At 66.2% G+C, this 55059-nt stretch carries 52 protein-coding genes and 6 pseudogenes (2 of these 58 running past the window's edge); 29 read left to right on the forward strand and 29 right to left on the reverse strand.

Annotated features, from left to right (window positions below):
* Positions 1–1006 carry the 5' end (the start) of a VIT and vWA domain-containing protein gene (locus M0765_RS08725; RefSeq protein ID WP_258503154.1) on the reverse strand. It extends 1076 nt beyond the left edge of the window, so only the first 1006 of its 2082 coding nucleotides appear in the window; its start codon is at positions 1004–1006; its stop codon lies beyond the left edge, outside the window.
* A gap of 207 nt (positions 1007–1213) precedes the next feature.
* Here M0765_RS08725 and creD point away from each other — a divergent pair, with 207 nt between their 5' ends.
* The 3 genes and pseudogenes from creD (at position 1214) to M0765_RS08740 (ending at position 5829) form a co-directional block, all read left to right on the forward strand.
* Positions 1214–2704: a cell envelope integrity protein CreD gene (creD, locus tag M0765_RS08730; protein WP_258503156.1), complete on the forward strand. Its 1491-nt coding sequence runs from the start codon at positions 1214–1216 to the stop codon at positions 2702–2704.
* 39 nt (positions 2705–2743) lie between these two features.
* Positions 2744–5133, forward strand: a pseudogene (locus tag M0765_RS08735) (penicillin-binding protein 1A).
* 90 nt (positions 5134–5223) lie between these two features.
* Positions 5224–5829 (forward strand): hypothetical protein, encoded by a 606-nt coding sequence (locus tag M0765_RS08740; protein ID WP_258503157.1) that lies wholly within the window; start codon positions 5224–5226, stop codon positions 5827–5829.
* A gap of 16 nt (positions 5830–5845) precedes the next feature.
* Here M0765_RS08740 and creC read toward each other — a convergent pair whose 3' ends face one another.
* Positions 5846–7303: a two-component system sensor histidine kinase CreC gene (gene creC, locus M0765_RS08745; protein WP_258503158.1), complete on the reverse strand. Its 1458-nt coding sequence runs from the start codon at positions 7301–7303 to the stop codon at positions 5846–5848.
* Complete coding sequence (gene creB / locus M0765_RS08750) at positions 7300–8082, reverse strand: two-component system response regulator CreB (RefSeq protein ID WP_258503159.1); 783 nt, start codon at positions 8080–8082, stop codon at positions 7300–7302. The genes creC and creB overlap by 4 nt, the downstream gene beginning before the upstream one ends.
* Positions 8083–8649: 567 nt before the next feature.
* Here creB and M0765_RS08755 point away from each other — a divergent pair.
* Complete coding sequence (locus tag M0765_RS08755) at positions 8650–9612, forward strand: YcjF family protein (protein WP_258503160.1); 963 nt, start codon at positions 8650–8652, stop codon at positions 9610–9612.
* A 105-nt stretch (positions 9613–9717) separates the two neighbouring features.
* Here M0765_RS08755 and cueR read toward each other — a convergent pair whose 3' ends face one another.
* A complete protein-coding gene (cueR, locus tag M0765_RS08760; RefSeq protein WP_126746570.1) occupies positions 9718–10125 on the reverse strand; it encodes a Cu(I)-responsive transcriptional regulator in 408 nt (135 codons plus the stop codon).
* The gene (locus tag M0765_RS08765) at positions 10122–10316 is read right to left on the reverse strand and encodes a heavy-metal-associated domain-containing protein (protein ID WP_126746571.1); all 195 of its coding nucleotides are present in this window, start codon (positions 10314–10316) and stop codon (positions 10122–10124) included. The genes cueR and M0765_RS08765 overlap by 4 nt, the downstream gene beginning before the upstream one ends.
* A gap of 133 nt (positions 10317–10449) precedes the next feature.
* Between M0765_RS08765 and M0765_RS08770 the strand changes: the two genes are divergently transcribed.
* Entirely contained in the window at positions 10450–12690 is a 2241-nt protein-coding gene (locus tag M0765_RS08770; RefSeq protein WP_258503163.1) for a heavy metal translocating P-type ATPase, read from the forward strand.
* Between the two features lie 34 nt (positions 12691–12724).
* On the opposite strand, the gene M0765_RS08775 is transcribed toward M0765_RS08770, so the two are convergent.
* Genes M0765_RS08775 through M0765_RS08790 form a run of 4 tightly spaced genes read right to left on the reverse strand, consistent with a single transcriptional unit; the run spans position 12725 to position 15732 of the window.
* Positions 12725–13249, reverse strand: a complete 525-nt coding sequence (locus M0765_RS08775) for a GNAT family N-acetyltransferase (RefSeq protein WP_258503164.1) — start codon at positions 13247–13249, stop codon at positions 12725–12727.
* A 48-nt stretch (positions 13250–13297) separates the two neighbouring features.
* On the reverse strand, positions 13298–14542 hold the full coding sequence (locus M0765_RS08780; protein WP_258508186.1) for a beta-ketoacyl-[acyl-carrier-protein] synthase family protein: 1245 nt from the start codon (positions 14540–14542) through the stop codon (positions 13298–13300).
* Positions 14543–14562: 20 nt separating this feature from the next.
* Positions 14563–14853, reverse strand: a complete 291-nt coding sequence (locus tag M0765_RS08785) for an acyl carrier protein (RefSeq protein ID WP_258503165.1) — start codon at positions 14851–14853, stop codon at positions 14563–14565.
* A gap of 12 nt (positions 14854–14865) precedes the next feature.
* Positions 14866–15732 (reverse strand): alpha/beta hydrolase, encoded by an 867-nt coding sequence (locus M0765_RS08790; RefSeq protein ID WP_258503166.1) that lies wholly within the window; start codon positions 15730–15732, stop codon positions 14866–14868.
* Between the two features lie 83 nt (positions 15733–15815).
* Between M0765_RS08790 and M0765_RS08795 the strand changes: the two genes are divergently transcribed.
* Both M0765_RS08795 and M0765_RS08800 read left to right on the forward strand, forming a co-directional pair.
* Positions 15816–16505, forward strand: coding sequence for a response regulator transcription factor (locus tag M0765_RS08795; RefSeq protein WP_157611156.1), 690 nt, complete (start codon positions 15816–15818; stop codon positions 16503–16505).
* Positions 16502–17959, forward strand: a complete 1458-nt coding sequence (locus tag M0765_RS08800; protein WP_258503168.1) for a sensor histidine kinase — start codon at positions 16502–16504, stop codon at positions 17957–17959. Before M0765_RS08795 ends, M0765_RS08800 begins: the two co-directional genes overlap by 4 nt.
* On the opposite strand, the pseudogene gloA2 reads toward M0765_RS08800, so the two are convergent.
* From gloA2 to gstA, 6 genes and pseudogenes are all read right to left on the reverse strand, one after another.
* Positions 17914–18332: pseudogene (gloA2, locus tag M0765_RS08805) on the reverse strand (SMU1112c/YaeR family gloxylase I-like metalloprotein). The gene M0765_RS08800 and the pseudogene gloA2 overlap by 46 nt on opposite strands.
* A 5-nt stretch (positions 18333–18337) precedes the next feature.
* Positions 18338–18823: a RidA family protein gene (locus M0765_RS08810; RefSeq protein WP_258503169.1), complete on the reverse strand. Its 486-nt coding sequence runs from the start codon at positions 18821–18823 to the stop codon at positions 18338–18340.
* 68 nt (positions 18824–18891) lie between these two features.
* Complete coding sequence (locus M0765_RS08815; protein WP_258503170.1) at positions 18892–19995, reverse strand: alkene reductase; 1104 nt, start codon at positions 19993–19995, stop codon at positions 18892–18894.
* A gap of 95 nt (positions 19996–20090) precedes the next feature.
* Positions 20091–21946 (reverse strand): annotated as a pseudogene (locus M0765_RS08820) (acyclic terpene utilization AtuA family protein).
* A complete protein-coding gene (locus M0765_RS08825; RefSeq protein ID WP_258503171.1) occupies positions 21943–22737 on the reverse strand; it encodes an enoyl-CoA hydratase-related protein in 795 nt (264 codons plus the stop codon). The pseudogene M0765_RS08820 and the gene M0765_RS08825 overlap by 4 nt, the downstream one beginning before the upstream one ends.
* 144 nt (positions 22738–22881) lie before the next feature.
* Positions 22882–23490 (reverse strand): glutathione transferase GstA, encoded by a 609-nt coding sequence (gene gstA / locus M0765_RS08830; protein WP_258503172.1) that lies wholly within the window; start codon positions 23488–23490, stop codon positions 22882–22884.
* A gap of 178 nt (positions 23491–23668) precedes the next feature.
* On the opposite strand from gstA, the gene M0765_RS08835 reads away from it, so the two are divergent.
* From M0765_RS08835 to M0765_RS08880, 10 genes and pseudogenes are all read left to right on the forward strand, one after another.
* Positions 23669–23854, forward strand: a complete 186-nt coding sequence (locus M0765_RS08835) for a DUF1328 domain-containing protein (RefSeq protein ID WP_126746582.1) — start codon at positions 23669–23671, stop codon at positions 23852–23854.
* On the forward strand, positions 23854–24000 hold the full coding sequence (locus M0765_RS08840; protein WP_258503175.1) for a hypothetical protein: 147 nt from the start codon (positions 23854–23856) through the stop codon (positions 23998–24000). Before M0765_RS08835 ends, M0765_RS08840 begins: the two co-directional genes overlap by 1 nt.
* 36 nt (positions 24001–24036) lie before the next feature.
* Entirely contained in the window at positions 24037–24924 is an 888-nt protein-coding gene (locus M0765_RS08845; protein WP_258503176.1) for a transglutaminase-like domain-containing protein, read from the forward strand.
* 244 nt (positions 24925–25168) lie between these two features.
* Positions 25169–27060, forward strand: a pseudogene (mnmG, locus tag M0765_RS08850) (tRNA uridine-5-carboxymethylaminomethyl(34) synthesis enzyme MnmG); the annotation flags it as partial.
* Positions 27057–27698, forward strand: coding sequence for a 16S rRNA (guanine(527)-N(7))-methyltransferase RsmG (gene rsmG / locus M0765_RS08855; RefSeq protein ID WP_258503177.1), 642 nt, complete (start codon positions 27057–27059; stop codon positions 27696–27698). The pseudogene mnmG and the gene rsmG, both read left to right, overlap by 4 nt.
* Before the next feature lie 115 nt (positions 27699–27813).
* Positions 27814–28428, forward strand: coding sequence for a LysE family transporter (locus M0765_RS08860; protein ID WP_258503178.1), 615 nt, complete (start codon positions 27814–27816; stop codon positions 28426–28428).
* Positions 28429–28435: 7 nt separating this feature from the next.
* Positions 28436–29347 (forward strand): ParA family protein, encoded by a 912-nt coding sequence (locus M0765_RS08865; RefSeq protein ID WP_258503180.1) that lies wholly within the window; start codon positions 28436–28438, stop codon positions 29345–29347.
* A 42-nt stretch (positions 29348–29389) separates the two neighbouring features.
* Positions 29390–29935 carry an RBBP9/YdeN family alpha/beta hydrolase gene (locus M0765_RS08870; RefSeq protein ID WP_258503182.1) on the forward strand — a complete coding sequence of 182 codons (546 nt, stop codon included), beginning with the start codon at positions 29390–29392 and terminating at the stop codon, positions 29933–29935.
* Positions 29935–30885, forward strand: a complete 951-nt coding sequence (locus tag M0765_RS08875) for a ParB/RepB/Spo0J family partition protein (RefSeq protein WP_126746589.1) — start codon at positions 29935–29937, stop codon at positions 30883–30885. The genes M0765_RS08870 and M0765_RS08875 overlap by 1 nt, the downstream gene beginning before the upstream one ends.
* 108 nt (positions 30886–30993) lie before the next feature.
* Positions 30994–31884 (forward strand): CsgG/HfaB family protein, encoded by an 891-nt coding sequence (locus tag M0765_RS08880; RefSeq protein ID WP_258503185.1) that lies wholly within the window; start codon positions 30994–30996, stop codon positions 31882–31884.
* Positions 31885–31958: 74 nt separating this feature from the next.
* Here the strand turns inward: M0765_RS08880 and M0765_RS08885 are convergent, their stop codons facing one another.
* Positions 31959–33383 carry an FAD-binding oxidoreductase gene (locus M0765_RS08885; RefSeq protein ID WP_258503188.1) on the reverse strand — a complete coding sequence of 475 codons (1425 nt, stop codon included), beginning with the start codon at positions 33381–33383 and terminating at the stop codon, positions 31959–31961.
* A gap of 84 nt (positions 33384–33467) precedes the next feature.
* On the opposite strand from M0765_RS08885, the gene M0765_RS08890 reads away from it, so the two are divergent.
* The 4 genes from M0765_RS08890 to M0765_RS08905 all read left to right on the forward strand — a co-directional run bounded on the left by M0765_RS08890 (position 33468) and on the right by M0765_RS08905 (position 35840).
* Complete coding sequence (locus M0765_RS08890) at positions 33468–33968, forward strand: DinB family protein (protein ID WP_258503189.1); 501 nt, start codon at positions 33468–33470, stop codon at positions 33966–33968.
* 23 nt (positions 33969–33991) lie between these two features.
* Positions 33992–34585 carry a cob(I)yrinic acid a,c-diamide adenosyltransferase gene (locus M0765_RS08895; protein ID WP_258503190.1) on the forward strand — a complete coding sequence of 198 codons (594 nt, stop codon included), beginning with the start codon at positions 33992–33994 and terminating at the stop codon, positions 34583–34585.
* The gene (locus M0765_RS08900; RefSeq protein ID WP_258503191.1) at positions 34582–34941 is read left to right on the forward strand and encodes a hypothetical protein; all 360 of its coding nucleotides are present in this window, start codon (positions 34582–34584) and stop codon (positions 34939–34941) included. Before M0765_RS08895 ends, M0765_RS08900 begins: the two co-directional genes overlap by 4 nt.
* Before the next feature lie 377 nt (positions 34942–35318).
* On the forward strand, positions 35319–35840 hold the full coding sequence (locus M0765_RS08905) for a class IV adenylate cyclase (RefSeq protein WP_258503192.1): 522 nt from the start codon (positions 35319–35321) through the stop codon (positions 35838–35840).
* Positions 35841–35849: 9 nt separating this feature from the next.
* On the opposite strand, the gene M0765_RS08910 is transcribed toward M0765_RS08905, so the two are convergent.
* Both M0765_RS08910 and M0765_RS08915 read right to left on the reverse strand, forming a co-directional pair.
* On the reverse strand, positions 35850–36488 hold the full coding sequence (locus M0765_RS08910; protein WP_258503193.1) for a GDSL-type esterase/lipase family protein: 639 nt from the start codon (positions 36486–36488) through the stop codon (positions 35850–35852).
* Positions 36489–36544: 56 nt separating this feature from the next.
* Positions 36545–36727, reverse strand: coding sequence for a hypothetical protein (locus M0765_RS08915; RefSeq protein WP_126746597.1), 183 nt, complete (start codon positions 36725–36727; stop codon positions 36545–36547).
* Between the two features lie 221 nt (positions 36728–36948).
* Here M0765_RS08915 and M0765_RS08920 point away from each other — a divergent pair, with 221 nt between their 5' ends.
* Positions 36949–37425 (forward strand): RcnB family protein, encoded by a 477-nt coding sequence (locus M0765_RS08920; RefSeq protein ID WP_258503195.1) that lies wholly within the window; start codon positions 36949–36951, stop codon positions 37423–37425.
* 103 nt (positions 37426–37528) lie between these two features.
* On the opposite strand, the gene M0765_RS08925 is transcribed toward M0765_RS08920, so the two are convergent.
* Both M0765_RS08925 and M0765_RS08930 read right to left on the reverse strand, forming a co-directional pair.
* Positions 37529–37789 carry a hypothetical protein gene (locus M0765_RS08925; RefSeq protein ID WP_126746599.1) on the reverse strand — a complete coding sequence of 87 codons (261 nt, stop codon included), beginning with the start codon at positions 37787–37789 and terminating at the stop codon, positions 37529–37531.
* Positions 37790–37903: 114 nt separating this feature from the next.
* A complete protein-coding gene (locus M0765_RS08930) occupies positions 37904–38848 on the reverse strand; it encodes a CysB family HTH-type transcriptional regulator (protein ID WP_258503196.1) in 945 nt (314 codons plus the stop codon).
* A 205-nt stretch (positions 38849–39053) separates the two neighbouring features.
* Here M0765_RS08930 and M0765_RS08935 point away from each other — a divergent pair, with 205 nt between their 5' ends.
* On the forward strand, positions 39054–39656 hold the full coding sequence (locus M0765_RS08935) for a TetR/AcrR family transcriptional regulator (protein WP_258503197.1): 603 nt from the start codon (positions 39054–39056) through the stop codon (positions 39654–39656).
* Between the two features lie 207 nt (positions 39657–39863).
* A pseudogene (locus tag M0765_RS08940) lies at positions 39864–40784 on the forward strand (alpha/beta hydrolase); the annotation flags it as partial.
* A gap of 57 nt (positions 40785–40841) precedes the next feature.
* Here M0765_RS08940 and minE read toward each other — a convergent pair.
* Genes minE through minC form a run of 3 tightly spaced genes read right to left on the reverse strand, consistent with a single transcriptional unit; the run spans position 40842 to position 42772 of the window.
* Entirely contained in the window at positions 40842–41120 is a 279-nt protein-coding gene (minE, locus tag M0765_RS08945; protein ID WP_126746603.1) for a cell division topological specificity factor MinE, read from the reverse strand.
* 3 nt (positions 41121–41123) lie between these two features.
* Positions 41124–41939 carry a septum site-determining protein MinD gene (minD, locus tag M0765_RS08950; RefSeq protein WP_258503200.1) on the reverse strand — a complete coding sequence of 272 codons (816 nt, stop codon included), beginning with the start codon at positions 41937–41939 and terminating at the stop codon, positions 41124–41126.
* A gap of 56 nt (positions 41940–41995) precedes the next feature.
* A complete protein-coding gene (minC, locus tag M0765_RS08955; protein WP_258503201.1) occupies positions 41996–42772 on the reverse strand; it encodes a septum site-determining protein MinC in 777 nt (258 codons plus the stop codon).
* 372 nt (positions 42773–43144) lie between these two features.
* Between minC and M0765_RS08960 the strand changes: the two are divergent.
* The 3 genes and pseudogenes from M0765_RS08960 to M0765_RS08970 all read left to right on the forward strand — a co-directional run.
* Positions 43145–43249 (forward strand): annotated as a pseudogene (locus M0765_RS08960) (hypothetical protein); the annotation flags it as partial.
* A 122-nt stretch (positions 43250–43371) separates the two neighbouring features.
* The gene (locus M0765_RS08965; protein WP_258503202.1) at positions 43372–43950 is read left to right on the forward strand and encodes a DUF3304 domain-containing protein; all 579 of its coding nucleotides are present in this window, start codon (positions 43372–43374) and stop codon (positions 43948–43950) included.
* Positions 43940–45865, forward strand: a complete 1926-nt coding sequence (locus M0765_RS08970) for a T6SS phospholipase effector Tle1-like catalytic domain-containing protein (protein ID WP_258503203.1) — start codon at positions 43940–43942, stop codon at positions 45863–45865. The genes M0765_RS08965 and M0765_RS08970 overlap by 11 nt, the downstream gene beginning before the upstream one ends.
* Before the next feature lie 8 nt (positions 45866–45873).
* Here M0765_RS08970 and M0765_RS08975 read toward each other — a convergent pair whose 3' ends face one another.
* Both M0765_RS08975 and M0765_RS08980 read right to left on the reverse strand, forming a co-directional pair.
* Entirely contained in the window at positions 45874–47160 is a 1287-nt protein-coding gene (locus M0765_RS08975; RefSeq protein WP_258503205.1) for a solute carrier family 23 protein, read from the reverse strand.
* Positions 47161–47261: 101 nt separating this feature from the next.
* Positions 47262–47684 (reverse strand): hotdog fold thioesterase, encoded by a 423-nt coding sequence (locus M0765_RS08980; RefSeq protein ID WP_258503206.1) that lies wholly within the window; start codon positions 47682–47684, stop codon positions 47262–47264.
* Positions 47685–47768: 84 nt separating this feature from the next.
* Between M0765_RS08980 and M0765_RS08985 the strand changes: the two genes are divergently transcribed.
* A complete protein-coding gene (locus M0765_RS08985; protein WP_258503207.1) occupies positions 47769–49109 on the forward strand; it encodes an AsmA-like C-terminal region-containing protein in 1341 nt (446 codons plus the stop codon).
* On the opposite strand, the gene M0765_RS08990 is transcribed toward M0765_RS08985, so the two are convergent.
* From M0765_RS08990 to M0765_RS09000, 3 genes are read right to left on the reverse strand one after another with little or no spacing between them, the layout of a single operon-like run.
* Positions 49093–50340 (reverse strand): metal-dependent hydrolase family protein, encoded by a 1248-nt coding sequence (locus tag M0765_RS08990; RefSeq protein WP_258503208.1) that lies wholly within the window; start codon positions 50338–50340, stop codon positions 49093–49095. The genes M0765_RS08985 and M0765_RS08990 overlap by 17 nt on opposite strands.
* Entirely contained in the window at positions 50337–50846 is a 510-nt protein-coding gene (locus M0765_RS08995; RefSeq protein WP_258503210.1) for a GAF domain-containing protein, read from the reverse strand. The genes M0765_RS08990 and M0765_RS08995 overlap by 4 nt, the downstream gene beginning before the upstream one ends.
* A gap of 12 nt (positions 50847–50858) precedes the next feature.
* Complete coding sequence (locus tag M0765_RS09000) at positions 50859–52226, reverse strand: MFS transporter (protein ID WP_258503212.1); 1368 nt, start codon at positions 52224–52226, stop codon at positions 50859–50861.
* Positions 52227–52347: 121 nt separating this feature from the next.
* Here M0765_RS09000 and M0765_RS09005 point away from each other — a divergent pair, with 121 nt between their 5' ends.
* Positions 52348–53265 carry a LysR family transcriptional regulator gene (locus tag M0765_RS09005; RefSeq protein ID WP_258503214.1) on the forward strand — a complete coding sequence of 306 codons (918 nt, stop codon included), beginning with the start codon at positions 52348–52350 and terminating at the stop codon, positions 53263–53265.
* A 1-nt stretch (position 53266) separates the two neighbouring features.
* Here the strand turns inward: M0765_RS09005 and M0765_RS09010 are convergent, their stop codons facing one another.
* Positions 53267–55059, reverse strand: the 3' portion of a protein-coding gene (locus tag M0765_RS09010) for a feruloyl-CoA synthase (protein WP_258503216.1). The gene runs 16 nt beyond the window's last position; 1793 of the gene's 1809 nt are visible here — the last part of the coding sequence; its start codon lies beyond the right edge, outside the window; the stop codon is at positions 53267–53269.

A 55059-nucleotide genomic window follows, 5' to 3' on the forward strand; every position in this document is an offset into this window, starting at 1 on the left:
AACCCGAGATGTCGACCACGAAGATGTAGTCGCGCGGCGAAATGGCGCTGGCGGCCACCGCCTTCGGCGGCTCGACCATCGCAAGGAAGAAGTTTTCCGCGCTTCCATCGGCGTTCTGCCCCTGGCCCTTGTAGAGCATCAGCCCCGACTCGATCCTTTCGCCCGCAAGCCGGTAGTCGAGCACGAAGTCGCGGTTGTCTGCGGGCCGGCCATCGGCCGCAAGTGCCACCTCGGCGTGCCGGTCTTCATCGCTCTTCTTCACCTCGATGGTGTGCGACGACGAGCGCACTTCCTTCAGGCCCATCGGCGTGTCGATGCTGGCCTTGAGCGTGAAGCGGGTGCTGGGCGCCACGCCCGCACGCAGCGTGGGCTGCGCCACCCATTGGGCCTGCGCGTTCTCCGACTGCGGACTGTTGTAGCGCGGGCCCACCACGGTGGGAAACACGAAGGCGTAGTTGCCCGACCGTGGCACCAGCAGTTCGGTGTAGCGCAGTTCCACCTTCACGTCGTCACCCGGCAGGATGTTGGCAACGTTCATCTGGAACACGTTGGGCAGGTGCTGCTCGAGCAGCGCGGCGGTCTTGCCTTCCTTCTTGGCGGTGTCGTATTCGATCTGCGCCTGCTGCTTCTCGCGGATCTGCGCAGTGATGAGCCGGTCGGCCAGGCGCACGTTGAGGCCGCTTACGGCGGCCTTGGTCGAGCCCGGAAAAACATACTTGGCTTCGATGGCGCGCTGGCCTTCGTTGCGGTAGGTCTGCGTCACGGTCACGTCGGCAATGACGCCCGAGATCTTTACCGACACCTCGGTGCCCTTGAGCGGCAGGCGGTCGACGGAGGGGTCGTCGCTCTTCACGAAGAAATACGGGCTCTCGGTCTTCAGCCGCGGGCCGGGAGCTTCCTGGGCATGCACCGGGTGCACGCTGAGCGCGACGAAGCCAGCGGCGGCCAGGCTCACGGTGGCGAGCCAGAGCCAGCGGCCGGGGCGGGTGGAGATTTGGGCGTCCATGGCGATGTGGAGTGGTGTCCGTGCGAACTTGCACAGCCGCAACTGTCGACGCCGCGCGAGAAGGAAATTGGAAGGCTGCTTGAAGTGCGGCAGCCGGTTGCCGCCTTGTGTGAAGCCTGAGTGAAGTCAGCCGGCGGGCGCGCTTCACACAGCCTTCGGGTTGCACGGCGAGCATCGCCGCTTCGTTATCGAAGAGGAGAAAAAAACATGTTCCAGTTGTTCAAGGCCTTGCAGAGTTCCATGCTGGTCAAGGTGGCCGGCCTGCTCTTGCTCACGCTCCTGCTGTGCATTCCATTGGCCGAAATCAATTCGATCAACCGCGAGCGCGGCCACAGCCAGCGCGAGGCGGCCGCGGAGCTTGCCGCCACCTACGCAAGCGCGCAGACCATGGTGGGCCCGGTGCTGCTGGTGCCGTATGTGGAGCGCTGGATGGAGCCGCTGCGCGATGCGCAAGGCAAGGTGATCGGCCAGGAGGCGCGCAGCAAGGAAATGGCCCACGCGGTGTTTCCCGACAAGCTGCACATCGAAGGTTCGATGACGCCGCAAGAGCGCTACCGCGGCATCTTCAAGATTCCGTTCTACACGCTCAATGCCACGCTCGGCGGCGGCTTTGCGGCCTTCAATCCCAATTCCGTGGCGCACAGCGAAGCCGATTCACGCATCGAGTTCAAGGCACCTTTCGTCGTCTTCTACGTGAGCGATCTGCGCGGGCTCGACGGTTCACCGTCCATCGCGATGAACGGCGAAGGCCTGCGTTTCAGGCAGCGCGTGCCCGGCCTGGCGGACAGCAGCTGGCTGGCCGACGGGGTCCACGCACCGCTCACCGGCGCCGCGCTTGCCGCATGGGAATCGAAGGCGCCGCTGCCTTTCGAAATGAAGCTCGGCCTGGTCGGGCAAGACACGCTCTCGATGGTGCCGATTGCCGAAGAGACCACCGCCCACCTGAGCTCGCCATGGGCGCACCCGAGTTTCGGCGGCCGTTTTCTCGCCTCGAAGCGCGAGGTGACGCCGCAGGGTTTCGATGCGCACTGGCGCGTGTCGTCGCTGGTGACCTCGGCGCGCGAGCAGGTGCGCGCCGGGCTGTCGGATCGGGACGATCGCAGCGCTGCTGCCACCGCCACTGCCGCGGCCCCCGCGGCGACAGCCGGCCATCCACCGCGCAACCTCGGCCCGCTGCAAACCTTCGATGTGTCGCTCGCACAGCCCGTCAATGTGTATTCGATGAGCACGCGCGCCGGCAAGTACGGTGCGCTCTTCATCGGGCTGGTGATCATGGCCGCCTTCATGTTCGAGCTGTTCCGCAGGCAGCGCATGCACCCGGTGCAATACGGACTGGTGGGCCTCTCGATTGCGCTGTTCTTCCTGCTGCTGCTGGCGCTGTCCGAGAAGCTGGCGTTCTGGCTCGCCTATGCCAGCGCGGCCGGCGCAAGCGTGCTGCTGCTCGGCATTTATTTCAGCGCGGTTTTGCAAAGCTGGAAACGCGGCGCGGGCTTCGGGGCCTATGTCGCGGTACTCTATGGCGCGCTCTACGGCCTGCTGGCATCGGAAAGCAATGCCCTTTTGCTCGGCGCCCTGCTGACATTCGGCATGCTGACGGTGCTGATGCTCGCCACGCGCAAGGTCGACTGGTACGCGTTGTCCGTGGGGAACCCCCGAGCACCCGAGCCAGTCTCACCTGAAGTGGCTCCGTCCGTGTAACTGACGCTACCGACTGTTTTTTCTCAACTACTGACTTCCATGGACGATTCCTCTCCTTCCACCGAACCGGCGCGCTCCGAACGCTCGATGCGGCTGCGGCGCATTGCGCGGTGGAGCGCCATCGTCGGCGGCTCGGCCGCGCTGGTTGTGCTGGTGGCCGCCGGCGTGGCGGTGGCCGTCATCTCGCCCCGGCTGCCCGACATCTCGGAGCTTGCCGACTACCGGCCCAAGCTGCCTTTGCGCGTGTATTCGGTCGAAGGCACGCTCATCGGCGAATTCGGCGAAGAGCGCCGCACGCTCACGCCCTTTGCCAACATACCCAAGGTGATGAAGGACGCCGTGCTGGCCGTGGAAGACGCGCGCTTCTACGACCACGGCGGTGTCGACTACAAGGGCTTTGCGCGCGCGGCGGTGGCCAGCCTGAAGGGTGGCCGCAAGCAGGGCGCCTCGACCATCACCATGCAGGTGGCGCGCAATGTGTACCTCAGCTCCGAGCGCACGCTGAGCCGCAAGATCTACGAGATCTTGCTGGCCCTGCGGCTCGAGCAGCAGCTCACCAAGGACCAGATTCTCGAGATCTACCTGAACCAGATCTACCTGGGCAACCGCGCCTACGGCTTTGCGGCGGCCTCCGAGGCGTATTTCGGCAAGCCGCTGCAGAACATCACCACGGCCGAAGCCGCCATGCTGGCCGGCCTGCCGAAGGCGCCCGGCGCCAACAACCCGGTGGCCAACCCGCGGCGCGCCCGCGCGAGGCAGCTTTATGTGATCGACCGCATGCAGGAGACCGGCTTCATTACCGCCGAGCAGGCGGCCGAAGCCAAGAAGGAAGAACTGCACCTGCGCGATGCCGCCGATCCGAACCGGCTGCACGCCGAATACGTGGCCGAAACAGTTCGCCAGATGATGTACGCGCAGTACGGCGACAGCATCTACACCAGCGGCATGAAGGTCTACACGTCGCTGGTTGCGGCCGACCAGGCGGCGGCCTACAAGTCGCTGCGCAAGGGCATCATGGACTACGAGCGGCGCCAGCCCTACCGCGGGCCCGAGCGCTTCATCGACCTGCCGGACGACGCCAAGGAAGCCGACGAGGCAGTGGACGACGCGCTGGCCGAGCACCCCGACAACGGCGACGTGATGGCGGCAGTGGTGCTGGAGGCCGGCCCCAAGGAAATCAAGGCCGTGCGCGCCAACGGCGAAACCGTGCAGATCACAGGCGAAGGCCTGCGGCCCGCGCAATCGGGCCTTGCCGCCAAGGCGCCACCCAACATCAAGATCCGCCGCGGCGCGGTGATCCGCGTGGCAAAGACACCCAAGAACACCTGGGAGATCACCCAGCTGCCCGAGGTCGAAGGTGCGTTCATCGCCATGGACCCGCGCACCGGTGCCATCAAGTCGCTGGTGGGCGGCTTCGACTTCGGCAAGAACAAGTTCAACCACGTCACGCAGGCCTGGCGCCAGCCGGGTTCGAGCTTCTGCCGTTCATCTACTCGGCCGCGCTCGAGAAGGGCTTTACGCCGGCCACCATCGTGAACGATGCGCCGCTGTACTTCGAGCCGAGCACCCCCGGCGGCCAGCCCTGGGAACCGAAGAACTTCGACGGCGGCTTCGAAGGGCCGATGCCGCTGCGCACCGCGCTGATGAAGTCGAAGAACCTCGTGACGATCCGCCTGCTGCAGTCCATCGGCGCGCCGTATGCACAAGACTGGATCACCAAGTTCGGCTTCGACAAGGACAAGCACCCGGCCTACCTGCCGATGGCGCTCGGCGCCGGATCGGTCACGCCGATGCAGATGGCCACCGCCTATTCGGTGTTTGCCAACGGCGGGTACCGCGTCAATCCGTACCTGGTCACGCGCGTGACCGACATGCGCGACAAGGTGCTGCTCGAAACCGAACCGCCGGTGCTCGACGAAACCCGCCGCGCCATTCCCGAGCGCAATGCCTTCATCATGGATTCGCTGCTGCAAAGCGTGGTGAAGGGCGGCACCGCCGCGCGTGCCTACCAGGCGCTCAAGCGCGACGACCTGTTCGGCAAGACGGGTACCACCAACGATTCGTTCGACACCTGGTTTGCGGGCTTCCAGCCCACCACGGTGGGCATTGCATGGATCGGCTACGACACGCCGCGCCAGCTGGGCGTGCGCGGCGAAACCGGCGGCAGCCTGAGCCTGCCGATCTGGATCGGCTACATGCAGACGGCGCTGAAGGGCGTGCCGGTGAGCAAGATTGCCGAGCCCGCGGGTGTCGTCAACATCGACGGCGAGTGGTACTTCGACGACTTCGCGCCGGGCCGTGGCGTGGCGAGCCTGGGCGTCGAAAACACCGAGGCACCGGCGCCGCCGGCCGAAGAACTCTCGGGCGTGCCGCTGGGCCCACCGCCGCCGCCCGAAGAGCGCAACCGCATTCTCGAATTCTTCCGGTAAGCACAAGCGCGGGACGGGCGGGCAAAAGAGAGGGCGGTTCCGGGTCTCTACACTCGGTGCTGCCTTTCGGTCCAACTTCCCCACGCTCTCATGGAAATTCTTACCCTGGTGACGTTGTTCGTCATCGGTGCCTACATCCTCAGGTCGCGCGAGCAGCGCCAGCGCATCGCGCTGCTCGGAAGCCATCTGGGCAGATACCAGATCGAAAGGCTCATGGAAACCCTCACCGAGGGTTACCTGCGTTGCCTGGGCGAAGACGACGCCGAACGGCGCCAGCAGATCTGGAGCCTGCTCGATTCCACCGAGGAAAAACTCTCGGGCCAGTTCGACAGCTTTGCCGCAGCCTTCGCACGGGTCGACGCGGCGGATGCACGCGTGAGCAAGCTGCCCTTCGCCATTCCCTTCGCTCACAAGCTGTTCCCGGCCGCCACCTTCGACCTGCGCGAGGCGCTCGTGATCCATGCACGCGGCATTTCGGAGGTGATGCGCAACGAAGCGGGCCGCACACCGAAGGCGAAGGCCTTCACCATGTCGGCCGAGCTGTTCCTGATGCAGCACACCTGCCATTGGTTCTGCAAGTCGAAAACCGTCGCGTCCGCGCGCATGCTGGCGCGGCACAAGACCTCGTACGAGCAACTGCTGGAAGCAGTGAGCCCGGCCACGCGCCGGGCCTACGGCACGCTCATCGGCCGGTGAGCCTTGCCAAGGTCCTTCAGTGATGCGAAGAGTGGTGCGATGAAGGCAAAAGCGGCAAGGTGAGCGTGGCCACCGCGCCGCCGCGTGCCGCATTGCCGAGCTCGATGCGTCCGCGGTGCAGCGCGGCAATCTCTTTCACGAAGGCCAGGCCCAGGCCCGTGCTTTTCTTCTGGCTGTGCGGCCGCGCCAGCGAATAGAACTTCTGGAAAACCTTTTCCTGCGCGTAGTCCGGAATGCCTGGTCCGCGGTCGCGCACGGTCACGCGCGCGAGCTTCGAGGTGGTCTCCAGCGTGAGCAGCACCTCGCTGCCCTGCGGTGAAAAATCGATGGCGTTGTCCAGCAGGTTGCTGACGGCGCGGCGCAGCAGGAACGGATCGCCCTCGGTACTGGCGTCGGTGCGGATGTTCACGCGCACGCCGATGTTGCGCTTGGCCGCGGCAGGCTGCGCGCTGAGGGCGACGTCCTCGATCAGCGCGGCCAGCGCCACCGGCTCGGTGCGGTCGAGGCCGCGCCGCGTTTCGAGCGCGGTGAGCTCCATCATGCGGTCGACGATTTCCTGGATGCGCTGCGTTTCACGTTCGATGTTCTTCAGGAAGCGCTCACGCTCCACATGCGGCATCGACGGCTCCTGCAGCAGCTCGGCCGCGCCGCGAATTGCCGAAAGCGGGCTCTTCACTTCATGCGTGAAGGTCTGCACGTAGTCGGCCACGTAGTTGCGGCCCGTGAGCGCATCGCGCATTTCGCTGAAGCCGGTGCGCACCGCATCGACCGCGCGCCGCGCCATGCGCGAAACGCTCAATTTTTTCTGGGCGCGTACCCAGGTCCAGTAGTCCGATATCAACCCGAACGGCCGTACCAGCCAGACCGAGACGATCACCGCCAGCAGCAGCAGCGCCAGGCCAGAACCCACGCCCACCCACAGCGTGCGGGCGCGCGCGTCTTCCACGAACTGGCCGAAGCTCTGCACCGGCTTGCCGACGCTGACCATGCCGACGATTTCGTTGTTCCAGCGGATCGGCGCGCCCACGTACATCACCGACGTGCGCGGGTCGCCGTCGACGTCGCGCGAGGTGCGCGCGCCGTACAGCCCCGCGAGCGTGCGGTTCACGTCGCTCCACTGCGAGTAGTCGGCACCCAGGTGCCTGCCGAGCGAATCGAACATCACACGGCCGCTGCGGTCGGTCACGTACACGCGCAGTTCGACGCGGTTCTTGTGCAGGTTGTAGATCTGGGCCGAAAACTCGCGCGCATACACCGTGCGAAACAGGGGTTCGAGCCGCGCCGTGTTGATGGCGCCCGCAATCACGTCCTGCTCGACCAGGCTGGCAATCAGCTGCGAGGTCTCGACCAGCGATTCCTCGGCCGATTCGCGGTAGCGCGGGTCGATGTCGGACACCACGCGGTAGAGCAGGAACGCGATGCCCGCCGTGTAGATCAGCAGGATGCCGATGAATATTCGCGTGCGCCGGCTCACGGCGTCCGGGGCAATTCTTCGTTCAACGCGTAGCCGGTGCCGCGCAGCGTGCGGATCGGCTCCACATCGGGCGCCACCGCCTTGAGCTTGGCGCGCAGCGTTTTCACATGCGCGTCGACCGTGCGGTCGAAGCTGTCGCTCGCATCGTCCCAGACCAGTTGCAGCAACTCATCGCGCGTGAAAACACGGCCCGGCCGCTGCACCAGGAGCCGAAGCAGGCCGTATTCGTAGCGCGAGAGCTCGAGCAGCCGTCCGTAGTAGCGGATCTGCATGCGCTCGTTGTCCAGCGCAAACGGCGTTGCGGGTGGCTGGGAGCTCGCAGGAGCTGCCGCGCCCGGAATTTGAGGGGGACCCCCGTTGTTTGCTGCCGCGGGGCCTCCAGGGGCCGCTCGCGCGCTGCGCCGCAGGATGGTGCGCACCCGCGCCACCAGTTCACGCGGCGAAAACGGCTTGGCAATGTAGTCGTCGGCACCGAGCTCCAGCCCGACCACACGGTCGATTTCGTCGCTTCTTGCGGTGAGAAACAGCATCGGCACCTCGGCGCCGCCCTGCGACTGGTTCAGCGCGCGCAGGCGCTTGAAGAGCTCGAATCCGTTGAGGTCGGGCAGGCCGACGTCCAGTATGGCCAGCGCCGGCGGCTCCTGTGCGAACTGCGCGATGGCTTCCTCGGCCGTTGCGCACCAGACCGGCGTGAAGCCATCGCTCTTCAGGACGTATTGCAGCGTGTCGGCAATGCCCGATTCGTCTTCGGCGATCAGGATCCGGGGTTTGAAACTCATCCCCTGGATGTTAGCGAGGGGGCGCCGCCCGGCGAGGCTGGTTTTGTGGCGTGGCGCCGAGGACACGGCGCGGCCTTTCGAGGTCTTTTTTTCCGGCGCGGCGTTGGCTCTGTATCTTCTTCTTATCTCTCTTATTCAAATTAGTAGTAGTAGATAAGGGTCGCACCTGTCTGTGGACATGCCGCTTTTTTCCTTGTGTGACAGTCACTTGTCATACCTCTGTCACTGTGCGCAGCCGCGCTTCCGTGCTGTCGCGCCAAAAGGAACAACATTGGCCGGCGCGTCCGCCCTGTGGATAACCGCCTGCTTGTGCCAGAACTCTCCCCAGAGTTGTCCTTTGACAGGGTTCCGGAATTCTGCGAAAGGCGGTTTCCGGCGCAAGAAATTCATTGCCGCTTATTTAGGCAGACTGTAGATTTGCCTTGTAAATCAAACACTTAGCTTTCTCCTACAAAGAAGTGCGAGTGTTATCCACAGAGTTGCCCAAGCTTTGTGGGGAGAACCGCAGCGGAACCTTCGCGCGCGGCGCCGAACGAACTTTGTCTTTCAACCAGCGGAATTTCCAACGTGACACCTACCGAAACCAAGGCCATCGTGACCCTCAGCCTCCTGGCTGCCTTTGTCGACGGCGAAAAGCACGAGCGCGAACGCGCGGAAATCAAGCGCATTGCCGAAGGCCTTTCGCAGGCGGATGGCGTGAACCTGCCCACGCTCTACCAGGACGTGCTGATGAAGCGCGTCTCGCTGGCTTCGGTGGCCGGCGAGCTGCAAAGCACCGAATCGAAGCAGCTGGCCTATGAAATGGCGGTGTGCGTGTGCGATGCGGACGGCACGCAATCGGAAGCGGAGCGCATGTTCCTGGCCGACGTGCGCACCTCGCTCGGGCTGGATGCCTCGGCCGCCCAGTTCTCGCGCCAGGCAGAAGAAATTGCCGCGGTTCCGGTGGCGGCCACCAGTGCCGCAGCGGCAGCAGCGCCCGTGCCTACGGCCGGTGCCGTGGCTGCGCAATTGCCCGACAGCGCCGAGCTCGACAAATCGATTCTCAACGCGGCCATCCTCAACGGCGCGCTCGAACTGCTGCCGGAAACGCTCTCGACCATGGCGATCATTCCGCTGCAGATGAAACTGGTCTACCGCATCGGCAAGGCTCATGGCTACGAGCTCGACAGCGGCCACGTCAAGGATTTCTTGGCGACGGTCGGCGTGGGCCTGACTTCGCAGTACCTGGAGCAGGCGGGGCGCAAGCTGCTCGGCGGCCTGCTCGGCAAGATGGGCGGCGGCATGCTGCGCGGCCTCGGCAACCAGGCGGTGAGTTCGGGCATGAGCTTCGCATCGACCTATGCGCTGGGGCACGTGGCCAAGCGCTACTACGCCGGCGGCCGCACGCTCTCCACGCAGATGCTGAAGGACGCCTTCGCGGGCGTGATGCAGGAAGGCAAGGGCCTGCAGACCCAATACCTGCCCGCCATCCAGGAAAAAGCCCGCACGCTCGACGCCGGCAAGGTGCTGTCGCTCGTCAGAGGAGCCTGAGTATTTTCCAGGAACACCGTGGAACCGGCTTTGCCGGGCCACTGGTGTTGCCCCCGGCGAGGGGGTGGCGCAGCGACACGAAGTGCGCGAAGCCTGGGGGAGAGCCTATTTAGCCAAGTCGTCCAGGATGGGGCAGTCGGGGCGCGCGTCGCCATGGCAGCAATGCACCAAGTGCGCGAGCGTGCTACGCATCGATTGCATGTCGGCAATGCGCTGCTCCAGTTCGTCCAGGTGCTTTTGCGCCACGCGCTTCACGCTCGAGCTGGTACGCCGGCGGTTGTGCCACAGCCCGACGAGCTCGGCAATTTCTTCCATCGAAAAACCAAGGTCGCGCGAGCGCTTGATGAAGCGCAGCGTGTGGATGTCGGCATCGCCGTACTGCCGGTAGCCGCTTTCGGTGCGCGGCACGGCGGGCAGGAGGCCCAGGCCTTCGTAGTGCCGAACCATGCGCGCGGAAACACCTGAAAGCCTTGCAGCCTCGCCGATGGAGACGGTTCCGAAGCTGTTGCTCATTGCACCTTGTACCCGGCGTTCTCGATCGCGGCGACAATGTCCTGCCGCGGCTGCGTGCTCAGCACATCGACGTGGCCGGTTTCAAGATCCACCGTCACCTGCGCCTTGGGGTCGATGGTTTGCACCGCGTTCTGCACCGCGCTCACGCAATGGCCGCAGCTCATGCCCGAGACCTGGAATTTCTGGCTCATCTTTGTTGCTCCTGTTGAGAAGTTGAATCAAGGAAGCCGCCAGTTTGAACCCTCTCACGATGTCAATGTCCAGCGCAGGGGCACTGTGCTTTCGGCTTGACCTTGCCATGATGTGAGGCTTTACCTTCGGTGCATGGACAATCTGCAGTACTACCCCTTGAACCCCATGAGCACCCTGGATCTTTCTGTCGGCGGCATGACCTGCGCATCGTGCGTGATGCGCGTGGAGCGCGCGCTCAAGAGCGTGCCCGGCGTGCAGGACGTGAGCGTGAACCTGGCCACCGAATCGGCCCGCGTGGTGGCGGCCGATGGTGAAGACATGGATGCGCGCCTGCGCCGCGCCGTGCGCGCCGCGGGCTACGAGCCACGCGCGGCCGGCAATGCGGCCGAAGAAGCCGCGGCGGTGTCGCCCTGGCACGGCTTCGGCCCTGTGGGCATCGGCCTCTTGCTCTCGATACCGTTGCTGGCGCCTATGCTGGGGCAACCCTTCGGCCAGGACTGGATGCTTCCGCCCTGGGTGCAGTTGCTGCTGGCGGCGCCGGTGCAGTTCTGGCTTGGCGCTCGGTTCTATCGCGCGGGCTGGCATGCCGCAAAGGCCCGCACCGGCAACATGGACCTGCTGGTGGCGCTCGGCACCAGCGCGGCCTTCGGGCTGTCGCTCTGGCTCTGGTGGCGCGCGGCCACGGGCGAGCACGCGGGGCATGGCGCTGTACCTCACCTCTACTTCGAGGCGTCGGCCGTGGTGATCACGCTGGTGCTGCTCGGAAAATGGCTGGAAGCGCGCGCCAAACGGCAGGCCACATCCGCCATTCGCGCGCTGCAGCAACTGCGGCCCGAAATTGCGCACCTCGTCGGCCAGCGTGGTGAAACCGATGTGCCGCTGGCCGAAGTGATGGTGGGCGACCGGCTTGCGGTGCGGCCGGGTGAACGCGTGCCGGCCGATGCGCGCGTGATCGAAGGGCGCTCCGAAGTCGATGAATCGATGCTCACCGGCGAGCCGCTGCCGGTGGCCAAGGGTCCCGGCGATGCGCTGACGGGCGGCGCCGTCAACGGCGACGGCCGCATGGTCGTCGAAGTGAGCGCGGTGGGTGCCGAAAGCGTGCTGGCGCGCATCATCCGCCTGGTTGAAGACGCGCAGGCCGCGAAGGCGCCGATCCAGCGGCTGGTGGACCAGGTCGCGGCGGTGTTCGTGCCCGTGGTGCTGTTGATTGCGCTCGCCACGCTGGTGGGCTGGCTGCTCGCGGGCGCCGGCATCGAGATTGCGATGATCCATGCGGTGGCCGTGCTGGTTATCGCGTGTCCTTGTGCGCTGGGCCTCGCGACGCCTGTCGCGGTAATGGCCGGAACCGGTGTGGCGGCGCGCCGCGGCATTCTCATCAAGGATGCGCGGGCGCTGGAACTTGCCCACAAGGTCGACACCGTGGCCTTCGACAAGACCGGCACGCTGACCCTGGGCCGCCCGGTGCTGACAGCGCTGATTCCCGCGGGAGACCTTGGCGACGAAGCCGGATTGCTGGCAACGGCAGCGAGTTTGCAAAGTGGCAGCGAGCATCCGCTCGCGCGTGCCGTATCGGCGGCTGCGGCGCAGCGCGGCTTGCCGGTGCCGGCCCTGGGCGCCATGCAGGCAATGCCGGGCCGCGGCGTGCGCGGTGAAGTGAATGGCGAGAGCTGGGCCATTGCAAGCCTGCGCTGGTGTGCCGAACTGGGCGTTGTTCCCGACGCTGCGGCGGTCGAGCGCCTGCATGCGCAGGGTGCCACCGTGTCGGCGCTGCTGCGCTTCGATGCGGCGGGCGCTGCGCAGGTACAGGCGCTGCTGGCCTTTGCCGACGAGCCGAAGCCCGAGGCTGCGCAAGCGGTTCGCACATTGCGTGCACGGGGCCTGCGCGTGGTGATGATCTCGGGCGACAACGAGCGTGCGGCGCAAGCCATGGCGGCGCGGCTGGGCATTGCCGCCGCGGATGTGCGTGCCGACGTTCTGCCGGCCGACAAGGCGGCGCAGGTCAGTGCACTGCGCAACGACGGCCATGTGGTCGCGATGGTCGGCGATGGCGCCAACGACGCACCCGCATTGGCCGCGGCCGATGTGGGCATTGCAATGGCGCCTTCGGGCGGCGGTACCGACGTGGCCATGGAAGCCGCGGGCATCACGCTGATGCGCGGCGACCTGGCGCTGGTAGCGCAGGCACTCGACCTTTCGGCACGCACGGTGGCAAAGATCAGGCAGAACCTTTTCTGGGCCTTTGCCTACAACCTGGCCGGCATTCCGCTCGCGGCCTTCGGGCTGCTGAGCCCCGTGGTGGCGGGCGCGGCCATGGCGCTGTCGAGCGTCAGCGTGATGGCCAACGCGCTGCTGTTGCGGCGCTGGAGGCCTTGAGGCTTTGCCGGCGCTTGCGCTTGCTGCTGGTGCTTCAGTCGATCAGCAGCGCGAGCAGCTGGTCGTCGATGTAGTCGGCTTCGTTGGCACGCTTGTAGAACTTGCGCAGCGTGCCTTCGTATTCGAAGCCCAGCTTCTTGTAGAAGCGCAGCCCCGGTGCGTTGTCGCTTTCTACATAAAGCTCTATGCGCTTCACGCCTTCGGCCTTCAGGTGCTCGATGGCATCGCTCACCATCGCCTGGGCAATGCCCTTGCCGTGCAGCGCCGGATCGACCGCGAGCGTACCGAAGCAGGCCACGTGCCGCACGCGACCGGGATAGCGGCTCGCCCGGTAGAAGCCCGCCACGCGTCCGTCGTGTTCATAGATGTAGAAGCTGCGGCTGTCGACCAGCTCTTTGTAGATGCCACGAAATTCATCGAGCGGCATCGGGTCGTAGCCGAGGAAAGGCACGACACGCTCGTGCATGTAGATGGTGAAGACCGCTTCGAGATCGTGAGGTGTTGCGAGCCTGCGCATGGTGATCGGGTTGCCTGCGGATGCGGATGAGTCCGCCAGCATACCGAGTCCGGACCCCGGCCCGCATGCCGCGTTGAAACGGCTGGCGCTTCAGCGATGCGCGCGGCGGGAAGCAATCAGTACGGCGTTGGTGCCGCCGAACGCGAACGAGTTGGAAAGTACATGGCGCAGGTTTCCGGCGTCGCGCGCCTCGCCTCGTACCAGGTCGAGATCGAAGGCCGCATCGGGCACGCGCAGGTTGGCAGTGGGTGGAAGCATGCCGCGCGACAAGGCGCGCAATGCGGCCACGAGTTCGATGGCACCGCCTCCGCCGAGCACATGGCCGTGGATGGCCTTGGTGGCGCTCACCGGCGTGGCGTTGCCGAACACTTCGCGGATGGAAGCGGCTTCCGCGGCGTCGCCTGCCCGGGTGGCGGTGCCGTGCGCATTGATGTGGCCGATCTGCGAAGGGTCGATTCCCGCGTCGTGCAATGCCGCCCGCATGGCGCGCACCTGGCCTGCGGCGTTGGGGTTGGTGATGTGCGTGGCATCGCAGTTGGTCGCATAGCCGGTCAGCGCGGGCGTTGTGTCGCCGGCCGCGCCGCGTGCCAGTGCGTGCGCTTCCGATTCGAGCACCAGCGCGGCGGCTCCCTCGCCCAGCGCAAAGCCCGCGCGGTCGCCCGAAAAAGGCCTGCAGGCGCTTTCGGGCGCACCGGGCGGCAAGGGTGCGGTCACGCGCATCGCATGCCAGCTGGCCGTCACGCCCGGCGTGAGCATCGCGTCGTGTCCGCCTGCAATGGCCACGTCGATCCAGCCGCCGCGGATGGCGCGCATCGCTTCACCAATGGCCACCGCCGAAGAAGCGCAGGCGCAGGCGTATGCAATGGCGTTGCCTTGCGCGCCGAACTGCAATGCGAGCTCCGCGACCGCCGCGTTGGGCATGACGGTGAGCACCGTCGTGGGCCGCATGCGGCGCTGCTCGGCGTAGAGCGCCTGCGTGGTGTCGTCGAAGGTGCCTGCGCCGGCCAGGCCGCTGCCCCAGAAGATGCCGAGGCGCGTGGGATCGACGCTGCCGGCGTCGAGCCCCGCCTTTGCAGCGGCGTCGTGCGCGGCCGCGAGCGCCATTGCAGTGCCGCGGTCGAGCGGCAGGCGCGAGTTGCTTCGCACGTCGGCCGCGTCGAACTCGCAGGCGGCCACGGCAAGTTCCATCGGATCGAGACCTTCGATGCAAAGCGTTTGTGCGCGCACCGCCGAGCGTGCATTGAAGAGCGCATCGTCGAAGGCGTCGACCGTGCGCCCGAGTGGTGTGACAAAGCCAAGGCCCGTGACGAACACCGGCGCACCGGCCGGCGAGATCGAACGGGACTTGCCGTTGCTCACGCGAGCACGGCCGCCGGCGACTCGGCGTCGCACCTGATCTGCTCTTCGATCGCCTCGCACAGGCTCTGGAGCGTGATGCCCGCTTCTCGCGGGTCGAGCCGGTCTTCGGGAAGGCGCAGATGGAAAGCGTCTTCTACCGCGAAGACGAATTCCATCAGCCCGAGCGAGTCGAGGCCGAGCTCGGACAAGGCCGTGCCGGGCGCAATGGCCGTTCGCTCGACTTCGAACTTGCTCACAAGGATGGCCGTGATGTTGTTGAAGATCAGTGAAGACAGGGAAGAGGACATGAAACGTTTCTTTCAGGCGAAAAAGTTGCTGCGGGTGGACGAGGCGGCGGAAGCAACCGATGTGCCCGACGCGCCATGCGCCACGGCATCGGCAAAGGCCACTGTTTCGCGCGCCACCTGGTGGCGGTCGTTGTCGATCGTGATCATGTGATAGCTGTCGGGCAGCACCACGCTGCGAAATGCCTTGCAGCGCAGGCCTCGCGCGAGGATGTCGAGGTTGGCCACGCTGGCCACTTCGTCCTGCCGCGCATGCAGCGCGAGCACGCTGGCGCACTGCACGCGGCGAAGGTTGCGCTTCACATGGCGGATCAGCCGGTCGTGCTCGCGCAAGTGGCCGACGCCGATCAGCGCGCTGCCGGCACTCGATACCTTGCGCTGGCGAAGTTCGCGCTCGATCCAGGCGCGCACGCGCTCGTTCTTCACGCCATAGGGCGGCCGCTCCCGGTACTGCCAGAGCCGGCCGAGCGGGGTGTACAACGCCAGCGGCAGCAGCACGTGCGTGCGCGGAATGGCCCAGCCGTCGAAGCGCAGCGTAGTCGACATCAGCACCAGCGCGTCGACATCGCTGCCGCAGCGGATGGCCGCGCCGAGCGCAAGCGACGAACCGGCCGAGATGCCGACCAGCAGCACACGGTCATGCTGCGCGCGCAGCATCTTGACCTGCGCTTCGATGGCGTCGAGCCAGCGCTCGTAGGGTGCGGCGCACTGCACCGGCGCGGCGGCATCGAAGGAGTAGCCGTCGACGCGCATCGGATGCACCGGATACCCGCTGCCCCGCAGGGCCGATTGCACGGTCAGGAGCTCGTCAGGTGTGCTGCATAAACCATGCAGCAGCACGATGGCCGTGCGGCGCGCCGCGGGTTGCTGTCGTATGCTCATGGCGCGTTTATCGCCGCTGGGCACTGACGGGCCGCTGACCCTCCTTCGCGCAAGAATAGGCTTCTCAACCCACTACACACACCATGCGAATCCTGCTTGTCGAAGACGATGCCGTACTGCGCGACGTGATGCTGCGCAGCCTTGCGGATGCCGGCCATCGGGTCGACGTGTCGGCCAATGTCGAGGACGCCGACCACCTCTGGCGCGTGCAGCCCTTCGATGCGGTGCTGCTCGACCTGAACCTGCCGGCCACGGCAAGCCCCACGAGCGGCTTGGCAAGCGGCTTGACCGCCCTGCGCCAGGCACGCGCGCGAGGCGACCGCACGCCGGTGCTGGTGCTCACGGCGCGGGGCCGCACCGAAGAACGCATTGCGGGCCTCGATGCCGGTGCCGACGACTACCTGGGCAAGCCCTTCGATCTCGCGGAAGTCGAGGCACGCCTGCGCGCGCTCGTGCGCCGCGCCAAGGGCACCGAGGACATCGTGCTGCTGGGGCATCTCAAGCTCGACCGCAAGGCGCGCCGCTTTTCGACCGCGAACGGGCCGCTCGACCTGCCGGCGCGCGAGTTCGAAGTGCTGTGGGAGCTGATGAGCCCGCCGGGCCGTACGGTGAGCAAGCGGGCGCTGTCCGACAAGCTCTCGAGCTTCGACGAATCGCTGGGCGACAACGCGCTGGAGGCCTTCATCTCGCGGCTGCGCAAGAAGCTGGTCGGCTCGGGCGCGGGCATTCGCACGCTGCGCGGCATCGGCTACCTGCTCGAAGCCGAAGTGTGAGCCGCACCGCACCCGCCGCGCCGCGCCGGCAGAAGGCCGCGCCTTCGCTCACGCGCCGCGTGCTGCGCAACGTGCTGGTGCCGTTGGCGCTCACCTGGATGCTGGGCGCGGTGATTGCGCTGGTCATCGCCAACTACTTTGCCGAGCAGGCCTTCGACCGCAGCATGCTGGACGACGCCTATGCGCTCTCGGCCAACGTGCAGGCGGGCGAGCGGGGCATCGAGCTGCTGCTGTCGCCGCGCGAAGTGGCCACGGTGCTGTTCGACCAGGTGGACCAGGTGTATTTCGCGGTGCAGCGGATGGACGGTACATTGATCTCGGGCCAAGCGGGCTTGAACGCGCCGCTGCCGCCGGAGGGCGCGCGCTATCGCTTCTCGGACGTGAACCATGGCGGCAAGGTGCTGCGCGCCGTGGTGCTCGATCACGACGCCGATCCCGGCCTGCTGATGCCGTATCGCGTGATCATTGCGCAGACCACGCTCAGCCGAGCGGCGCTGGTGCGGCAGCTGCTCGGTTTTGCGCTCACGCCCCAGGCGCTGCTGCTGGTGCTGCTTGCGGTATGGCTCTGGCGTGGCATCCGGCGCGACCTGCGTCCGCTCGGCGAACTCCAGCAGGCGCTTGACCGCCGTGATGTGTACGACCTTTCACCGGTAGCGGTGGTCGAAACCTCGCGCGAAGTGCAGCGCCTGGGCAATGCGGTCAACGCGCTGTTCGAGCGGTTGAACCACAGCGTGCGCGCGCAGCGCGAGTTCGTGGGCAATGTGGCGCACGAGTTGCGCACGCCCCTCGCCGGCATTCGCGCGCTGGCCGAATACGGCCTTGCGCAGCATGACTCCAAGGTGTGGCGCGAGCAGCTTGCGCGCGTGGCTGAACGGCAGGCCCGCGCAAGCCATCTCATCGACCAGCTGCTGGCGCTGGCCCTGGCCGACGAAGCACGCACCGGCCTTGCGCGAGAACCGGTGCAGCTCGACGTGCTCGCCGAACAAACCGTGCTGCGACACCTGGCCCGCGCCGACACGCGCGGCGTCGACCTGGGCGCGCGAGGCCTCGACGAGCGTGTGACGGTGCTCGCGAACGAAGCCTTGGTCGAGGGGATTCTCGACAACCTGATCGACAACGCGCTGCGCTACGGCGGGCGCACCATCACCGTCGAACTGGCGGGCCGCACCCTGAGCGTGATCGACGACGGCCCCGGCATTCCGCTCGAGGCGCAGCGCGACCTGATGCAGCGCTGGGCGCAAGGCCCGGCGGGCCAGAAGCTGGGGCAGGGCTCGGGGCTGGGCCTGTCGATCGTGGCGCGCTATGCGGAGCTGCTCGGCGCCGAGCTGCGGCTCGATGCGGCCGAGCCCTCGGGGTTGCGGGTGAGCGTGACCTTCGCGGAGATTCATCACCGTCCGCTGCAGGACGACTACGAGGGCACTGCGCCAGGCGGTGTGCCCGGCTCCGCCTCGTAGAGCTCCAGCGGCAGGCCGTCGGGGTCCGCAAAGAAGGTGAAGCGGCGGCCCGTGTATTCATCGATGCGCAATGGCTCCACTGCAACGCCTTGCGCGGCCAGTGCTTCGGCCGCGGCCTGCACGTCAGGCACTTCGAAAGCCAGGTGTCGCAAGCCTCTCGCTTCGGGCCGGGTGGGGCGCTGCGGTGCGCCCGGAAAGAGAACAGCTCGATCTGCGAACCGTCGGGTAGTGCGAGATCGAGCTTGTACGAATTGCGCGCCGCGCGGTAGTTTTCGGCCAACACGCGCAGGCCCAGCACTTCGGTATAGAAGCGCTTGGACACTTCGTAGTCGCCGCAGATGACGGCGACGTGATGCAGTCTTCCGAGTTGCATGGCGCTCAAGCCTCGAACTCCACTTCGCCTTCGATTTCCACCGGAATATTGAATGGCAGCTCGGCCATGCCCACGGCGCTGCGCGCATGCGCACCGATGTCGGGCCCGAAGAGTTCGAGCACGAGGTCCGAGAAGCCGTTGATGACGGCGGGCTGCTTGTCGAAGCCTGGTGCCGAGGCCACCATGCCGAACACGCGCGTCCACGCGGTGATGCGGTCCAGGTCGCCGAGTGCGCGCTGCAGGCTGCCCAGCATCGCCAGGGCAGTCAGCCGTGCCGATGCGTAGCCTTGTTCCACGGTCAGCTCGCGGCCCAGCTTGCCGAGCGGCGCCGCAATGGTGCCGTCGGGGTTGAGCGGGCCGTGGCCGGAGATGATCGCGCGGCGGCCGACGATGCGCACGAAGCTGAAGGGCAGCACCACGCCGGGCGGCGGCGAGACCGGCGGCGGCAGCACGAGGCCGAGGGTTGCGAGTCGCTGTTCGATGCGGGCCATGGCGTTTCTCTCCTGCGGCGGGTCAATGTGCCGCCGCATCTTGCCATGGCCTTGCGCCGCCTTGCGGATCAGGCCAGCGTCGGATAGTCCGTGTAGCCCTTGGCGCCGCCGCCGTACATCGTGGCCTTGTTCACTTCATTGAGCGGTGCGTTCTCGCGCAGGCGGCGCACCAGGTCGGGGTTGGCGATGAAGGGCTTGCCGAAGGCCACGAGGTCGTCGCCTTCCTTGACGGCTTCATCGGCCAGCGGCTTGTCGTAGCCGTTGTTGACCATCCATGCGCCCTTGCCGCCGGCCTGGCGATAGGCGGCCTTGAGTGCCTCGTAGTCGAACGGGCGGTCTTCGATTTCGCGCGGGCCGCCGGTGGCGCCTTCGATGACGTGGATGTATGCCAGGCCCAACGGCGCCAGCTGCTTCACCACGTAGGTGAAGAGCGGCTGCGGATCGGAATCGTGCACGTCGTTGGCGGGCGTGACGGGCGACAGGCGAATGCCGGTCTTGCCGCCGCCGACCGCATCGACCACGGCGCGCGTGGCTTCGAGCAGCAGGCGGGCGCGGTTCTCGATGCTGCCGCCGTAGTCGTCGGTGCGCTTGTTGCTGCCGTCTTTCAGGAACTGGTCGAGCAGGTAGCCGTTGGCGCCATGCAGTTCCACGCCGTCGAAGCCGGCGGTTTCCACCGCGTTGCGCGCGGCAGCGGCGTAGGCGTGAACGATGCCGGGCAACTCTTCGGCGTCGAGCGCGCGCGGCTCGGAGGTTTCGACGAAGGTCGGCACGCCGTCCTTGATGAGCACGGTCTTCGTCTTGGCGGTGATGGCCGAGGGTGCGACGGGCTTGCCGCCGTCAGGTTGCAGTTCGGTGTGCGACACGCGGCCCACATGCCAGAGCTGCACCACGATCTTGCCGCCCTTGGCGTGCACCGCGTCGGTCACGCGCTTCCATCCGTCGAGCTGTTCGGTGCCGTAGAGGCCCGGCACGTCGGCATAGCCCTGGCCCTGGTGGCTGATGGCGGTGGCCTCGGTGATGAGCAGGCCGGCCGAGGCGCGCTGCGCGTAGTAGGTGGCGGCCATCTCGGTCGGAATGGCATTCGGCGAACGGTTGCGCGTGAGCGGTGCCATCACGATGCGATTGGCGAGTTGCAGGTCGCCGGCTTTTACGGGGTCGAAGAGAGAGGGCATTGCGTGAACCGGAGATGGCCGGAAAGAGTGGGACAGAGGCCGCGAGGCTAAGCCCGCGCGGCCAACCCTGCTGCGGCACGGTTGCCCGTTTGCTGCTAGGCGCCTGGCGCGGCGTGGTCTGCCGAGGCGTTTGCCTCCAGCAGCGCGAGCCATTCGGCGCCCACGCGCATCGGCATGGCGAGCAGGATCTGCCCCATGCCCTTGCCGAGTGCATCGTTGCGCAGCGATGCCATGCCCCCGCCGCCCAGCGCCTGTTCGCAGACGAAGTTGAAGGCGCCGATGCCTGGCACTTCGTAGCGCGTGACAGGTCCCTTGACCAGGTGCGCGAGCCATTCGGCCACGCGCGCTTCGGTCAGTTGCTCGCGCAGCAGCGGCAACAGGGCAGGGTGGCGCGCGATGACGCCGATGTTCGAGGTGTCGCCCTTGTCGCCGCTGCGCGCCCAGGCGAGGCGGATGAGCGGGACTTCGATGGTGCCGGCATCGTCGTCGAAAGATGCAACCTGCGGTTCGGCAATGCTCGGCGGCGGCGGCGGCGTTGGCGAGAACGTCTCTTCGCCGGCAGCCGGCCCCGCATCGCGCGGCACTTCGATGCACTGTCCGTCGATCTCCACGCGCGCTTCCACCTTCGACTTGTCGAGCAGGAACGCGTACTGGCGAATGGACGGCGACACCGGCGAGCGCCCCCGCCAGCGCCCGTGGTGCCCGGCGCCCACGATGTGCCGGCCGGAGCCACCTCACGCGCGAAGAGCTCCAGCGCTTCCTTGCGCGAGTGCGTGACCGCGATCCGGAGCACAGCCTCGCGTGTTTGCGTCGCGCGTGCGTGCGGGCCGTAGCAAGACTCCGCGCCAAGCACTTCGAGCTGCGTGCCGCTGTAGGGACCGAAGCCATGCTGCGCAAACAGCGTGCTCGTGCGCGCGAGGATCGCCTCGCCGGTGCGTTGCGCCTTGGCCACCGCATCGAAGCCGACGATGGTGAGTTGCGATGCGGCCTTGAATCCATCGACATAGGTGGCGCACACCTTGTAGCTTGCAGTGGGCGGGCGGCCGCGCGCGCCGTGCACGCGCACGCGGTGTTCGCCCGCCTGTTCGATGCGCACCTGCGTGAAGTCCGCCACCACGTCGGGCAGCAGGTAGGCCGAGGGGTCGCCGATCTCGTAGAGCATCTGCTCGCCGACCACCGCCGGCGTCACCTTGCCGCCCGTGCCCGCTGGCTTGGTGACGACAAAGCGGCCGTCGGCATGGCACTCGACGATCGGGTAGCCGATGTTCGGCCAGTCGGGCACGGTGTCCCAGTCCGTGTGCAGGCCACCCGTGGCCTGGCAGCCGCATTCGATGATGTGGCCGGCAAGGCTGCCGGCCGCGAGCAGGTCGTGGTCGCCGGGCTGCCAGCCGAACTCGTGCATCAGCACGCCGAGCGTCACGGCCGAGTCGACGCACCGGCCGGTGATGACCACCTGCGCGCCCGCGTCCAGAGCCGCCTGGATGGGCCTTGCGCCCAGATACGCATTGGCCGTGAGCACGCGCTCCGGCAGCGGTGCGCCGCTTTGCAGTTCGCGCACCGCGGGTTGCTGCTGCCGAAGCTGCGGCAGCAGCGGCGAGACGTCGTCGCCGCTCACCACCGCGATCTTCAATGCAATGCCTTGCTCGGCGGCGAGCGCGGCAAGCGCATCGGCGCAGCCCTGCGGATTGACGCCGCCCGCGTTGCTCACCACGCGGATGCCTTGCTGCACAACGTCCTTCAGCACCGCCTTCATCGCAACCGAGACGAAGTCGGTGGCGTAGCCGAGCTCCGGTTTCTTGAGCCGCGCACCCGCGAGGATCGACATGGTGAGCTCGGCCAGGTAGTCGAACACCAGGTAGTCGATTTGCCCGCTGGCCACGAGCTGCGGCGCCCCCACGCTGCTGTCGCCCCAGAAGCCCGATGCACCGCCGATGCGCACGACGCGGTTCATCGGCCGCTCCACTGCGGCTTGCGCTTTTCGCGAAAGGCGAGCTGGCCCTCCGCCGCGTCTTCGGTCAGTGCAAAGAGGCCGATCTGGCTTTCGGTGAACGCCATCGATTCCTCGAAGGCCATCGCTTCGATTTTCTTCATGGTGTACAGGCCGCGCCGCATGGCGGCGGGCGACTTGTCGAGCAGGCGGCCGAGCAGCCAGTCGACCGTTGCATCGAGGTCGTCGCTCACGTGGTTGACCAGCCGGTACTCGAGCGCCTGTGCGGCGGTGATCGGTTCGCCGGTGATGCACATCTCGGCCAGCACGCGACGCGGCAGCAGGTTGCCGAGCACGCTGAGCACCTGCGCGGGAAAGAGGCCGACCTTGACCTCGGGAAGCCCGAACACGGCCTGGCTGCTGGCCACGGCCATGTCGCACATGCCCATGATCCCCATGCCGCCCGCCATGCAGGCGCCGTTGACGCGCGCGATCAGGGGCACAGTCGATTGGCGTGCCTGGCGAAAGAGGTTCGCAAAGCCCTGGTGAGGCTCCGCATAGTCGAACTTGAAGGAGGTGCCGCTCTGCAGGTCGGCGCCGGCGCAGAAGGCGCGCGTGCCGCTGCCGGTAATGACGACGGCGCGCACCGCGCGGTCCTGGTTGGCGCGCGCCAGTGCATTCGACATTGCGGAGAGCACGCCCGCGCTGATGGCGTTGCGGCGCTCTTCGCGATCGATGGTGAGCCACATCACGGGCCCGCGCATCTCCTCGCGCACCTCCTCGCGCAGTTTTGGGGCTGAAGGGGCTTCGGCCATCGTTCGGGTCCTTCGCTGCAAGGTCTGGAATTCGACCCCTAGCGTGGCCCGAAAAAAAGCCGCAACATGCGGCTTGTGGCTGAAGCGGCCCGGGTTTTCCCTAGAGGGGCGGACCGCTTGCATGCGCGTTCTGGGCGCTTCTTCTTACTTCAGCAGGCCTTCGGCCTTCATCGCCTCCTGAACGGCGGGGCGGGCAGCAACACGCGCGTGCCATGCCTGCACATTGGCGAAGTCCGAAATGTTCACCCCGGTGGGCTTGGCCCAGTTGGTCACGGTGAACAGGTAGCCGTCGGCCACGCTGAAGTGGTCGCCCATCAGGTACTGCTTGTCGGCGAGCTGGCCGTCGAGCCACTGGTAGCGCGACTTGAGTTTGTCCTTGAAGATGGTCTTGGCTTCTTCGGGCATGGCCGAGTTGAACAGCGGGCTGTAGCCCTTGTGCATTTCGGTGCCGATGAAGGTCAGCCACTCTTGCAGGCGATAGCGCTGCAGCGTGCCGGCGGCCGGCGCGAGGTTCTTGGTGGGCGCGAGATCGGCAATGTACTGGACGATGGCCGGGCCTTCGCGCAGGCGCGTGCCGTCGTCGAGCTCGAGCAGCGGCACATAGCCGAGCGGGTTGATGCCGTAGTAGTCGGTGCCGTCCTGAAGCTTGTGGCTCTTGGTGCTGGCCAGCACGGGTTCGAAGGCGAGGCCGGCTTCGTGCAGCGCGATGTGGGGCGAGAGCGAGCAGGCGCCGGGCGAGTAATACAGCTTCATGCGAGGAATCTCCGAAGGATGTGGATAGCGAAAAGATCTTTGGACCGCCTGCATGCTAGCGGGTTTCACGGTGCGCGTTTTGTCCTACGGCTGCTCGCGCGCGCCGACTATCGGTGCGGCGGCGGGCCCTTTCTAAGCTCGCCGCAACGGTGGGGTGGCCCACCACAAGGAGTTTCAGATGTTGAAGTACGCGATCATCTTTGCGGTCATCTCGCTGGTGGCCGGTGTCCTGGGCTTCGGCGGCGTTGCTGCCGGCGCGGCCGGTATTGCCAAGCTGCTGTTCGGCCTGTTCCTGGTGCTGGCGGTGATCTTCGTGGTTCTTGCGGCGCTGGGAATCGGGGCAGTCAAAAAGGCAATCGATTGATGCACGGCCTTGTTCCGCGGTGGCCGCGCGCGCGTCCGTTGGGCGTACTGCTGCAGAGCCCGGCCCACCGCGTGATGCGGGTGCTGCTGGTGACGCAAACGCACTGGCAGCTTCCTGAGCACCGCTCGCGCCGCCGGCGCGCCTGAACCCCGATCGACAACAACAAACCATCCAAGGCGCGCATGCACATCTCCCACATCGAGGCGGAACTCGGCTACGAAGTCAGCGCGCCCGCGCACATGCAGCTCAACATCGAGGCTGCGCAGGCGGGCTCGCAAGCCGTGATCAGCGAAGCGCTGACCATCGAGCCACCGACCGAAGTGCAGGTGTATTGCGACGAGTCGAGCGGCAACCGCTTCGTGCGCTTCGATGCACGGCCCGGCCCGCTGAAGATCCGCTACAAGGCGACCGTGCAGCGCAGGCAGGTCGACGTGCCGCTCGATCTGCAGGAGGTGCCGGTCAACGAGGTGCCGAACGAAATACTCCACCACATGATGCCGTCGCGTTACTGCGAGTCGGACCTGATGTCGCGCTGCGCGCAGCAGCTCTTTGGCGATCTCGCGCCGGGCATCGGCCGGGTGCAGGCCATCGTCGACTGGATTCACGACAGCATCACCTACGAGCCGGGCAGCAGCGACTCGACAACGACGGCGCGCGAAGTGTTCGTGGAACGCGCCGGCGTTTGCCGCGACTTTGCGCACCTGGGCATTACCTTCTGCCGCGCGTTGAACATTCCGGCGCGGCTGGTGGTGGGCTACGTGTGGTTCGACGAACCGCCGCAGGATTTTCACGCCGTCTTCGAAGCCTGGCTTGGCGGACGATGGGTGCTGTTCGACCCGACCCGCATGGCGCCGGTCGACCGGCTGGTGCGGGTGGGCACGGGGCGCGACGCCAAGGACGTGGCCTTTTGCACGATATTCGGCGCGGTGGCCATGACGGGCAAGACGCTGGTGATTCGCGAACTGCAGGACGAGAGCGTGGCGCCGCCAGCCGAGCCCGAGCCCACGGGCGCTCTGGTGGGCATCGAAAAGCCGGTGCCTGTCGTGGAACTGGCTGCCGCAGCCGATTAGGCCTGATGCAGTCTTGTTGTGATGCTATCAAATAGATAGCAATCAAATGGTTGCTGGAACGATATCCGGGCGTTTTTAGGGCAATTAACCACGTTGCCCCCATTCCGGGCGCAAAGCGGCCCCCGATTAAAATTGGTGCCCCCTTTGCGCAGCGCACGCGTCAGTGCGCCCCTCTCTCATGCTGTATCCCGAAGAATTCGATGTCATCGTCGTTGGCGGTGGCCATGCCGGCACTGAAGCCGCGCTTGCTGCTGCCCGCATGGGCGCGAAGACGCTGCTGCTCTCCCACAACATCGAGACGCTGGGGCAGATGAGCTGCAATCCGTCGATCGGCGGCATCGGCAAGGGGCACCTGGTGAAAGAGGTCGATGCGCTGGGCGGCGCGATGGCCATTGCAACCGACGAGGCGGGTATCCAGTTTCGCATTCTCAATTCGAGCAAGGGCCCGGCCGTTCGCGCGACCCGCGCGCAGGCCGACCGTGTCTTGTACAAGGCCGCGATTCGCCGCCGCCTGGAGAACCAGCCGAACCTGAGCCTGTTTCAGCAAGCGGTAGACGACCTGATGGTGGAAGGCGACCGGGTGGTGGGCGCGGTCACGCAGGTGGGCATTGCATTTCGCGCACGCACCGTGGTGCTCACCGCCGGGACTTTTCTCGACGGCCGCATTCACGTCGGCCTCGACAACTACCAGGCCGGGCGCGCGGGCGACCCCCGGCCATCAGCCTGTCGGCGCGGCTCAAGGAACTGAAGCTGCCCCAGGGCCGCCTCAAGACCGGCACGCCGCCGCGGCTCGACGGCCGCACCATCGACTTTTCGAAGTGCACCGAACAACCGGGCGACGGCATGCCGGGCGGGGCAGGGCCGATGCCGGTGTTCAGCTTCATGGGCAGGGTCGACATGCACCCGCAGCAAATGGCCTGCTGGATCACGCACACCAACGAGCGCACGCACGACATCATCCGCTCCGGCTTCGACCGCAGCCCGATGTTCACGGGCAAGATCGACGGCGTCGGCCCGCGCTACTGCCCGAGCGTGGAAGACAAGATCAACCGCTTTGCCGACAAGGAAAGCCACCAGATCTTTCTCGAGCCCGAAGGCCTGACGACCAACGAGTACTACCCGAACGGGATTTCGACCAGCTTGCCGTTCGACATTCAGTACCAGCTCGTTCGCTCGATGCCGGGCCTGGAGAACGCCCATATCCTGCGGCCGGGCTATGCCATCGAGTACGACTACTTCGATCCGCGCGAGCTCAAGAGCAGCTTCGAGACCCGGGCCATCAAGGGCCTCTTCTTTGCCGGCCAGATCAACGGGACCACCGGCTACGAAGAGGCCGCGGCCCAAGGTTTGTTTGCCGGCATCAACGCTGCGCTTCAATGCCGGGGTGAGGACGCTTGGCTGCCGCGCCGCGATGAAGCCTACCTGGGCGTGCTGGTTGACGACCTGATTACCAAGGGTGTGACCGAGCCGTACCGCATGTTTACCAGCCGAGCGGAGTTCCGGCTGCAGCTGCGCGAAGACAACGCCGACATGCGCCTGACCGAAGCAGGGCGCAAGCTCGGGTTGGTGGGCGACGAGCAATGGGATGCTTTCAGCCGGAAGCGCGATGCTGTTTCACGTGAAACACAACGGCTCAAATCGATTTGGGTGAACCCGCGCAACCTGCCAGCGGCGGAGTCGGAGCGCGTGTTGGGCAAGGCCATCGAGCACGAATACAACTTGGCCGATCTGCTGCGCCGGCCCGATGTGAGCTATCAAACCCTGATGTCGCTGGACGGTGGAAAGTACAGCGCAGCCTCGGCGCTCAGCGAAACCGAGATCGAGCAGATCGAGATTTCGGCCAAGTATTCCGGCTACATCGAGCGGCAGCACGACGAAGTAGAGCGCGCCGCGCACTTCGAGAACCTGCGGCTGCCGGCGGATTTCGACTACAGCCAGGTCAAGGCTCTGAGCTTCGAGGTTCGCCAGAAGCTCGACAAGCACCGGCCCGAAACGCTGGGCTTGGCTTCGCGCATCTCGGGCGTGACGCCTGCCGCAATTTCCCTGTTGATGATCCATCTGCGAAAGGGCGGCCACAAGGCGTTCAACCGCGACGCCGCCACGGAAGCGACCGCAGAATCGCAACCCGCCCGATGAGCGCGCCCATCGAAACGCTGCGCCAAGGCGCGGCAGCCCTGGGCACCGCTTTGTCCGATAAGCAGGCGGAGCAGCTGCTGGCGTACGGCACGCTCATGCTCAAGTGGAACAAGGTCTACAACCTGACGGCCCTGCGCGACCCGGCCAGCGTGTTGACGCACCATCTGCTCGACAGCTTGGCAGCGGTAGCCCCGCTGCAGCGGGAGTGGGCAGGGAAGGGGAGGCTTCTCGATGTCGGATCTGGCGGCGGATTGCCCGGCGTGGTGATCGCCATCATGCGGCCCGATCTCGATGTGAGCTGCCTCGATGCCGTCGCCAAGAAGGCGGCCTTCGTTCAACAGGTGGCTGCCGAACTTGAACTGCCCAATCTGCGCGGCCTTCACGCGCGGGTCGAATCGCTCACCGGCAGCTACGAAATCATCAGTTCCCGCGCCTTCGCTTCGCTCCCGGATTTCTTCAACGGATCGAAACACCTGTTCGCGCCCGGCGGCGTCTGGCTGGCCATGAAAGGCAAGGTACCGAGCGATGAACTGGCCGTGCTGCCCCAAGGCGTCGCAGTGTTTCACGTGGAACAACTGACCGTCCCGGGCTTGGACGCCGAGCGCTGCATCGTCTGGGCGCGCAAAGAAACCGCCTGAATCGGCAAAAAAGAAGCGGCGACGCCGGTGAAAGCCGGCGCCAAGCGCTCCTCGCGGCACCTGCCTCGCTTAGACTCGACGCCTTCCCCTGGCTCTCTTTTTCGAGGCAAATCCCATGTTCGGCATTGCTGACTACGGCGCATTCGTTGTTGCCATCGTCCTTTTTCTCCTGATTCCCGGTCCGGGCAACCTGGCGCTGATTACCTCGACCAGCAAAGGCGGAATCCGCGGCGGGCTGGCTGCCACCTTCGGCGTGATCATTGGCGACCAGTTCCTCATGTGGGCGGCGGTGGCGGGCGTCTCGGCCGTGCTGGCCGCTTACCCGACCGCCTTCGCGGCCGTGCAGTGGCTGGGTGCGGCCTACCTTGCCTGGCTCGGCTTCAAGATGCTGCTTGCCAAGCCCGGCGCAGCGCCGATTCTCAACATTCGCCCCAGCCACTTCTTGCGCCAGGCGCTGATGATCACCTTGCTCAACCCCAAGGCGATCGTGTTCTACATGGCTTTCTTTCCGCTGTTCGTCGATCCGGCGCGCCACCAGGGCGTGGTCACTTTCGGCGCCATGGCAGTAACCATTGCCGTGCTCACCTTTCTGTACGGCCTCACGTCCACGCTGCTCACGCACTTTCTGGCCGAACGCATCCGCGCCAATCCGCGCATTTCGGGCGCTCTTGAAAAGCTCGCGGGTGTCTTTTTGATAGCCTTCGGCGTCAAGCTCGCCATTTCCCGCTGATCTCCACATGGCCAAGATTTTCTGCATTGCCAACCAGAAGGGCGGCGTCGGCAAGACCACCACCACCGTCAACCTTGCCGCCGGCTTGGCCAAGGTCGGCCAGCGGGTGCTGATGATCGACCTCGACCCCCAGGGCAATGCAACCATGGGTTCGGGCATCGACAAGCGCCAGCTGGAACTCACGGTGTACGACGTGCTGCTCGAATCGGCCTCCGTGGCCGAGGCGCGCGTCAAGGCCGACAAGCTGGTGGAGGGCGGCTGCGGCTACGACGTGCTGGGCGCCAACCGCGAACTGGCGGGCGCCGAGGTGGAAATGGTGGCACTCGACCGCCGCGAGAAGCGTCTGCGCACCGCGCTGGCCGCCGTTGGCGCCGAGTACGACTTCGTACTGATCGACTGCCCGCCGAGCCTGAGCCTGCTCACGCTCAACGGCCTGTGCGCCGCCCATGGCGTGATCGTGCCGATGCAGTGCGAGTACTTCGCGCTCGAAGGGCTGACCGACCTGGTCAACACCATCAAGCAGGTGCACGCCAACCTCAACAAGAACCTGCAGATCATCGGCCTGCTGCGCGTGATGTTCGATCCGCGCATCACGCTGCAGCAGCAGGTGAGCGAGCAGCTCAAGTCCCACTTCGGCGACAAGGTGTTCGACACGGTCATTCCTCGCAATGTGCGGCTTGCCGAGGCGCCGAGCTACGGACTGCCCGGCGTGGTGTTCGATCCGGCCGCCCGTGGCAGCCAGGCCTTCATCGCCTTTGCCAAGGAGCTGGTCGAGAAGATGCCGCCGGCCAGCGCATTCGCCTCCGGCGCGGTGGCGCCGCCCATCGCAGAGGTTGCGCCGGCTGCTCCCAACCTGGCGATTCCCGAAGACGTGCTGGCACCTGCGGCCGCACCCGACACCAGCGAAAAAAGCATCTGACGCCGTCCATCCAGGACGTGTGCCTCAAGTTCTTACGAGCAAATGACCATCTCACGCATCCTGTTGCTGCCGGGCTGGCAGAACAGCGGCCCCGGCCATTGGCAAACCCGTTGGGAGTCGCTGTATGGCGATCACCGTGTCGAGCAGCATGAGTGGATGCACCCCCTGCGCGGCGACTGGTCCGCGCGGCTTGAGGAAGAAGTGCTGGCCGCGCCCGGCCCGGTGGCCTTTGCGGCGCACAGCCTGGGTTGCATCCTGGTGGCCGCATGGGCTGCGCATTCGCGCAACACGCACAAGGTGCTCGGGGCGCTGCTGGTCGCGCCCGGCGACTTGGAACGCGACGATCTGCGCCAGCTGATTCCCGGTTGGGCGCCCATCGTGCGCAAGCCGCTGCCGTTCCCGTCGGTGCTGATTGCCGCCAACGACGACCCTTACTGCGACGCCAGGCGCTCGCGCCAGATGGCCGACGACTGGGGCGCGCGCTTTGTCGACACTGGCGCAGGCGGCCATTTGAACGCCGAGTCCGGCCTGGGCGACTGGCCCGAAGGCCGGCAACTATTGAACGAAATCTCGAAAGACACGCACTGATGGCGACCAAGAAACCCAAGGGCCTGGGGCGCGGCCTCGAAGCGCTGCTCGGCCCCACGGCCGCACCCGCCGCCGACAACAACAACGGGACGGAAGAGGGCGCCGCAGCGCAGAACCCGAACACGCTGATGCTCGACCAGATGGTGGCCGGCGTTTACCAGCCGCGCACCCGCATGGACGAAGGCGCGCTCTACGAATTGGCCGAGAGCATCAAGGCGCAGGGCATCATGCAGCCGATTTTGGTGCGCCGGCTCGACGAGGCATCGGCTGCCGCCAAGAACGCCGAGTACGAAATCATCGCGGGCGAGCGCCGCTTCCGGGCCGCCAAGCTGGCGGGCCTCGACCGGGTGCCGGTGCTGGTGCGCGACGTGCCCAACGAGGCCGCGGCGGCCATGTCGCTGATCGAGAACATCCAGCGCGAAGACCTCAACCCGCTCGAAGAAGCCCAAGGCCTGCAACGCCTGGTCTCGGAGTTTGGGCTCACTCACGAAGCTGCGGCACAGGCTGTGGGCCGCTCGCGCAGCGCCGCCAGCAATCTGCTGCGCCTGTTGAACCTGGCCGAGCCGGCGCAACAGATGCTGATGGCGGGCGACATCGACATGGGCCACGCCCGCGCGCTGCTGTCGCTGGACCGCGGCACGCAGATCACCGCCGCCAACCAGATCGCCGCCAAGAAAATGTCGGTGCGCGAGGCCGAGTCGCTGGTGAAGCGGCTCGCCGCCGAATTCACGCTCACGCCGTCGCGCCGCGGCAACGACGGCGAAAAGTCGCGCGACCTGCAGCGTGTGGAAGAAGAACTGGCCGACCTGCTCACCGCCGAGGTCGAGGTCCGCATCAAGAAGCGCAGCAAGCGTGGCGGCAAGGTCGAGGAGAGCGGGGAACTCGCCATTCACTTCGGCTCCATCGAGGCGCTCAACGGCCTGATCGAACGCATCCGCCGAACGGCCTAGCCGGTGGGCCGCGGCTCGGACTTTTGCGTGATTGTTTCTTGCAATCTTTTACGCGTATCCTCTCCGCTGATTTTCAAATCGCAAATCTCGAGGAGAGGGAGTCCTTTCATGACATTCAACAAGTTTCCGCTCGCGGCCGTGGCCGTGGGTGCGCTGCTGCTGACCGGCTGCGTGACCACCGACATGCAGATGGGCAGCCAGTCTGCCAAGACCACGGCCACCGGCAGCGCGGCCGGTTCGGCCACCGCCGGCGAAAGCAGCCAGCTCGAGCGCTGCGAGTCGCCGCTGGGCACCGTCTCGCTCATCGAGAACGTGAACTCGGGCTGGTACACCATCCTCACCGGCGAATACCGCCTGCCGCCTACGGCCAACCTGCTGCGCTTGCTGGTGCAGCAATCGAACTGCTTTGTGGTGGTCGAGCGTGGCGCGGCCGGCATGAACGCCATGAACCGTGAGCGCGCGCTCATGCAGTCGGGCGAAATGCGCGGCGGCAGCAACTTCGGACGCGGCCAGATGGTGGCTTCCGACTACGGCCTTTCGCCCGAGATCGTGTTCAGCAACAGCGACGCGGGTGGCATCGGCGGCGCCCTGGGCGGCCTAGTCGGCGGCAACCGTGGGCGTGCCCTCGCTGCGGTCGGGGGCAGCATGCAGACCAAGGAAGCCAGCGCTCTCCTGACGCTCATCGACAACCGCTCGGGCGTGCAGGTGGCGGCCTCGGAAGGCAGCGCCTCCAAGACCGATTTCGGCGCGTTCGGCTCGGTCTTCGGCGGCCGTGCCGGTGGCGGCCTCGGCGGCTACACCAACACGGCGCAGGGCAAGGTGATTGCCGCGGCCTTCATGGACGCGTTCAACCAGATGGTCCGCTCGCTGCGCAACTACAAGGCGCAAACGGTGCGCGGCCAGGGTCTCGGCGGCGGTGGCCGCCTGGGCGTGGACGGCGGCGCTGCGCCGTCGCAGACCTCGGCCCCCGCGGAGCAACCGGCCCGCCGCCGCAGGTAAGACGCGGCGGTGGCAATATAAAAAGCCCGGCGGCTCGCAAGAGCCCCGGGCTTTTTATCGGGTCCTAAAACAGATCAGAGCGCGAAGATCTTTCCGGGATTCATGATGTTCTTGGGATCGAGCGCGCGCTTGATCGTGCGCATCATGTCGATGGCGCCCACGCCCGCTTCGGTCACCAGGAAGTCCATCTTGTGCAGCCCCACGCCGTGCTCGCCGGTGCAGGTGCCTTCGAGCGCCAGCGCGCGGCTCACCAGGTCGTGGTTGAGCTTCTCGGCCTTCACGCGCTCTTCGGGAATGTTCGGGTCGAGCAGGTAGCCGAAATGGAAATTGCCGTCGCCCACGTGGCCCACGAGGAAATAGGGGATGCCGCTGGCATCGGCCTCGGCCACCGAGTCGAGCAGGCAGTCGGCCAGGCGCGAAATGGGCACGCAGGTGTCGGTGGAGATCACGCGGCAGCCGGGGCGCGATTGCACCGCTGCAAAGTAGCTGTTGTGCCGCGCAGTCCACAGGCGGGTGCGCTCTTCCGGCGTGCTGGCCCATTCGAAGGCATTGCCGCCGTGGCCGCTGGCCAGCTCCTGCACGGTCTCGGCCTGTTCCTTCACGCCGGCCGGCGAGCCGTGGAATTCCATCAGCAGCATCGGCTCTTCGCGCAGGTTGAGCTTGGCGTAGGCGTTCACCATGCGCACCGTGTTCACATCGATGAGTTCCACGCGCGCGATCGGCACGCCGAGTTGAATGGTTTCGATGGTGGTGCGCACCGCGGCTTCAATGCTCGGGAACGAGCAGATCGCAGCGGACACGGCCTCGGGCAGCGGGTAGATGCGCAGCGTGACCTCGGTGACCACGCCCAGCGTGCCTTCGCTGCCCACCATGAGGCGCGTGAGGTCGTAGCCGGCGGACGATTTCTTCGCGCGCGTGCCGGTGCGGATGACGTCGCCACTGGCGGTGACCACCTCGAGCGCCAGCACGTTCTCGCGCATGGTGCCGTAGCGGACTGCATTGGTACCGCTCGCACGCGTGGCCGTCATGCCGCCGATGGAAGCATCCGCACCCGGATCGATGGGAAAGAACAGGCCCGTGCTCTTGATCTCTTCGTTGAGCTGCTTGCGCGTAACGCCCGGCTGCACCGTGACCGTGAGGTCGTCGGCGTTGACCGACAGCACCTTGTTCATGCGCGACACGTCGATGCTGATGCCGCCCTGCACCGCCAGCAGGTGGCCTTCGAGCGATGAGCCCACGCCGAAGGGGATGACCGGCACGCTGTGCTCGCTCGCGAGCTTTACGGCATCGGCCACGTCCTGCGTGCTTTCGGCAAACACCACGGCCGAAGGGGGCGGGGCGTCGAACGACGACTCGTCGCGGCCATGCTGCGTGCGCACCGCCATGGCCGTGGAACAGTTGGCGCCGAAGCGGGCCTTCAGCCCATCGATGAGGGCGGCGGGCACGTCGCGCAGATGAAGCTCCGGCAGCAGGTGCGAGGTTTGGGTCGGGGCGTTCATCGGGTGTCTCCTGAATGATGGGGGTGCGAGGCTCTGTTCGGTCATTTTACGGAGCGAGCACCATAATGCGCTTCGGAAAAAGCCATGAACCCTACGACGCTCGCTGCCCTTGCGGCATTTCCCACACTGCTCGAAGCCCATTACGCGATCATTCCGGAGGCACACCGCCACTGGGCCCCGCGGTCATGGGACGGCGTGCCCAGCGAGGCCTTCACGGCCATCGAGCAGCTGTGCCATGTGCGGGACATCGAGATCGAGGGCTACCACGAGCGCTTTCGCCGCACGCTGGAAGAAGACAACCCCACGCTGGCATCGATCGACAGCGAACCGCTGGCCATCGAACGCGCCTACGGCAAGGCCGATGCGGCACAGGTGCTGGCGGAGTTCCGCATTGCACGCGCGAAAACCATGGAAATCATCTCGCAGCTGAGCGACGCGCAACTCGCACGCCCAGCCGTGTTCGAGGGCTACGGACCGCTCACCATGCGCAGCCTCATTCATTACCTTTGCAGCCACGACCAGCAGCATCTTGCAGGCCTGCAGTGGCTGCTCGGCAAGATCGACGCATCCAGGGTCGGGCCGTAGAAAACACAAGAACAGGAGCGCCCATGGGCAACCGACTTTCGCAAATTGCCACCCGCACCGGCGACGACGGCACCACAGGCTTGGGCGACAACACCCGCGTGCCCAAGGACCACTTGCGCGTGCATGCCATGGGCGACGTGGACGAACTCAACTCGCAGATCGGCCTGCTGCTCTGCGAGCCCATGCCAGAGCCCGTGCGCGAGCTGCTGGTCGACGTGCAGCATCAGCTCTTCAACCTGGGCGGCGAGCTTTCGATGCCGGGCTACACGCTGCTGAAGGCCGACGCGCTGCTGCAGCTGGACAACGCATTGGCCGAGCACAACGCCGCCTTGCCGCGCCTGGCTGAATTCATCCTGCCCGCGGGCACGCGCGCGGCCTCGCTCGCGCATGTGTGCCGCACGGTGGCACGTCGGGCCGAGCGCGCGGTGGTGGCACTCGGTGCCACGGCCGAACTCAACGACGCATTGCGCCAGTATCTCAACCGGCTCAGCGACCTGCTCTTTGTGCTTGCACGTGTGCTCAACCGCATGAACGGCGGCGACGACGTGTACTGGAAGAGCGAGCGCATGGCGCGCGCAGCGGCCGCCGATGCCAAAGACGAAGGAAGCCCATCATGAAGACGAAGACAACTGCCCACGCCTTTTCCGTTGCAGCAGCAGCGGTGCTGCTGTTGTCCGTGCCCGCCGTGCATGCGCAGAGCGCGGACAACCCGCCCAAGGCAGAGCGTGCCCACACGCTCAATCCGCCGCCGCGCGACAGCAAGGTCGTCAACAGCGTGCAGCGCGGCACCAATGCCGCGGGCCGAGGCATCGATCGCGCGGAAGACGCAACGCGGCGTGGTGTCAACAACGTATCGGAAAAAGCGAGCCGGCCTGTGCGCCGAGTGGGCGAGTCCTTCGGGCGCAAGCTGGCGCCGGGTTCCAGTGGGCGCGCTGCGCCGCCGCCTGTGGGGCCGCAAGGGAATGCGCCCTGATTGACGCCCGTTTCGTCTTGAGGGTGTGCGGCGCGCTTCGTTCATGGTGCGCACCCGCCGACGGGGTACCTTTCTCCGCGAATGTCCCCCGGCCTGCGGCCTCCTCCTTTATTTCGCTGCGCAAGGCACCCCGCCAGCGGGTGCGATGTACAGAGCGGTGGTTGATCAGCGGTGCACCAGCAGCGTGCCCCAGTGCACAGGGCATCGGGTGCTCCACGCAGCGAAATAAAGGAGGAGGGGCGCAGCCCCGGGGGACATTCGCGGAGGGGGAGTACCCGGTGGCCTTTGCACAAGCCCTGAACAGCAGCGCCAAGAACAATGACGCCCTGAACAAAGCCCCCCATAAGCCCCATAACGCACAAAGCGATCAACCACAGATGGCAAGAAACATAGAGATCAAGGCCCGCATCGACAGTGTGGAACGCGTTGCCCAATTGGCAGCCCAACTCGCCGATTCAGGCCCCGTCGAAATCGCACAGGACGACACCTTCTTCCGCTGCGAGAACAGCGCAGACCGTCTCAAGCTGCGCACCTTCGCGCCCGATCGCGCCGAGTTGATCTTCTATCGCCGTGCGAACAGCAGCGGCCCGAAGGAATCGTTCTATTTGATCTCGCCCACCACCACGCCCGACACGCTGCGCGAATCGCTCACGCTTGCCTGGGGCCAGGCCGGCCGTGTGCGCAAGCAGCGCCGGCTCTTCATCGTGGGCCGCACGCGCGTGCACCTCGACCGTGTGGAAGGGCTCGGCGAATTCCTCGAGCTTGAAGTGGTCCTGAAAGAAGGCGAACCCGCCGAGGCTGGCGTGGCCGAGGCCCATGCGCTCATGGCGCAACTCGGCATCGCGTCCGACCAACTGGTGCAGGGCGCCTACGTCGATCTGCTGCAGCAGGCCGCCTGAGCGCTGTCGTCAGCGCCAGCCTGCGGCCTTGAGCTGGTCCGCGAGCTGCTCCGCGACTTTGGCGTAGCCCTGCGCGTTGGCATGAATGCGATCGGAGCGCAGCGACGTGTCCGACAGCACGCTCGAATACACATTGGCAACCAGCAGCGCCTGCCCCGACTTTGCAACTTCCTCGTAGAACGGTGCATCGCTCAGCGAGCCTACAGCCGCGCGCATCGCATCGGGCGCCGGCGTGGCAAGCAGCGCGACATAAGGCGTGTGCGCGCGTGCCTGGCTCACAAGCGACGCGAGGTTCTCGCGCGTGGCCGAGGGCGACACGCCGCGCAGCATGTCGTTGCCCCCGATGCCGATCAGGATCGCGTCATAGCTTTCCGCGGCCAGCAGCGCCGGCAAACGCTCCAGCGCTCCTGCCGACGTGTCGCCGTTGATGCCCGCATTCTCGATCTGCCAGCCGGTGAGCTCACCCAGTTTCACGGGCCAAGCCGCGCCGGGCGGTGCGCCGTAGCCGAAGGTCAGGCTGTCGCCCAAGGCGAGCACGCGGGCATCCGATTTCAACGCGGCGGTGGAAGGCTTGCGCTTGCCGCAAGCGGCCAGGAGGGCGGCTGCGGGCGCGCCGGCCAGCAGGTGGAGGAGGTGTCGTCGCTTCATGCTGCGCGCGAGCTTAAACGCAGTCGAGGAGGAACCGCGAACATGCGCCGCCCCGTTCAATCGGGACGTTTGAAGAACCGGTACAGGCCGGCAACCACCATCACGGCGCCCAGGAACGCGACGGCCGTCTGGCCGCCCTCGTAGCCGCCCACGCCAGCGGGCGGGCCCGTCATGAACCACCGCAGGAGCATGCCTCCACCCCAGATTACGCCGATGGCACCGATGATCTTGTCGCGCATATGTGATTGATGGCGCCTCCAGCGCCTGATGATCTGTATTTGCATTGTCCCCAAAGCCCTCACGCTCGGCGCAAATCACCTATGCGCAACCGGGATTGAAGGACAACGCGCCGCCCGGATACCAGCGCTTACGCGATTTCACCTGACGGCGACCTGATGTGCTCCGGGCAGACACAAGCGCCACTGACAATGGACTCGTCATCAACACGAAGGAGTTCCAGATGATCATCAAGTCAAAGAGCATGGCCGTCGCTGCTGCGGCGCTCGCGATGTGCATGGCCGCGGGAAGCGCCTTCGCGCAAGACCGTGGCCACGATCGCGGTCATGACCGCGGCGACGACCGAGGCAATGGCCGCTATGAACAACAGCATCGCCAGTTCGATCGGCACGACAACCGGCGCGGCGACCGCAGTGACCGCAGTGACCGCAGTGACCGCGGCGATCGCTACAGCCGTGAGGACTATCGTGCGGGCCGCCACTTCGACCGCCGCGGTTATCCGCAACCGCATACCGAATGGCGCCGCGGTGGACGCGTGCCCCACGAGTACCGTGGCCGCAACTACGTGGTGAACGACTACCGTGCCTATCAACTGCAGGCGCCGCCCCGCGGCTACCAGTGGGTGGGTGTGGGCGGTGACTATGTGCTCGCGGCCATTGCCACCGGATTGATCGCGCAGATCATCGTGGGCAACCAGTAAGCGCCAAGCGCTCAAGCCTTCGCCATGCGCGGGCTTGAATGAAGAGAAGACCGTCGCAGGAACCTCCTGCGGCGGTCTTTTCGTTTTGCGAGGAGCGAAGCTCTCAGGCCGTGACGGTGGGCAGCGACTGGGCGCACACATTGCGCCCGGTAATGGTGAGCCGCAGGCCGCCGCCATGCCATTCGAGCCAGTTAAGACTCACATACGCTTCGATGTCGCTGTCGTCGATGCGGTCGGCTTGGCGGCTTTGCAGCAGCTCCACGGTGGCGGGCAACGCCCGTCTCAGCCGCTCGCGCCGTTCGGCGGCGTCGGCCGCCTTGAGGGCGGCCTTGGTTTGCTGTTGCTGCTGCGGGGTCGATGCCATTGCTGATCCGTTCCGGGAAGCCAAGGAATTAACCCGAATGTACGCTCCCTGTGTGAAGCCTCATGCTTCTTTTTTAAACCTGTTGCTCGGAGCGTCGAATACGTTGCATCCGCGCTAGATTTCGTAGTGCGACCCCTTCGCTTCGCCGCCCAGAGCCTTTTCGACGACGGCTCGCGTCAACGTGGGTGCGAACGATTCGATGAACGCGTAGACGTACTTGCGCAGGTAGTTGCCGCGCCGCACGGCAAGCTTGGTCAGGTTGATGCCGAAGAGCCGGCCCGCATCGAGTGCGCGCAGCTGCGTGTCGCGCTCGGCCTCGTAGGCCACGCCGGCTACGATGCCCACGCCCATGCCCAATTGCACGTAGGTCTTGATCACGTCGGCGTCCATGGCCGACAGCACGATGTTGGGCGCGAGCCCGCGCTGCGCAAAGGCCTCGTCGATGCGCGAGCGGCCGGTAAAGCCCGTGTCGTAGGTAATGAGCGGAAAGCGCGCCAGCGCCTCCAGCGTCAATGGCGCGTCGAGCAGCGCATGGCCCGGCGGCACCACCACCGAGTGCGTCCAGCGGTAGCAGGGCAGGGCCACCAGCTGGGGGTAATCGCCGAGTGCTTCCGTTGCAATGCCCACGTCGGCTTCGCCGTCGATCAGCATCTGCGCAATCTGCTTGGGCGAGCCCTGGTGCAGGTGCAGTTTCACGTTGGGAAACTGCGCGCGAAATTCCTGCACCGCCACCGGCATGGCATAGCGCGCCTGCGAGTGCGTGGCCGCCACCGAGAGCAGGCCACTCTGCTGCGCCACGAACTCCTGTCCTGCATGCCGCAGGTTGCTGCTCTCCATCAGCATGCGTTCGATGATCGGCAGCACATGGCCGCCGGGTTCCGTGAGCCCGGTAAGCCGCTTGCCTGCGCGCACGAACAACTCGATCCCCAGTTCTTCCTCCAGCTCGCGGATCTGCCGGCTCACGCCCGGCTGGGAGGTGTGCAGCGTGTTGGCAACCTCGGTCAGGTTGAAGCCGCAACGAACGGCCTCGCGTACCGAGCGCAGTTGTTGGAAGTTCATCTGGCGCGAAGGGATCCGAGAGAGGACGAGAGAGGGAAACGGTGACAGGCCCGCAGCGGGCCGCCCGGCGATTCTCGGCAGAAGCGCTTATGCGGGGAACGATGCGTTTGTTGGTTTCACATGAGCAAATCATCTTTGCTGGCCCACTCTCATCGATGCCGCGGCTCAACTTGTAATTTCGCACGTATGTGCTAAAGTCGCTTCCATGGACGCCAAGACCCAGAAAAGCGAACTCACCCGCACCGCCATCATCGGTGCGGCGATGGACGTTGCGTTGACCGAGGGGTTGGAAGCCATCACGCTCCAGGCCGTGGCCAGCCGCCTGGCGCTTTCCAAGAGCGGCGTGTTCTCCCGCGTGGGTTCGCGCGAGGCGCTGCAGAAGGCGGTCATCGAAGAGTACGGCCGCCGCTTCCTTGCCGACGTGTTCGTGCCCGCCATGCAAAAGCCCAAGGGCCTTGCACGGCTCAACGACATCGTCGACCGCTGGATTGCCCGCACCCGCGACATCGAAGCCGAAACCGGCTGCATCTACACGGCGGGCGCGTTCGAGTACGACGACCGCGAAGGCGAGCTGCGCAACCTGCTGTTCAGCGAGGTCACGCGCTGGCGTGCCGCGCTGCGCCGCACGGTGCTGCAGGCGGTGGAAACCGGCGAGCTCCGGGCCGACACCGATGCCGCGCAGGTGGTCAGCGAGATCAACGGCCTGATCATCGGCCTTCTGCATGACGCGCGCTTTCTGCGCGATCCACAAGCCGCCGACCGCGCCATGCGCACCTGGCAGCGGCTTCTTTCCAGCTACCGCGCCTGAGCCATCGGACGGGTCGTCTTCTTCGTTTTTGTTCGGATCAATTTCGCACAACCGTGCGATAAAAAGGAGCAGCACCATGCTGATCATCGCCCTCTGCCTCGTTGTCTATGTGGGCGCCATCGGCGCCGAAACCGTCCGCGATGCGCTGCGCAGCCTGCCGCGCAGCAACGACGACTGGGTCTGGTTCTGAACGCGGGAGCCCATTGAATGACGAGCACCGGCAGCACCTCTTCGTCCGCGGCAGCGCATGCCGCGCAATCGAACTACTACCGCCCCAGCCGCCTGATGCGCGCAGTGCGCCTCGGCCTGACCACGTCGGAGCGCCTTTGGCCCGCATTGGGCGTGCGGGCGGCCCATCGCATCTTCGGCACGCCGCTGCCGCTCAAATGGCTCTACCGCGCACAGGCACCCGGCGCCGGATGGCGGCGCGAAGCCTGGAGCTTCGAGAACGCGAGCCTCGGGCTCTATCACCTCGCCACGCAGGATTCAGGCGCGGAATCTGCTCCCGTCGTGCTGCTGGTGCACGGCTGGGGCGGGCACGCGGGGCAGATGCTGACGCTGGCGGAGGCCGTTGCCAGTGCGGGCCTGCGGCCGGTGCTGCTCGAGCTGCCGGCCCATGGCCGGAGCGCCGGCATGATGAGCAACGCGCCGCAGTTCGCGCGTGCCATCTCGTACGTGGTGGCAAGGCTCGTGGCAGATGGCCATGCCCTTCGCGCCGTGGTCGCGCATTCGATGGGCGCCAACGCGCTCGGGGTGGCCGCCGCGCAGGGCCTGCGCGCCGAGCGGCTGGTGCTGCTCGCACCCCCGGCTTCGGCGCGCGAATTCACGCGCTACTTCACGCACACCTTCGGGCTGAGCGAGAAGACGCGGCTTGCCATGCAGCGGCTGTTCGAGGCGCAGGAAGGCTTCCTGATGGCGCAGCTCGAACCGGCCGCCGTCGGGCCGCGTATCGTGCAGCCGACGCTCATCGTGCATGACCGCGACGACCGCGTGAACCGGTTCGCCGATGCGGAGGCCTACCGCGATGCAATCAAGGGGGCGCAGCTCGTGGCCACGCAGGGGCTGGGGCACCGCCGCATCCTCAAGGAGGAGGGCGTGATCCAGCAGGTGACGCGCTTCATTGCGCGGGGGACTGACCGAAAGCCGCGCAGGCCGTGCGGGTTGCACGGCCCGCCTGCCGGGCGCTCAGCGCGCCGGCGTGGGCGAGGCGTCGGGCAGTTCGATCTTGATGTCGAGCACTTCCAGGTCGTCCTGCTTTTCCAGGTGAACCTTGATGTCCTCGGCATTGATCTTCACGTACTTGGAGATCACCGCCATCAGCTCGCGCTGGAGGTCGGGCAGGTAGTCGGGGCGCTTCTTGCCGCTGAGGCTGGACCGCTCGTGCGCGAGGATGATCTGCAGCCGCTCTTTGGCGACGCTGGCCGTCTTCTTCTTTTCGCCGAGCAGGAACGAGAAAAAGGACATGGCCTACTTGCCTCCAAAGATTCGCTTGAAGAAGCCCGGCTTTTCCGCATCGACGAAGCGCATCGGGCGGTCTTCGCCCAGGAAGCGCGCGACCACGTCGCTGTAGGCCTTGGCCACGTCGGTATCCTTGTCGTGGATGGCGGGCACGCCCTGGTTGGACGCCTGCAGCACGCTTTCGGATTCGGGAATGACGCCGATCAGCTTGATGCGCAGGATGTCCTGGATGTCTTCCAGCGAGAGCATCTGGCCGCCGGCCACGCGGTTGGGGTTGTAGCGGGTGATCAGCAGGTGCTCCTTGATGGGGTCGCCGCCTTCCTTCGCCCGCTTGGTCTTGCTGCTCAGCATGCCCAGGATGCGGTCGGAGTCGCGCACCGAGGATACCTCGGGGTTGGTCACCACCAGCGCCTCGTCGGCAAAGTGCATGGCCATCATCGCGCCGGTCTCGATGCCCGCGGGCGAGTCGCACACGATGTAGTCGAAGTCCATCGCGGCCAGGTCGTTCAGCACCTTTTCCACGCCCTCTTGCGTCAGGGCTTCCTTGTCGCGCGTCTGCGAGGCAGCCAGCACGAAGAGGTTGTCGCACTGCTTGTCCTTGATGAGCGCCTGGCTCAGGTTGGCTTCGCCCTGGATCACGTTGATCAGGTCGTACACCACGCGGCGCTCGCAGCCCATGATCAGGTCGAGGTTGCGCAGGCCCACGTCGAAGTCGATCACCGCCGTCTTCTTGCCCGCGAGCGCGAGGCCCGACGCAAAGCTGGCGCTCGTCGTGGTCTTGCCGACGCCGCCCTTGCCTGAGGTCACCACCACAATTTTGGCCATGGCCATTCCTTCTTGTTTCGATTCGGTTGTTGGTTTTTCAGATTCGCCGCGGCCCGTCAGGGAATCGCGTCGATCACTAGTTTTTTGCCATCGAGGCGTATTTGCGCCGGCTTGCCGAGCACCGGGTCTGGCAGCGGCACTTCGTTGGTGCGGTAGATGCCCGCAATGGCCACCAGCTGCGCTTCCATGCAGGTCGAGAAGATGCGCGCCTCTGTGTTGCCGCGCGCGCCGGCAATCGCCTTGCCTCGCAGCGGCGCATACACGTGCACGTTGCCGTCCGCGATGACTTCGGCGCCGAAGCTCACCACCGCGGTCACCACCACGTCGCCGCCGCGGGCGTAGACCTGCTGGCCCGAGCGCAACGGCTTGTCGATCACGAGCGTGCCGTTGGCCGGCACCGGCACTTCGCGCACGATCTGCGGTGCGTCGCCGGCGGGCGCTGGCGCGGCCGCCGGCGGTGCCGGGGAGCGCGGCGCGGGCGCCACCGGCATGGCCGTCAGCGAGAGGCCGGCCGCGCGGGCGGCGGCATTCTGGGCGTCGTTGCCCCCGCGCACCGCAATGGGTTGCGTCTGGTGGCGCGCCAAGAGGCCGCGCAGCGCCGCAAAGTCGAGCTCGGCGGGTTCCTCGCCGCTCTCTTCGTCGGGCTGGAGCTGCGAGAGATCGATGACCACCGGCTCCTGCTCGAAGAAATCGGGCGAGTCGGCCAGTTGCGCATCGAGTGCCTCGGCCAGCACGGTCAGGTCGGCCGTCTTGAGGATCACTGCGATCAGCGGCAGCGTGGCGCTTTTGAATTCGAAAACCGCCTTGGTGCGCGCGGCGGAGACATCGGCCATTGGAAAACGTCGGTGCGAAAAGCGTTGGAGTCTAACGGGCGCGGGCTTCGGGCCGGCGACCGGCCCGTGTTTGAATCACCTAGGAGAACATTTATTGCATGGCGTTTCACTTTGCAAGCAGTCGGTTCCCATGCTGAGGTGCCGGCGGGGAGCCGAGCATCGCACGGGGGCGAAAGAACTTTTTCCAGCTTTCGTGCAAATTTCGCACTCCCTCCCTGTGTGGATGACCATTGTTTGCAATGTCGTTGACGGCGTGCGGCAACACTGCTGCAGATGCCTGATCGCATACTGCAATCCACAGCCCGGCGGTCCCCGAGTTCCGGGGTTGCCACGCCCTCGAACCTGTTTGGAGCGACGGACATCAGCGAAGCGATGAAGAGCCGCCTCGTGCGCCGCGCTCTTAGCGAGACCGTCCCCATCGAACCCTACGAGGCCGACAAGATGGGGAGCCTCCAGGTGTTCTTCCTGCCGGATGACCAGATCAAGGTCTGGGTGTATCTGGCCGGCCCGCAAAACCCCGGGCATCCCTCCCATATGGGGCTACCCCGAGCCGCCTGCTTCCGCCGCGTCTTCACCCGCTTCACCCAAGGAATCCACCCATGGCCGCTAGTCCACCTTTGTCGTCATGGCGTTGCCTCGCGCTTCTCTTCCTTGTTTCTGCCCTTCTGCTGGCGGGCTGCAAGCCTGAGGCGCCGAAGAAGGAGGAGCCCGTCACGGTGGGCATCACCGGGTATGTGTTCACCGACGAAGGCATTCAGGAGTACTTCGTCAATGACATGTATGGCTCTAACCTGCCGCCCTTTGGCGGCGGAGGAAAAACATCATGTTGCGTGAACCTGCCGGCCAAGTGGTCGCCGGACTTGCGAGTGAAAGTGGATTGGATTACCGGACATTGGACCGTTCCGCTCGACAAGATCCAGGCGATGGACATCACCGAAGCGATGAAGTGCTGTCTCGCGCGCCGGGCTCTTAGCAAGACCGTCTCCATCGAACCCTACGAGACCGACAAGATGGGAAGCCTCCAAGTGTTCTTCCTGCCGGATGACCAGATCAAGGTATGGGTCAGCAAGTACGACCTCGGTCACGAGCGCCATCCATCCGGCATGTCCTACCCCGAGCCACCTGCTTCCGCCGCGTCTTCACCCGCTTCAAACAAGGAATCCCCCCATGGCCGTTAATCACATGCCCGAGGCGCTGCCCGGCGAGCGCGAGCTTTCCATCCGCGAAGTGATGCAGAAGATCTCGGCAAGCAGTTGTGTCGAATCCCGCACGCCCAACTGCGACTTCCAGGTGCACATCGGCATATTCTTCGACGGCACCAACAACAACCGCCAGCGCGACCAGCTGGATGTGAGCGACCCCGATGCACGCAGCCACAGCAATATCGTGGTGCTCTATGACACCTACAAGGACAAGCCCAAGGAAGGTTTCTTTTCGTTCTACGTTCCCGGCGTCGGCACGCGCTTCCCCGAAATCGGCGAGATGAACGAAACCCCGGACGGCAAAGCCAAGGCCACCGGCGGCGATGCGCGCATCAATTGGGCACTGCTCGAAATGCTCAATGCCATGCATCGGACGATGTTCAATGAACGCCTGGTTTCGCCAGAAGAACTCAAGTCCCTCGTGCATGCCAAGCCGCTGCACTACGGCCCCAATCCCGGCTCCAACATCGAAGGCAAGCGCGCCTACTTCTGCGGCGAAGGCATTGGCTCCGATGGCGGGGTGCTCGGCAAGCTGGAGCGCGCACTGAAGCGCCGCCCGCCCAAGCGCCTGAGCCTGGTCAGCGTGAGCGTGTTCGGCTTCTCGCGCGGTGCGGCGCAGGCGCGTGCCTTCTGCCATTTCGTCCACCACATCATGCTCAAGCACGACGGCAGCGGTTACGCGTTGGCGGGGGTGCCGTTTCGCCTGCAGTTCCTGGGGCTGTTCGATTCGGTGGCCTCCGTGGGCCTGGCCGATTCGTCCCCCACGCACCGCGGCTTGGGCGGCTGGGCCAACGGCACGCTGGACATTGCGCCTTCGGTGGAGCGCTGCGTGCACCTGTGCGCGGCGCATGAGATTCGGCTGAACTTTCCGCTTTCCACCGCGCGCAGCGGCAGCAAGTACCCTTCCAACTGCGTCGAGAAGGCGTATCCGGGCGCGCATTCGGATGTGGGCGGGGGTTATGAGCCGGGCAGCCAGGGCAAAGCCAGGGGCTCGCGCAGCCGGCTGCTCTCGCAAATGCCGTTGCTGGACATGTACCACGAGGCGCAATTGAGTGCGGTGCCGCTGCTGTCGGTGACGCAGTTGAACAGCATGGGAGCGGCAGGCGCCGCCGTGGTCAACGACCTGAAGGCGGATCCAGAAGCCATGAAGTTCTTCAACGCCTACCGCAACTGGTCGGCCGGCGTGGCGGCTTCCACCATCGAGCAAACCCTGCAGGGCCACATGAAGCTGTACTGGCTCTGGCGGCTGCGTTACATCGGCCGCACCGATGCGCTGGAAAGCCACCGCCACGCCAGCTCGCAAGACCAGCAGGACGTGCGGGAGAGCGACGGCGACTTCATGACCGACATGGCCAAGGCGCTTGAAAAGCAGCGTGCCAAGCAAGTGCATCCAGACCAGGAACCGTCGTTCTCGCCGGCCGAGCGCGACTTCGCGGCCGTCAACGACACCTACTTGAAGAGCGGCTCATCCATTGTTCCGCCGCTGGTGGACAAGTTCTTCGACCTGATGCTGCACGATTCGCACGCTTCGTTCTACATGGTCGGGCCTGTGACCGCATATGACCGGGGCGAGAAGATCAAGCAGATCCAGGCCCGCTTGCGCGCTGCGCAGGAGCGGTTGCAGCGGATGCGCGCCGACCCCCGGCAGGCGGAAAGAATGCGAGGCGTGGATTCCGACGCCATGCTCTCGCTCAACGACCTGGAGCGGCGCGTCCTGGATTACCAGTTGCGCCACCCCGGGGAGTTCCCGCTGCTGACGGACGCCGACCGTGCGCAGCTGCTGGCCATGGAAGACACCACCACCAGCGGCGCCGTGCGCGTGGTCACGCGCAAGACGCGGCGCGAGCTTGGCGGGCACGTGCGCTACCGGCGGGTGTTCGACAGGAGCTAGCCGCCTGCTCAGGCGTTGCGCGATCGGCCCAGCAGTGCGTAAAGAATGATCGCGCCGAAAGTGGCGGTTCCGATGCCGCCCAGAGCGAAGTCGCCGAACTTCAACGTGAAGTCCGCGGTGCCGATGATCAGCGTGATGGCGGCCACGATCAGGTTCTTGTTCTGCGAGAAGTCGACCCGGTTGTCGACCCAGATCTTGGCGCCCGCAATGGCGATGAGGCCGAACACCACGATGCTCACGCCGCCCATCACCGGCAGCGGAATCGCCTGGATCAGCGCGCCGAACTTCGGGCTGAAGCCCAGCACCAGCGCAATGACCGCGGCCACCACGAACACCGCCGTCGAATAGATGCGCGTGGCCGCCATCACGCCGATGTTCTCGGCATAGGTGGTCACGCCGGTGCCGCCGGCGGCACCGCTCACCACCGTGGCAATGCCGTCGCCGATGAACGCGCGGCCGATGTAGGGGTCGAGGTTGCGGCCCGTCATGGCCGTAACCGCCTTCAGGTGACCGAGGTTTTCTGCCACCAGGATGATTGCCACGGGTGCGATCAGCAGCATGGCGTTGGCCGTGAACACCGGCGTGGTGAAGGTCGGCAGGCCGAACCACGCTGCGTTGGCAATGCCGCTCAGGTCCACCGGCTTGCCCAGGCCCATGCCGTTGGTGAGCGCCGCATAGACGACTGTGGCCAATATGAGCCCGACCAGGATCAGCAGGCGCTGCAGCATGCCGCGCGTGAACACTGCCACCAGCCCCACGCAAAGAAAGGTCACGGCCTGCATCCAGGCGTCGAAGTTGCCGGCCGCCATGTTCTTGACCGGCACGCTCGCCAGGTTGAGCCCGATCACCGCCACCACGGCGCCGGTGACCACCGGCGGCATGAAGCGCTCGATCCACCCCGTGCCCACGGCCTGCACGATGGCGCCGATGAGGATGTAGATCACCCCGCAGGCCACGATGCCGCCCAGCGCCACCGCAATGTTCGCATTGGGCCCCTTGCCCGCGTAGCCTGTGGCCGCAATGACCACGCCGATGAAGGCGAAGCTCGAGCCCAGGTAGCTGGGTACCTTGCCGCCCGTCACCAGGAAGAAGATGAGCGTGCCGATGCCGCTCATCAAAATGGCGATGTTCGGGTTGAAGCCCATGAGGATGGGCGCCAGCACCGTGGCGCCGAACATCGCAATGACGTGCTGCACGCCCATGGCGCCGGTCTGCAGCCAGGGCAGGCGTTCGTCGGGCGCGACCACGCTGCCCTCGGTGGCGGCGACTTCGCGCCAGCTGAATAGATTGCTCATGAGTGGTTATCTCCTCGGTAGTTTTATGTGCCTTGTGGGCTTTTTCTGGCCGCTTTTATCGGCCCGCTGCCGCCCCGCGTGCCGGGCGCGCGTCTTGGTCGCTAGCGCGGCGGCAGCACCGCCATTGTGATGCGCGAGACGCAGGTCAGGTCGCCCGCGTCGTTGGTCATGTCGATCTGCCACACCTGCGTGGTGCGCCCGCGGTGCACCGGCCGCGCGGTGCCCGTGACCCAGCCGCTGGTGGCGGCGCGGATGTGGTTGGCGTTGATGTCCAGGCCCACCGCCCTGTCTCCCTCCGGGGCCGAGTAGTGCGCGCCGCACGAGCCCAGCGTCTCGGCCAACACCACCGACACCCCGCCGTGCAGGATGCCGTAGGGCTGGCGGGTGCGCTCGTCCACCGGCACGCGGGCGCGGATGAAGTCGTCGCCCACCTCCAGAAATTCCATGCCCAGCGTGGAAACGGCGGTGCCGATGTGGTTGCGGGTCAGCTCTTCGACCGAGATCTCTTTCTTCCAGATGCGCATTCGTTTTCTCCAGTACGGATGTGCTGGAAACTATAGCGATGGCGGCTGACAATGGCAGTCTCCTTTGCGTGCTAACTTGCTGCGATGAAGCGCCCCCTCAGACTCTGGCTTGCCGGCATTGCCGCGGTGCTGCTGCTCGGGGCCGGGGCGCTCGTGTGGGTGGTGAGCACCCGCTTGCCCAGCGACGAAGAGGTGGCCGTCCGGATCTCCGAAGCCTTCGAGAAGCGCTTTGGCGTCGGCCTGAAGGTGGGCGGCGCGCATTGGGCGCTGCTGCCGGCACCCGTTCTCGTGCTTTCCAATGTGTCTACCGACCAGCCCCGCCCGATCACGCTGCGCCGCGTCACGCTGCAGCTCAAGCTCAGGGAGCTGCTGAGCCGGGTGATTGCCGTGGACGAGGCCGAGATCGAAAGCCTGGTGCTGCCGCGCGAATCGTTTCGCGCATTTCGCGGCAAGGGCCCCAAGCCGAAGGAGGGCGGCAATATCGTCGCGCTGCCCGCGCCCTGGACGCTGGCCCCGGTGCCGCTGGAGAAGCTGCGCTGGCGCGACGTGGTCTGGATCGACCGGCGCGACATTGCGCTGGCCTACGACGGCGAAATCAGCTTCGACGCCAACTGGCGTCCGCGCCAGGCGCGGCTCGAACGGGCCGGCGCATCGCCTCCCGCCCGGCTGCGCCTTGACCGTGCAGCCGCAGGGCAGGACCGGTGGCGCACCCGCATCGATGTGGGCGGCGGCACGTGGAACGGCGTCACCCTGCTCGAAACGCTGCCGGACGACAGGCTGCGCCTGTCCGCCGAACTCGAGCCGCGCCAGGTCGACCTCGAAGGACTGGTGCAAGCCTTCGGCCGGCGCACCGCGGTGTCGGGCAAGGTGTCGGGCTATTCCCGGCTGGTGGCCGAGGCCGACGAACTGGGCGCGCTGATTCGCAGCCTGCACACTCGCACGACCTTCTCGGTGCGCCCCGCCACGCTCACCGGGCTGGATCTGGCCAAGACGGTGCTCACCGCTGGCACCGACCGCAGCGGCACCACGCCGCTCGACGAGCTCACCGGCACTCTCGACACCCAGGGCACCGAAGACGGCATCGTGCTGCGATACACCAACCTCAAGGCGCGCTCGGGCGTGCTCACCGCCAGCGGCAACCTGCGGTTCTTCAACCGAAAGCTGGACGGCGAGCTGGCGGTCGATATCGTCGACGGCGTGGTGGGCATGCCGCTCAAGATCGGCGGCACCGCCAGCAATCCCGAGATTTCGCTGACCGGCGGTGCACTGGCCGGTGCGGCGGTCGGCACCGCGGTGCTGCCGGGCGTGGGCACGGCCATCGGCGCGCGCGTGGGGCAACAGGTGGAAAAGCTGTTTGGCGCGGAGACACCCACCAAAAAGGCGGCGCCTGCGCCACGGAAGCCGGGCGCTACGCCAGTTCGTTGAACTGGATCACACCCTCCTTCATGACCAGTGGAATGCGCTCGCCTTGCCCCAGCAGGCACGAGACATCGCGCAGCGGATTGCCGTCGACCACCAGGAGGTCGGCCAGCGCACCAGGCGCCAGGCGGCCCAGCCGGTCTGGCATGCCCAGCACCTCGGCGCCGATCACGGTTGCACTGGCTATGGCCTCGGCCGGCGACAGCACCTCGGCACGCAGGCGGAACTCGTCGCTCTGCAGCCGCTGCGATTCGCCCAGCAGGTCCGAGCCGAAGCCCATCTTCACACCCGCCGCCTTGTAGATCTCCAGTGAGCGCAGGCCGGCCTCGCGCACGTCGGCCACCTTGGCGACGCTTTCCTTCGGCAGGCCAAAGCTCTCGCCCTCGTTGGCCAGCGCGTCGTAGGTGACCAGCGTCGGCACTGCGTAGGCGCCCGTTTGCGCCATCAACGCCGCGGTGGGCGCGTCCACGAGGTTGCCGTGCTCGATGGTCCGCACGCCGCAGCGCACGGCCCGGGCGATGGCTTCCGCGGTGTAGGCGTGGGCCAGCACATAGGTGCCGCGTGCCCGCGCTTCCTCGACGATGGCGCGGATCTCGTCCTCGCTGTAGCCGAAAGCGCCCACCGGATCGGTCGGCGAGGCCACGCCGCCCGAGGCCATGATCTTGATCTGGTCCGCGCCCATCTGCAGTTCTTCGCGCACGGCCCGGCGCACTGCGTCGACGCCGTCGACCACGCGTGCCAGCGCGCCGACCCGCACGCAGGTCGGGCAGGGGGCATTGGGGTCGAGAAAGTCGGAGCGTGCCCGCATGTCGCCATGGCCGCCCGTCTGGCTCAGCGCGCGGCCCGAGACGAACAGGCGCGGGCCCTGGGCCAGCCCGGATTCGACCGCCTGCTTGAACGCAAACCCCGCCCCGCCGGCATCGCGCACCGTGGTGAACCCGCGTCGCAGCATGCCGCGCAGCATGGGCACGCTGCGCAGCGTGATGAGCACGTTCGGCATGTGCACCTGCCGCGAGAGGTTGAGCTCCACCGCGATCACGTGCACGTGCAGGTCGATGAGGCCGGGCATCAGCGTCTTGCCCTTCAGGTCGATGACCCGCGCCGTCTTGCTCTGCAGCGGCTTGTCGGAGACCTCGCGCACTACCCCGTCCTCGACCAGAAGGTCGTGGCCTTCCAGCAGCTCGGCGCGCAGCGGATCGAGCAGGGAGGCGTTCTTGAAAAGCACCGCGTCGGTCATGCCAGGGGCTCCTTGGTGTATTGCGCCATTACGGCCGGCACCGCCAGTTGCGCGAACACGCGCGCGACCTCGACGTGCCCGGCGCCGTACCAGTTCTCTTCATGCAGCATGTTGAGCGTGCCCAACGTTTCGCCGCGCCAGCGCAGCGGAATGTTCAGCACGCTGCGGCAACCCAGTGAAACGATGAGTTCGTGGTCGTAGAAAACGTCGCGCAGGTCGTCGACGTTGCGGCCGATGTAAGGCAGGCCGCGCTGCATTACCTGCTGCATCCACGGTGAGTCGGTGATCGGCTTGCGCCCGCCTACCGGGTAGGCCTCGCGCATGTTGGTGTACACGCGCTCCGACTCTCGCGCCTCCCGGTGGTGCACCAGGATGGTGAAGAGCCGGTGGCCGATGGTTGCGGCCACAGCCTTGTCGAGCGCGTCGAAGGTGGCTTGGGGTTGCTGCGTGTCGGCGTGCGCGCGTGCGACGGCCGACAGCGATTCATCGAGAAGCTTGGGTTGCATGGATGTCTTGTGTCAGGAAAGTTCGGCTGCCGCAATGTCTTCGAGCGAGCGGCCGCGTGTCGGAATGCCCATGAAAGTGACGGCCGCCGCGCCCAGCAGCAGCACTCCCGTGGTCATCCCGAACACGCCCGCAAAACCCAGCGCCGGATAGATGAAGCCCACGAGGATCGGCGCCGTGATGCCTCCGATACGCCCGATGGCCGACGCCAGGCCGGATCCCGTTGCGCGCACCTGGGTCGGAAACACCTCGGGTGTGTAGGCATAGACGCCCGCGTAGGTGCCGTTCATGAAGAAGGACAGCAGAACGCCCGCCGCCATGATCTGAGCGTCGCTGTGCGTAAAGGCCAGCCCCAGCGCAGAGATGCCGCCCAGCAGCATGTAGCTCACGATGGTGGCCTGCCGGCCGATCTTCTCGTTGAGCCATGCGGCCGAGAAGTAGCCAGGAATCTGCGCGAGATAGATCACGAGCGAGTAGCCGAAGCTCTTGGTGATCGTCATGCCGTTCTGGATCAGCAGGCTGGGAATCCAGGTGAAGAACGAGTAGTAGCTGAAGGTGATCGCCAGCCACATCAGCCAGGTCATGGTGCTGATGCGGATGAGCTTGCTGGAGACCAGCGTGGCGTAGTTCTTCAACAGGCTGCCGCGGCTGTTGCTGGGCGGCGGCGCGGCCACGTCTTCCGCGTTGAGCGCGGGCAACGCAAGGCCGCGCTGCACCGTCTCGGACTCCATTGCGTCCACGATCGTCTCGGCCTCGGTCTGCCGGCCCTGGCTTTCGAGCCAGCGCGGCGATTCGGGCAGCGCGCGCCGCCACCACAACAGCAGCAGCACCGGCATTGCGGTAATGAAGATGACGATGCGCCATCCTTGTGGATGCGCCGGCACGATGAAGTAGCCCAGCAGCGCCGCCGCAACAAAGCCGAACGAGAAGAAGCCCGCCAGCGCGCCGGTAAAAGTGCCCCGGTAGCGGCGCGCCACAAACTCCGAAAGATAGGGTGCAATGATTGCGCTCTCTGCACCGGCGCCGAAGCCGGCCACGATGCGCAGCGCAAGAAACACCGTCCAGCTGTCGACCATGCCGCTGAACAGCGATGCCACGCAGTAGATCGCCAGTGCCGACATCATCACCTTGCGCCGCCCGATCAGGTCGCCGCAGGTGCCGGCCGCGAGCGCGCCGAAGAAGAAGCCGATGAAGTTCGCACTGGCCAACACGCCGATCTGCACGCTGCTGAGCCCCCATTCGGTGCGCAGCACCGGCAGCACGAAGGCGATCACCGCGGCGTCCATCGCGTCGAAGGTGTAGCCCAGCCCTCCCATCATGAGCAGCCGGCGGTGAAAACCGGAGAAGGGCAGGCGCTCGATACGAGCCGACAGCATGGTCATGTGAATCCCTCGACTTCGGTGGTAGTGCGATGAAGCGGCAGATCGTAGGATCGCGGGGATATCACGACAAATTTATACGTGTGATTGTGTTTATAGATCCAGTGAATGATCAGGCCGCACAATGAACTACCGCTCCGCCGATCTCAACCTGCTGAAGGTGTTCGAGGCCCTCATGACCGAAGGCAACGTCACGCGCGCAGCCAGCAAGCTGTCGCTCACGCAGCCCGCGGTCAGCAATGCGCTGCGCCGCTTGCGGGAAACCTTCGACGACGCGCTGTTCGTGCGCAGCGGCGCCGGTGTCAACCCGACGCGGCGGGCCATCGACCTGTGGGAGCCGCTGTCGCAGTCGCTCCATGCGATTCGCGGCACGCTCGACGTGGAGCGCTTCGACGCCCTGCGAAGCACCGCCAGCATCAGCATTGCAATGTCAGACTATGTGTCGGGCATCGTGGTGCCGCGGCTCGCCAGCAAGCTCAGCAAGGCGGCGCCGTCGATGCAGATCCACGCCATTCCCAACACGCTGGTGGATTTCGACAAGGTACTGGCCGACAACAAGGCCGACTTCGCAATCAGCGTCTACAACGAGGAAGTGCAGCGCCCGGCATTTCTCAAGTCAAGGGCGCTGTGGTCGCCGGATTTCGTCTGCGTCATGCGCACCGGGCATCCGCTGGCACGCGCCGACAGGATTCCGCTGAAAAAATTCCTGGCGGCGCGCCATGTGGACGTAAGCCTGGTTGGCAAGACCACGCCCACCTATGACCTGTTCCTGCACAGCCGCGGCCTGCAGCGCAACCTGGTCGCGACGGTGAACCACTACGGCGCGGCGTACGAGGTGGTGCGCCGTTCCGACCTGATTGCGGTGTTGCCCTGGTCCGAGAAGTTCGAGCCCGCGCGCCTGGCCGGCCTGCGCCGGATGCCGGTGCCGCTGGAGGCGCCGGCGCGCATCATCGAACTGTTCTGGCACCAGCGGCACGAGACCTCCGCGCTGCACCAGTGGCTGAAGAACACGCTGCTGGCTCTGTTCGAGCAGCCCTCGTGATTCAGGCGCCCGGGCGTATCACCTGCAGGTCGTGGTGAGCCCCGGCGTGCAGCCGCGCCACGTCGGCAGCGCGGCGCGTGAGTACCGCGCGCTGGTTGATGTAGCCCTTGTCGGTGATCTCGCCCGCATCGAGGCTCGGCGGCTCGGTGAGCACCAGCGCGCGCGTGGGGCACTGCGAAGATCCCGCGCCCTCATCGCGCAGGGTGCGCAGCACGTCGGCGATCCGCGCGGCCAGGGCCTGCGGCGCAGCCTGGGGAGCGGCAAACACCAGCATGCCGATCTCGTCGCTGTCATGGCCGGTAAGCACCACGTCTTGCACATGCGGCGCCAGCATCGACACCAGCTTGACGCGCAGGGTACCCACCGACACCCAGGTGCCGCTCGAGAGCTTGAAGTCTTCGGCCACGCGGCCGTTGAAGACCACGCCACGTTCGGGCCGGTCGGCATCGGCCAGGTAGCCCGCATCGCCGATGCGGTAGTAGCCCTCGTCGTCGAAAACCTCCGCCGTTTCGCGCGGCGCATGGCGGTAGCCCGGAAACACCGAAACGCCCTTCACGCGCATCTCGAGCTTCTGCCCGTTGGGCACGAACTTGAGCTCCAGCCCCGGCAGCGGCGCGCCGATGCAGCCCGCGCCGTCGAGCTTCCAGTGCGCCGACGTGATGGCGGGCGAAGTCTCGGTCGCTCCCCACGAGGTGGTAAGCCACAGCGGCCGCTCTGGCCGCACGCGCTTGGCCACTGCCTCGAGCCGCTGCCACGTCGACGGCGCGAGCGCCGCCGCCGCGTAGAAGGCCAGCCGCAGCCGCGAGAACACCTCGGCCGCGAGCGCGTCGTCCGCTTCGAGAAAAGGCAGCAGCATGTCGAAGCCGCGCGGCACGTTGAACAGCAGCGTGGGCTTCACCTCACGCAGGTTGCGCACCGTCTTTTCGATGAGCCCGGGCGCGGGCCGGCCCTCGTCGATGTAGAGCGCGCCGCCGTGGCACAGCACCATGTTCAGGTTGTGGTTCGCGCCGAAGGTGTGGCTCCAGGGCAGCCAGTCGACCAGCACCGGCTTTTCCTGCGTGAGGAAGCGCCAGGTCTGCGCCATCATCTGCTGGTTGGCGCACAGCATGCGGTGCGTGTTGATCACCACCTTGGGCTTGCCGGTGGAGCCGGAAGTCAGCAGGTATTTGGCGTGGGTGTCGGGCAGCACGGCTTCGTAGGCCTGCATCACGGCCGGCGTTTCGCTGGCCTGCAGCAGTTGCGCGAAGGGCAGGGCGCCCGCGTGTGCGTCGGCATTGCGGCTGAACACCGGCACCGCCTCCACGCCGCAGCCCGCGAGCGCGCCGCCGTACACCTTGGCGTCCGATGCGTAGACCAGCGCCGGTTGTAGCGCCTGCAGCATGCCGTGCAGCCGCGACGGGTCCTTGGCCATCCGCGAGTAAGCGCTCGACAGCGAGCAGGCCGTGCGCCCGATGTGCATGGCCGCGAGCATCAGCACGGCATGGTCGATCGAGTTGTCCGAAAGGATCGCGATGGGCTTGCCCTCGGGCAGCTCCAGGTCGAGCAGCGCCTGTGCCACCGCGCCCACGGCCTGGCGCAGCGCGCGGTAGTCGAGCTTGCGCCAGCCTTCGCCGCTCTCGTCGCGCTCCGCGAAAGCCAGCGCATCGGGCGTTTCCCGCGCCCAGCGCTCGATCCATTCGCCGATGCAGCGCGCATAGGGCTTGAGCGCCATCGGCGAACGCAGCGCGAAGGAGCCGTCGTCGAAGTCGATGCGCACCGTGCGGGGCGGGGCGATCTGGCTCTCGTCTAGGAGGA

This window comes from Variovorax sp. S12S4 (assembly GCF_023195515.1).
Taxonomy (GTDB): Bacteria; Pseudomonadota; Gammaproteobacteria; order Burkholderiales; family Burkholderiaceae_C; genus Variovorax.

Coding starts and splice junctions, on each gene's coding strand:
- M0765_RS08840 (WP_258503175.1), top strand. CDS start 23,854: ATGCACGGCCTTGTTCCGCGGTGGCCGCGCGCGCGTCCGTTGGGCGTA.
- M0765_RS08990 (WP_258503208.1), bottom strand. CDS start 50,340: ATGACCGACGCGGTGCTTTTCAAGAACGCCTCCCTGCTCGATCCGCTG.
- creB (WP_258503159.1), bottom strand. CDS start 8,082: ATGAGTTTCAAACCCCGGATCCTGATCGCCGAAGACGAATCGGGCATT.
- M0765_RS08980 (WP_258503206.1), bottom strand. CDS start 47,684: ATGCGCATCTGGAAGAAAGAGATCTCGGTCGAAGAGCTGACCCGCAAC.
- creD (WP_258503156.1), top strand. CDS start 1,214: ATGTTCCAGTTGTTCAAGGCCTTGCAGAGTTCCATGCTGGTCAAGGTG.
- M0765_RS08815 (WP_258503170.1), bottom strand. CDS start 19,995: ATGCCCTCTCTCTTCGACCCCGTAAAAGCCGGCGACCTGCAACTCGCC.
- M0765_RS08880 (WP_258503185.1), top strand. CDS start 30,994: ATGACATTCAACAAGTTTCCGCTCGCGGCCGTGGCCGTGGGTGCGCTG.
- M0765_RS08785 (WP_258503165.1), bottom strand. CDS start 14,853: ATGTCCTCTTCCCTGTCTTCACTGATCTTCAACAACATCACGGCCATC.
- M0765_RS08765 (WP_126746571.1), bottom strand. CDS start 10,316: ATGAGCCAGAAATTCCAGGTCTCGGGCATGAGCTGCGGCCATTGCGTG.
- M0765_RS08915 (WP_126746597.1), bottom strand. CDS start 36,727: ATGCGCGACAAGATCATCGGTGCCATCGGCGTAATCTGGGGTGGAGGC.
- M0765_RS08965 (WP_258503202.1), top strand. CDS start 43,372: ATGGCCGCTAGTCCACCTTTGTCGTCATGGCGTTGCCTCGCGCTTCTC.
- M0765_RS08910 (WP_258503193.1), bottom strand. CDS start 36,488: ATGAAGCGACGACACCTCCTCCACCTGCTGGCCGGCGCGCCCGCAGCC.
- M0765_RS08845 (WP_258503176.1), top strand. CDS start 24,037: ATGCACATCTCCCACATCGAGGCGGAACTCGGCTACGAAGTCAGCGCG.
- M0765_RS08795 (WP_157611156.1), top strand. CDS start 15,816: ATGCGAATCCTGCTTGTCGAAGACGATGCCGTACTGCGCGACGTGATG.
- M0765_RS09005 (WP_258503214.1), top strand. CDS start 52,348: ATGAACTACCGCTCCGCCGATCTCAACCTGCTGAAGGTGTTCGAGGCC.
- rsmG (WP_258503177.1), top strand. CDS start 27,057: ATGAGCGCGCCCATCGAAACGCTGCGCCAAGGCGCGGCAGCCCTGGGC.
- M0765_RS08895 (WP_258503190.1), top strand. CDS start 33,992: ATGGGCAACCGACTTTCGCAAATTGCCACCCGCACCGGCGACGACGGC.
- M0765_RS08775 (WP_258503164.1), bottom strand. CDS start 13,249: ATGCTGGCGGACTCATCCGCATCCGCAGGCAACCCGATCACCATGCGC.
- M0765_RS08835 (WP_126746582.1), top strand. CDS start 23,669: ATGTTGAAGTACGCGATCATCTTTGCGGTCATCTCGCTGGTGGCCGGT.
- M0765_RS08890 (WP_258503189.1), top strand. CDS start 33,468: ATGAACCCTACGACGCTCGCTGCCCTTGCGGCATTTCCCACACTGCTC.
- M0765_RS08860 (WP_258503178.1), top strand. CDS start 27,814: ATGTTCGGCATTGCTGACTACGGCGCATTCGTTGTTGCCATCGTCCTT.
- M0765_RS08865 (WP_258503180.1), top strand. CDS start 28,436: ATGGCCAAGATTTTCTGCATTGCCAACCAGAAGGGCGGCGTCGGCAAG.
- M0765_RS08900 (WP_258503191.1), top strand. CDS start 34,582: ATGAAGACGAAGACAACTGCCCACGCCTTTTCCGTTGCAGCAGCAGCG.
- M0765_RS08825 (WP_258503171.1), bottom strand. CDS start 22,737: ATGGCCGAAGCCCCTTCAGCCCCAAAACTGCGCGAGGAGGTGCGCGAG.
- minE (WP_126746603.1), bottom strand. CDS start 41,120: ATGTCCTTTTTCTCGTTCCTGCTCGGCGAAAAGAAGAAGACGGCCAGC.
- M0765_RS08985 (WP_258503207.1), top strand. CDS start 47,769: ATGAAGCGCCCCCTCAGACTCTGGCTTGCCGGCATTGCCGCGGTGCTG.
- M0765_RS08930 (WP_258503196.1), bottom strand. CDS start 38,848: ATGAACTTCCAACAACTGCGCTCGGTACGCGAGGCCGTTCGTTGCGGC.
- M0765_RS08975 (WP_258503205.1), bottom strand. CDS start 47,160: ATGAGCAATCTATTCAGCTGGCGCGAAGTCGCCGCCACCGAGGGCAGC.
- minC (WP_258503201.1), bottom strand. CDS start 42,772: ATGGCCGATGTCTCCGCCGCGCGCACCAAGGCGGTTTTCGAATTCAAA.
- minD (WP_258503200.1), bottom strand. CDS start 41,939: ATGGCCAAAATTGTGGTGGTGACCTCAGGCAAGGGCGGCGTCGGCAAG.
- M0765_RS08935 (WP_258503197.1), top strand. CDS start 39,054: ATGGACGCCAAGACCCAGAAAAGCGAACTCACCCGCACCGCCATCATC.
- M0765_RS08770 (WP_258503163.1), top strand. CDS start 10,450: ATGGACAATCTGCAGTACTACCCCTTGAACCCCATGAGCACCCTGGAT.
- M0765_RS08920 (WP_258503195.1), top strand. CDS start 36,949: ATGATCATCAAGTCAAAGAGCATGGCCGTCGCTGCTGCGGCGCTCGCG.
- gstA (WP_258503172.1), bottom strand. CDS start 23,490: ATGAAGCTGTATTACTCGCCCGGCGCCTGCTCGCTCTCGCCCCACATC.
- M0765_RS08905 (WP_258503192.1), top strand. CDS start 35,319: ATGGCAAGAAACATAGAGATCAAGGCCCGCATCGACAGTGTGGAACGC.
- M0765_RS08740 (WP_258503157.1), top strand. CDS start 5,224: ATGGAAATTCTTACCCTGGTGACGTTGTTCGTCATCGGTGCCTACATC.
- M0765_RS08875 (WP_126746589.1), top strand. CDS start 29,935: ATGGCGACCAAGAAACCCAAGGGCCTGGGGCGCGGCCTCGAAGCGCTG.
- M0765_RS08970 (WP_258503203.1), top strand. CDS start 43,940: ATGGCCGTTAATCACATGCCCGAGGCGCTGCCCGGCGAGCGCGAGCTT.
- cueR (WP_126746570.1), bottom strand. CDS start 10,125: ATGAGCAACAGCTTCGGAACCGTCTCCATCGGCGAGGCTGCAAGGCTT.
- M0765_RS08885 (WP_258503188.1), bottom strand. CDS start 33,383: ATGAACGCCCCGACCCAAACCTCGCACCTGCTGCCGGAGCTTCATCTG.
- M0765_RS09000 (WP_258503212.1), bottom strand. CDS start 52,226: ATGACCATGCTGTCGGCTCGTATCGAGCGCCTGCCCTTCTCCGGTTTT.
- M0765_RS08810 (WP_258503169.1), bottom strand. CDS start 18,823: ATGGCCCGCATCGAACAGCGACTCGCAACCCTCGGCCTCGTGCTGCCG.
- M0765_RS08925 (WP_126746599.1), bottom strand. CDS start 37,789: ATGGCATCGACCCCGCAGCAGCAACAGCAAACCAAGGCCGCCCTCAAG.
- M0765_RS08995 (WP_258503210.1), bottom strand. CDS start 50,846: ATGCAACCCAAGCTTCTCGATGAATCGCTGTCGGCCGTCGCACGCGCG.
- M0765_RS08790 (WP_258503166.1), bottom strand. CDS start 15,732: ATGAGCATACGACAGCAACCCGCGGCGCGCCGCACGGCCATCGTGCTG.
- M0765_RS08870 (WP_258503182.1), top strand. CDS start 29,390: ATGACCATCTCACGCATCCTGTTGCTGCCGGGCTGGCAGAACAGCGGC.